General features: G+C 71.7%; 47 protein-coding genes and 1 pseudogene (1 of these 48 running past the window's edge). 30 read left to right on the top strand and 18 right to left on the bottom strand.

What is annotated here, in order from left to right; genetic code table 11:
- Together tal and tkt are read right to left on the bottom strand one after the other, a co-directional pair.
- Positions 1–185: the 5' end (the start) of a transaldolase gene (gene tal, locus AB0447_RS13780; RefSeq protein ID WP_366476823.1), read on the bottom strand. It extends 934 nt beyond the left edge of the window; only the first 185 of its 1119 coding nucleotides appear in the window; its start codon is at positions 183–185; its stop codon lies off the left edge, out of view.
- Positions 186–220: 35 nt separating this feature from the next.
- The gene (gene tkt / locus AB0447_RS13775; protein ID WP_366476822.1) at positions 221–2308 is read right to left on the bottom strand and encodes a transketolase; all 2088 of its coding nucleotides are present in this window, start codon (positions 2306–2308) and stop codon (positions 221–223) included.
- 280 nt (positions 2309–2588) lie between these two features.
- Between tkt and AB0447_RS13770 the strand changes: the two genes are divergently transcribed.
- The 3 genes and pseudogenes from AB0447_RS13770 (at position 2589) to AB0447_RS13760 (ending at position 5736) form a co-directional block, all read left to right on the top strand.
- On the top strand, positions 2589–3536 hold the full coding sequence (locus tag AB0447_RS13770; RefSeq protein WP_366476821.1) for a heme o synthase: 948 nt from the start codon (positions 2589–2591) through the stop codon (positions 3534–3536).
- Positions 3537–3560: 24 nt separating this feature from the next.
- Positions 3561–3872, top strand: a pseudogene (locus AB0447_RS13765) (hypothetical protein); the annotation flags it as partial.
- A 664-nt stretch (positions 3873–4536) separates the two neighbouring features.
- Positions 4537–5736: an amidohydrolase family protein gene (locus AB0447_RS13760; protein WP_366476820.1), complete on the top strand. Its 1200-nt coding sequence runs from the start codon at positions 4537–4539 to the stop codon at positions 5734–5736.
- Here the strand turns inward: AB0447_RS13760 and AB0447_RS13755 are convergent.
- The 4 genes from AB0447_RS13755 to AB0447_RS13740 all read right to left on the bottom strand — a co-directional run bounded on the left by AB0447_RS13755 (position 5657) and on the right by AB0447_RS13740 (position 9564).
- Positions 5657–6616 carry a COX15/CtaA family protein gene (locus AB0447_RS13755; RefSeq protein ID WP_366476819.1) on the bottom strand — a complete coding sequence of 320 codons (960 nt, stop codon included), beginning with the start codon at positions 6614–6616 and terminating at the stop codon, positions 5657–5659. The two genes, AB0447_RS13760 and AB0447_RS13755, sit on opposite strands and share 80 nt — an antisense overlap.
- A 34-nt stretch (positions 6617–6650) precedes the next feature.
- The gene (locus AB0447_RS13750) at positions 6651–7799 is read right to left on the bottom strand and encodes a hypothetical protein (protein WP_366476818.1); all 1149 of its coding nucleotides are present in this window, start codon (positions 7797–7799) and stop codon (positions 6651–6653) included.
- A gap of 74 nt (positions 7800–7873) precedes the next feature.
- Positions 7874–8641 carry an ABC transporter permease gene (locus tag AB0447_RS13745; RefSeq protein ID WP_366476817.1) on the bottom strand — a complete coding sequence of 256 codons (768 nt, stop codon included), beginning with the start codon at positions 8639–8641 and terminating at the stop codon, positions 7874–7876.
- On the bottom strand, positions 8638–9564 hold the full coding sequence (locus AB0447_RS13740) for an ABC transporter ATP-binding protein (RefSeq protein WP_366476816.1): 927 nt from the start codon (positions 9562–9564) through the stop codon (positions 8638–8640). Before AB0447_RS13740 ends, AB0447_RS13745 begins: the two co-directional genes overlap by 4 nt.
- A 364-nt stretch (positions 9565–9928) precedes the next feature.
- Between AB0447_RS13740 and AB0447_RS13735 the strand changes: the two genes are divergently transcribed.
- From AB0447_RS13735 to AB0447_RS13700, 8 genes are all read left to right on the top strand, one after another.
- Positions 9929–10684, top strand: coding sequence for an ArsR family transcriptional regulator (locus tag AB0447_RS13735; RefSeq protein WP_366476815.1), 756 nt, complete (start codon positions 9929–9931; stop codon positions 10682–10684).
- Complete coding sequence (gene sufB, locus AB0447_RS13730) at positions 10681–12096, top strand: Fe-S cluster assembly protein SufB (protein ID WP_366476814.1); 1416 nt, start codon at positions 10681–10683, stop codon at positions 12094–12096. Before AB0447_RS13735 ends, sufB begins: the two co-directional genes overlap by 4 nt.
- Before the next feature lie 85 nt (positions 12097–12181).
- Entirely contained in the window at positions 12182–13360 is a 1179-nt protein-coding gene (gene sufD, locus AB0447_RS13725) for a Fe-S cluster assembly protein SufD (RefSeq protein WP_366476813.1), read from the top strand.
- The gene (locus AB0447_RS13720) at positions 13360–13677 is read left to right on the top strand and encodes a bifunctional 3-phenylpropionate/cinnamic acid dioxygenase ferredoxin subunit (protein ID WP_366476812.1); all 318 of its coding nucleotides are present in this window, start codon (positions 13360–13362) and stop codon (positions 13675–13677) included. The genes sufD and AB0447_RS13720 overlap by 1 nt, the downstream gene beginning before the upstream one ends.
- Positions 13678–13684: 7 nt before the next feature.
- Positions 13685–14449: a Fe-S cluster assembly ATPase SufC gene (gene sufC, locus AB0447_RS13715; RefSeq protein ID WP_366476811.1), complete on the top strand. Its 765-nt coding sequence runs from the start codon at positions 13685–13687 to the stop codon at positions 14447–14449.
- The gene (locus AB0447_RS13710; RefSeq protein WP_366476810.1) at positions 14446–15702 is read left to right on the top strand and encodes a cysteine desulfurase; all 1257 of its coding nucleotides are present in this window, start codon (positions 14446–14448) and stop codon (positions 15700–15702) included. The genes sufC and AB0447_RS13710 overlap by 4 nt, the downstream gene beginning before the upstream one ends.
- 37 nt (positions 15703–15739) lie before the next feature.
- A complete protein-coding gene (gene sufU, locus AB0447_RS13705) occupies positions 15740–16213 on the top strand; it encodes a Fe-S cluster assembly sulfur transfer protein SufU (RefSeq protein ID WP_366476809.1) in 474 nt (157 codons plus the stop codon).
- On the top strand, positions 16210–16554 hold the full coding sequence (locus AB0447_RS13700) for a metal-sulfur cluster assembly factor (RefSeq protein ID WP_007263433.1): 345 nt from the start codon (positions 16210–16212) through the stop codon (positions 16552–16554). The genes sufU and AB0447_RS13700 overlap by 4 nt, the downstream gene beginning before the upstream one ends.
- 91 nt (positions 16555–16645) lie before the next feature.
- Here AB0447_RS13700 and AB0447_RS13695 read toward each other — a convergent pair whose 3' ends face one another.
- Positions 16646–17635, bottom strand: a complete 990-nt coding sequence (locus AB0447_RS13695) for a hypothetical protein (RefSeq protein ID WP_366476808.1) — start codon at positions 17633–17635, stop codon at positions 16646–16648.
- Between the two features lie 327 nt (positions 17636–17962).
- Here AB0447_RS13695 and AB0447_RS13690 point away from each other — a divergent pair, with 327 nt between their 5' ends.
- A complete protein-coding gene (locus AB0447_RS13690; RefSeq protein WP_366476807.1) occupies positions 17963–18283 on the top strand; it encodes a multidrug efflux SMR transporter in 321 nt (106 codons plus the stop codon).
- Positions 18283–18831 (top strand): TetR family transcriptional regulator, encoded by a 549-nt coding sequence (locus tag AB0447_RS13685; protein ID WP_366476806.1) that lies wholly within the window; start codon positions 18283–18285, stop codon positions 18829–18831. Before AB0447_RS13690 ends, AB0447_RS13685 begins: the two co-directional genes overlap by 1 nt.
- A gap of 77 nt (positions 18832–18908) precedes the next feature.
- Here AB0447_RS13685 and AB0447_RS13680 read toward each other — a convergent pair whose 3' ends face one another.
- A complete protein-coding gene (locus AB0447_RS13680; RefSeq protein WP_366476805.1) occupies positions 18909–23228 on the bottom strand; it encodes a ricin-type beta-trefoil lectin domain protein in 4320 nt (1439 codons plus the stop codon).
- Positions 23229–23571: 343 nt separating this feature from the next.
- Here AB0447_RS13680 and AB0447_RS13675 point away from each other — a divergent pair, with 343 nt between their 5' ends.
- Positions 23572–30393 carry a ricin-type beta-trefoil lectin domain protein gene (locus AB0447_RS13675; protein ID WP_366476804.1) on the top strand — a complete coding sequence of 2274 codons (6822 nt, stop codon included), beginning with the start codon at positions 23572–23574 and terminating at the stop codon, positions 30391–30393.
- Positions 30394–30466: 73 nt separating this feature from the next.
- Here AB0447_RS13675 and AB0447_RS13670 read toward each other — a convergent pair whose 3' ends face one another.
- Positions 30467–30673: a 4-oxalocrotonate tautomerase family protein gene (locus AB0447_RS13670; protein ID WP_366476803.1), complete on the bottom strand. Its 207-nt coding sequence runs from the start codon at positions 30671–30673 to the stop codon at positions 30467–30469.
- Between the two features lie 37 nt (positions 30674–30710).
- Positions 30711–31460, bottom strand: a complete 750-nt coding sequence (locus AB0447_RS13665) for an SDR family oxidoreductase (RefSeq protein WP_366476802.1) — start codon at positions 31458–31460, stop codon at positions 30711–30713.
- A 116-nt stretch (positions 31461–31576) separates the two neighbouring features.
- Between AB0447_RS13665 and AB0447_RS13660 the strand changes: the two genes are divergently transcribed.
- Positions 31577–32581 (top strand): LysR family transcriptional regulator, encoded by a 1005-nt coding sequence (locus AB0447_RS13660; protein WP_366476801.1) that lies wholly within the window; start codon positions 31577–31579, stop codon positions 32579–32581.
- On the opposite strand, the gene AB0447_RS13655 is transcribed toward AB0447_RS13660, so the two are convergent.
- On the bottom strand, positions 32578–33468 hold the full coding sequence (locus tag AB0447_RS13655) for a winged helix-turn-helix transcriptional regulator (protein WP_366476800.1): 891 nt from the start codon (positions 33466–33468) through the stop codon (positions 32578–32580). The two genes, AB0447_RS13660 and AB0447_RS13655, sit on opposite strands and share 4 nt — an antisense overlap.
- Before the next feature lie 94 nt (positions 33469–33562).
- Between AB0447_RS13655 and AB0447_RS13650 the strand changes: the two genes are divergently transcribed.
- From AB0447_RS13650 to AB0447_RS13640, 3 genes are all read left to right on the top strand, one after another.
- Entirely contained in the window at positions 33563–34789 is a 1227-nt protein-coding gene (locus tag AB0447_RS13650; RefSeq protein ID WP_366476799.1) for an MFS transporter, read from the top strand.
- A gap of 9 nt (positions 34790–34798) precedes the next feature.
- A complete protein-coding gene (gene dapD / locus AB0447_RS13645; protein WP_366476798.1) occupies positions 34799–35779 on the top strand; it encodes a 2,3,4,5-tetrahydropyridine-2,6-dicarboxylate N-succinyltransferase in 981 nt (326 codons plus the stop codon).
- Positions 35780–36143: 364 nt separating this feature from the next.
- The gene (locus AB0447_RS13640; protein ID WP_366476797.1) at positions 36144–36719 is read left to right on the top strand and encodes a DUF1062 domain-containing protein; all 576 of its coding nucleotides are present in this window, start codon (positions 36144–36146) and stop codon (positions 36717–36719) included.
- A 52-nt stretch (positions 36720–36771) separates the two neighbouring features.
- Here AB0447_RS13640 and AB0447_RS13635 read toward each other — a convergent pair whose 3' ends face one another.
- On the bottom strand, positions 36772–37026 hold the full coding sequence (locus AB0447_RS13635) for a hypothetical protein (protein WP_366476796.1): 255 nt from the start codon (positions 37024–37026) through the stop codon (positions 36772–36774).
- A gap of 186 nt (positions 37027–37212) precedes the next feature.
- On the bottom strand, positions 37213–39054 hold the full coding sequence (locus AB0447_RS13630) for an endonuclease/exonuclease/phosphatase family protein (protein ID WP_366476795.1): 1842 nt from the start codon (positions 39052–39054) through the stop codon (positions 37213–37215).
- Between the two features lie 234 nt (positions 39055–39288).
- On the opposite strand from AB0447_RS13630, the gene AB0447_RS13625 reads away from it, so the two are divergent.
- Positions 39289–40773, top strand: a complete 1485-nt coding sequence (locus tag AB0447_RS13625) for a hypothetical protein (RefSeq protein ID WP_366476794.1) — start codon at positions 39289–39291, stop codon at positions 40771–40773.
- A gap of 162 nt (positions 40774–40935) precedes the next feature.
- A complete protein-coding gene (locus AB0447_RS13620; RefSeq protein WP_366476793.1) occupies positions 40936–42375 on the top strand; it encodes an alkaline phosphatase PhoX in 1440 nt (479 codons plus the stop codon).
- A gap of 30 nt (positions 42376–42405) precedes the next feature.
- On the opposite strand, the gene AB0447_RS13615 is transcribed toward AB0447_RS13620, so the two are convergent.
- From AB0447_RS13615 to AB0447_RS13600, 4 genes are all read right to left on the bottom strand, one after another.
- Positions 42406–42591: a hypothetical protein gene (locus AB0447_RS13615; RefSeq protein WP_366476792.1), complete on the bottom strand. Its 186-nt coding sequence runs from the start codon at positions 42589–42591 to the stop codon at positions 42406–42408.
- Positions 42592–42705: 114 nt separating this feature from the next.
- Entirely contained in the window at positions 42706–43923 is a 1218-nt protein-coding gene (locus AB0447_RS13610) for a TerD family protein (RefSeq protein WP_366476791.1), read from the bottom strand.
- Between the two features lie 176 nt (positions 43924–44099).
- A complete protein-coding gene (locus AB0447_RS13605; protein ID WP_366476790.1) occupies positions 44100–44327 on the bottom strand; it encodes a hypothetical protein in 228 nt (75 codons plus the stop codon).
- A gap of 43 nt (positions 44328–44370) precedes the next feature.
- A complete protein-coding gene (locus AB0447_RS13600; RefSeq protein WP_366476789.1) occupies positions 44371–45888 on the bottom strand; it encodes an aldehyde dehydrogenase (NADP(+)) in 1518 nt (505 codons plus the stop codon).
- 127 nt (positions 45889–46015) lie between these two features.
- Here AB0447_RS13600 and AB0447_RS13595 point away from each other — a divergent pair, with 127 nt between their 5' ends.
- From AB0447_RS13595 to AB0447_RS13560, 8 genes are all read left to right on the top strand, one after another.
- On the top strand, positions 46016–46825 hold the full coding sequence (locus AB0447_RS13595; RefSeq protein ID WP_366476788.1) for an IclR family transcriptional regulator: 810 nt from the start codon (positions 46016–46018) through the stop codon (positions 46823–46825).
- A 92-nt stretch (positions 46826–46917) separates the two neighbouring features.
- Complete coding sequence (locus tag AB0447_RS13590; RefSeq protein ID WP_366476787.1) at positions 46918–47892, top strand: hypothetical protein; 975 nt, start codon at positions 46918–46920, stop codon at positions 47890–47892.
- Positions 47889–49229: a histidine kinase gene (locus AB0447_RS13585; protein ID WP_366476786.1), complete on the top strand. Its 1341-nt coding sequence runs from the start codon at positions 47889–47891 to the stop codon at positions 49227–49229. The genes AB0447_RS13590 and AB0447_RS13585 overlap by 4 nt, the downstream gene beginning before the upstream one ends.
- Complete coding sequence (locus tag AB0447_RS13580) at positions 49226–49891, top strand: response regulator transcription factor (protein ID WP_366476785.1); 666 nt, start codon at positions 49226–49228, stop codon at positions 49889–49891. The genes AB0447_RS13585 and AB0447_RS13580 overlap by 4 nt, the downstream gene beginning before the upstream one ends.
- 62 nt (positions 49892–49953) lie before the next feature.
- Positions 49954–51402 (top strand): penicillin-binding transpeptidase domain-containing protein, encoded by a 1449-nt coding sequence (locus AB0447_RS13575; protein ID WP_366476784.1) that lies wholly within the window; start codon positions 49954–49956, stop codon positions 51400–51402.
- A gap of 97 nt (positions 51403–51499) precedes the next feature.
- Positions 51500–51907, top strand: coding sequence for a GNAT family N-acetyltransferase (locus AB0447_RS13570; protein WP_366476783.1), 408 nt, complete (start codon positions 51500–51502; stop codon positions 51905–51907).
- Positions 51908–52041: 134 nt separating this feature from the next.
- On the top strand, positions 52042–52749 hold the full coding sequence (locus AB0447_RS13565) for a DsbA family oxidoreductase (protein ID WP_366476782.1): 708 nt from the start codon (positions 52042–52044) through the stop codon (positions 52747–52749).
- A gap of 69 nt (positions 52750–52818) precedes the next feature.
- Positions 52819–53868, top strand: a complete 1050-nt coding sequence (locus AB0447_RS13560) for an aminotransferase class V-fold PLP-dependent enzyme (RefSeq protein WP_366476781.1) — start codon at positions 52819–52821, stop codon at positions 53866–53868.
- A 65-nt stretch (positions 53869–53933) separates the two neighbouring features.
- Here AB0447_RS13560 and AB0447_RS13555 read toward each other — a convergent pair whose 3' ends face one another.
- Positions 53934–55043, bottom strand: coding sequence for an aminotransferase class V-fold PLP-dependent enzyme (locus AB0447_RS13555; protein ID WP_366476780.1), 1110 nt, complete (start codon positions 55041–55043; stop codon positions 53934–53936).
- Positions 55044–55107: 64 nt separating this feature from the next.
- Here AB0447_RS13555 and AB0447_RS13550 point away from each other — a divergent pair, with 64 nt between their 5' ends.
- Both AB0447_RS13550 and AB0447_RS13545 read left to right on the top strand, forming a co-directional pair.
- Entirely contained in the window at positions 55108–56193 is a 1086-nt protein-coding gene (locus AB0447_RS13550; protein WP_366476779.1) for an amidohydrolase family protein, read from the top strand.
- Positions 56194–56535: 342 nt separating this feature from the next.
- Positions 56536–57441, top strand: a complete 906-nt coding sequence (locus AB0447_RS13545; RefSeq protein ID WP_366476778.1) for an SCO1860 family LAETG-anchored protein — start codon at positions 56536–56538, stop codon at positions 57439–57441.
- Positions 57442–57671 lie beyond the last annotated feature (230 nt).

The following is a 57671-nucleotide window of genomic DNA, read 5'->3' as shown; positions in this document are numbered from 1 at the left end:
TGCTGCTCGTAGCCGTCACCGCTGCTGATGGCCTTCTGGAAGATCGACGGGTTGGTGGTGACACCGACCACGTGCTGCTGGTCGATCAGCTCGGCCAGGTTGCCGGACGTGATGCGCTTGCGGGACAGGTCGTCCAGCCAGATCGCCACGCCCTCGTCGGAGAGGCGCTTGAGTGCGTCTGTCATGGGAATTGCATCTCCTACTGGTTCTCGTAAGGGCGTCAGCGCGCGGCTGCGGCGAGGGAGTCCTTGGCGGCGGCGGTCACGGCCTCGGGGGTGAAGCCGAACTCGCGGAACAGCACCTTGGCGTCGGCCGAGGCACCGAAGTGCTCCAGCGAGACGATGCGGCCGGCGTCGCCGACGTAGCGGTGCCAGGTCAAGCCGATGCCGGCCTCGACCGCGACGCGCGCCGTGACGGACGGCGGCAGGACGCTCTCCTTGTACGCCTGGTCCTGCTCCTCGAACCACTCGACGGACGGCATGGAGACCACCCGGGTCGGGATGCCCTCCGCCTGGAGCTGCTCGCGGGCCTCGACGGCCACGTGCACCTCGGAGCCGGTGCCGATCAGGACGACCTGGGCATCGCCGCCGTCGGCCTCGAAGAGCACGTAACCGCCCTTGGCCGCGTCCTCGTTGCGCTCGTACGTCGGAACGCCCTGGCGGGTCAGCGCCAGACCGTGCGGGGCACCCTTGCCGAACACCTTGGTGTGGCGCTTGAGGATCTCGCGCCAGGCGATGGCGGTCTCGTTGGCGTCGGCCGGGCGGACGATGTTCAGGCCCGGGATGGCGCGCAGCGAGGCCAGGTGCTCGACCGGCTGGTGGGTCGGGCCGTCCTCGCCGAGGCCGATGGAGTCGTGCGTCCACACGTACGTCACCGGCAGGTGCATCAGCGCGGACAGGCGGACGGCGTTGCGCATGTAGTCGGAGAACACCAGGAAGGTGCCGCCGTAGATGCGGGTGTGGCCGTGCAGGGCGATGCCGTTCATGGCCGCGGCCATGGCGTGCTCGCGGATGCCGAAGTGGATGGTGCGGCCGTACGGGTCGGCCTCCGGCAGCGGGTTGCCCTTCGGCAGGAACGAGGAGTTCTTGTCGATGGTGGTGTTGTTGGAGCCGGCCAGGTCGGCCGAGCCGCCCCACAGCTCCGGGATGACCGCGCCGAGCGCCTGGAGCACCTTGCCGGAGGCGGCACGGGTGGCGACGCCCTTGCCGGCCTCGAAGACGGGGAGCTCGTCCTCCCAGCCCGCGGGCAGCTCGTTGGCGTTGATGCGGTCGAACTCGGCGGCGCGCTCCGGGTTGGCGGTGCGCCAGGCGGAGAACTCCTTCTCCCACTCGGCCTTGGCCTCGCGGCCGCGGTCCAGCGCCTTGCGGGTGTGCGCGATGACCTCGTCCGAGACCTCGAAGGTCTTCTCCGGGTCGAAGCCGAGGACGCGCTTGGTGGCGGCCACCTCGTCGTCGCCGAGCGCCGAGCCGTGCGAGGCCTCGGTGCCCTGGGCGTGCGGGGCCGGCCAGGCGATGATCGAGCGGGCCGCGATGAAGGAGGGACGGCCGGTCTCGGCCTTGGCCGCCTGGAGCGCCTCGAACAGCGCCTTCGGGTCGAGGTCGCCGTTGGCCTGCTGGGCCACCCGCTGGACGTGCCAGCCGTACGCCTCGTACCGCTTGAGGGTGTCCTCGGAGACGGCGGTCTCGGTGTCGCCCTCGATGGAGATGTGGTTGTCGTCCCACAGCAGCACCAGGTTGCCGAGCTTCTGGTGGCCGGCCAGCGCGGACGCCTCGTGGGAGATGCCCTCCTGGAGGCAGCCGTCACCGGCGATCGCGTAGACCATGTGGTCGAACGGGGAGGTGCCCGGGGCGGCCTCCGGGTCGAACAGGCCGCGCTCGTAGCGGGCGGCCATGGCCATGCCCACCGCGTTGGCGATGCCCTGGCCGAGCGGGCCGGTGGTGGTCTCGACGGCCTTGGTGTGGCCGTACTCCGGGTGGCCCGGGGTCTTCGAACCCCAGGTGCGGAACGCCTCGAGGTCTTCCAGCTCCAGCCCGAAGCCCCCCAGGTACAGCTGCGTGTACAGGGTCAGCGACGAGTGGCCGGCGGAGAGCACGAAACGGTCACGGCCCACCCACTCCGGGTCAGCCGGGTCGTGCCGCATCACCTTCTGGAAGAGGGTGTAGGCGGCGGGGGCCAGGCTCATCGCAGTACCGGGGTGGCCGTTTCCGACCTTCTGGACCGCGTCCGCGGCCAGGATGCGGGCGGTGTCAACGGCCCGCTGGTCCAGTTCGGTCCACTCGAGCTCTGTGGTCGTCGGCTTGGTGCTCACCGTGGGTCAGGGCTCCTCTCCACATGTCGGATGTCCCGGTGACGAACGGTGCACCGGCGCGATTCCGAGCCTACCCTCGTCACGGCGTGCAGCTATTCGAGTGCCTCCGCTCCGTCACTACCCTGTCACCTCTGTCCGACGGTCGGCCCAACACGAGCCGACCCCCGCGCGGGGCCATGGAAGGGCAGCGTCTAGAGTGGCGTGGTACGCGCAAGTCTTCACCGGACCTCCAGGGCCCAATTCGCCGGAGTCCGGGGCTTGCCAGGAGTCTCTGTCAGGGGTGTGCGTGACGGCCGTCGAATCCCGTCCAGCGGGGGTGCTCGGGACGAGCCCCGGTCACCGGCCGTTCGGGGCCCGGGTCATGGCTTTCGTGGCATTGACCAAGCCGCGGATCATCGAACTTCTGCTGATCACCACAGTGCCGGTGATGTTCCTCGCCGAGCAGGGTGTTCCGTCGCTGTGGCTGGTGCTCGCCACCTGCATCGGCGGCTACCTGTCGGCGGGCGGTGCGAACGCACTGAACATGTACATCGACCGCGACATCGACGCCCTGATGGACCGTACGTCGCAGCGCCCGCTGGTGACCGGCATGGTCAGCCCGCGTGAAGCCATGGTCTTCGGCATCACCCTCGCGGTGGTGTCGACCCTCTGGTTCGGCCTGCTCGTGAACTGGCTCTCGGCCGCGCTCGCGCTCGGCGCGCTCCTCTTCTACGTCGTCGTCTACACGATGCTGCTGAAGCGGCGCACCGCGCAGAACATCGTCTGGGGCGGCATCGCGGGCTGCCTGCCGGTGCTCATCGGCTGGTCCGCGGTCACCAACTCGATGTCCTGGGCCGCCGTCATCCTCTTCCTGGTCATCTTCTTCTGGACCCCGCCGCACTACTGGCCGCTGTCCATGAAGGTGAAGGAGGACTACGCGCGGGTCGGCGTGCCGATGCTGCCGGTGGTCGCCGGCAACAAGGTGGTCGCCCGGCAGATCGTCCTCTACAGCTGGGTGATGGTCGCCGTCTCGCTGCTGCTCACCCCGCTGGGTTACACCGGGTGGTTCTACACCTCGGTGGCGCTGGTCGCGGGCGGCTGGTGGCTGTGGGAGGCGCATGCGCTGCAGGCGCGGGCGAAGGCCGGGGTGACCGGCGCGAAGCTCAAGGAGATGCGGCTGTTCCACTGGTCGATCACCTATGTGTCGCTTCTCTTCGTCGCCGTCGCCGTGGATCCCTTCCTCCGCTGATTACTCGCCGGTAGCATGCCGTCCATGGCAGACACGAAGCAGGAGCGCACCGCGGCGAAGCTCGCCAAGCAGATCGGTGCGTTCAGCAAGGAGCACGGCGGCGCCGAGGGCCAGCTGGCGTACATCGGGCAGGGCGGCACCCGCATCGTCCTCGTGGGCGAGGACGGGGGCTGGGGTGACCTGGTGGCCCCGACGTACGAGGTTGCGCAGGCGGCGGCGGAGAAGGCGGGGCTGAGGCTTCAGGAGGCCTTCGACGGGGAGATGGCGGCGAAGGTCCGTACGGGCCCGTACGAATGGACCCGCATGGCGGGCATCCAACTGGGCGGCCCGCCCAACCCGACGCCGGCCCCGCCCGCGGCCCCGGAACCGGCCGCCGCCGAGCCGGAGCCCGCGCCGGCTGCCGCCGAGGCCGAGCCTGCTGCTCCGGCGAAGCCGGCCGCGGAGGCGAAGCCCGCTGCTCCGGTGAAGCCCGCCGCCGAGGCGAAGCCCGCTGCTCCGGCGGAGCCTGCTCCGGCCGCTGCGGCGGAGGCCGAGCCGAAGCCGGCTGCCGAAGCCAAGCCCGAGCCCGAGCCTGCCTCCGAGCCGGCCGCTCCCGCCGAGGCGAAGGCCGAGCCGGAGAAGCCGGAAGCCTCCGCCTGAGCCGGCTGGCGGGTGCGCTGCGCTGGGCCCTTCCCCACCCCGCCCCTTCCCGAACTGGGGGCAAGCCCCCAGACCCCCGTACGTGCGCTTCGCGCCCGTGCGCTCAAACGCCGCGCGGGCTGGAATGCCGCGCAGCGGCATTTCCAGCCCCGCCGGCGTTTGAGGCGCGGGGTCTGGGGCGGAGCCCCCCACGCGGCGGAGCCGCATATCCGGCACAGCGGGAAGGGGCGGGTAGGGGAACGGCTCCGCGCAGCGGCGGCCGGGGCGGTCGGGCAATAGCGCGAGCAACACCTCGGGTGGCGCTCACCCGTTAGGACGTGTGGAAGAAGCGCACAGCCCTCGTCCGCAACGGGATGCCCGGATGATCGAAACGCCGCCCCTGGTGGACCAGTACTGCCACGGCGTGCTCCGCACCGAGCTGGGACTGGGCACCTTCGAGGCCCAGCTGAGCCGCTCCGCGGGGCCGCCTGCCGCCGGGACCACCTCCTTCGACACACAGACCGGCTTCGCGGTGCGCCGCTGGTGCCCGCCCCTCCTGGGGCTGGAGCCGCACTGCCCGCCGGCCCGCTATCTGGCCCGCCGGCGCGAGCTGGGGGTGCTGGAGTCCGGGCGGCTGCTGCTCCGCGGATCCGGGATCTGCACCTATCTGGTGGACACCGGCCTGCCCGGCGACCTCACCCCACCAGGTGAACTGGCCGCCGCCGGGGACGCCGAGGCGTACGAGATCGTCCGGCTGGAGGTGCTGGCCGAGCAGGTCGCCGACACCTCCGGCACGGTCGCCGCGTTCCTCGGCAACCTCGCCGAGGCGGTCCGCGCGGCAGCCGTCACCGCCGTCGCCTTCACCTGTGGGGCCGGCTACGGCATGGCGCTGGCCTTCGCCCCCGAGCCGCCCGGTTCCGGCGAGGTGCGGGCGGCGGCCGGCCGGTGGCTGGCCGGGCGGGCCAGGGGCGGGCCGGTACGGGATCCCGTACTGCTGCGGCACCTGCTGTGGATCGCGGTGTCGTCCGGGCTGCCGCTGCAACTGCACGCCGGGGCCGGGGACCCGTACGAGCGGATCGACCGGACCGACCCGATGCTGCTGACCGACTTCGTCCGGGCGACCGCGGGCCTGGGCACGGACCTGGTGCTGCTGCACGGGTATCCGTACCACCGCCACGCCGCCCACCTCGCGGCCGCCTTCCCGCACGTGTACGCCGATCTGGGCCCGGCCCTGGCGCACACCGGCGCCCGCGCCGCCGAGGTGCTCGCCGAGCTGCTCGAACTCGCGCCGTTCGGCAAGCTGCTGTTCTCCAGCGGCGGCCGGAACCTGCCCGAGCTGCACGTGGTGGGGGCCCGGGTGTTCCGGGAGGCGCTGACCCGGGTGCTGGGCGGCTGGGTCGCCGACGGCGCCTGGTCGCTGCGGGACGCCGAGCGGGTCGCGGGCCTGCTCGCGGCGGGCAATGCCCGCCGCGTCTACCGGCTGGGGGCCGGCCGGACGCCCGCTAGACCGCTGACAGCGCCGGGTCGCTCTGAGCGGGGATGTCCGCCCGGTCCGCCGGGCGTTCACGCAGGCTCAGGGTGAGCCGGAGCACCGCGATCCACACCAGGCAGGAGCCGAGCATGTGGGCGGCGACCAGGACCTCGGGGAGTTCGGTGAAGAACTGGACGTAGCCGATGGCGCCCTGGGCGAGCAGCACGACCAGCAGGTCGCGGGCCCGGGCCCGGGTGTCGACCGGCGCGTCGACCACGCGCAGCACCAGCCACATGGCGACCGCGAGCGCGCAGACCAGCCAGGCGGCGATGGCGTGCACATGGGCGGTGGCGGCCCAGTCGTAGGGCATCCGCTCGACCTCGCTGCTGTCACCGGCGTGCGGGCCGGAGCCGGTCACGACCGTGCCCGCGGCGATCAGTACGAAGGTGGTGGCGATCAGCACCCAGGCCAGCTTGCGGACCGGGGCCGGCACCCGCGGCCGGGGGGCCGAGTCGCCCTCGCGGGCCCGCTGCCAGGTGAGGGTGGTCACCGCGATCAGCCCGGTGGCGAGCAGGAAGTGCCCGGCGACGCTGTACGGGTTGAGCCCCGTCTTGACGGTGATGCCGCCGAGCACGGCGTTGGCCAGCACCAGGGCGAACTGGGTCCAGCCGAGCCGGGTGAGCGAGCGGCGCCACGGCTTGGCCGACCGGGCCGAGAGGATCGACCAGCCGACGGCGGCGCTGAGCACGTAGGTCAGCATCCGGTTGCCGAACTCGATGGCCCCGTGCAGCCCCTGGGCGGGAGTCGCGAAGAGGCTGTCGTCGGTGCACTTGGGCCAGGTGTCGCAGCCGAGACCGGATCCGGTCAGCCGTACCGCCCCGCCGGTGACGACGATGACCACCGTCATGACGAGGGCGGTGAGCGCGGCCCGCTGGACGGTCCGGGGTGACGGAGTCCAGCGGCTGGCGAGGAAAGCGAGGGGGTTCAACACGTCCCATATCGTAGGCGACCCCTTGTGCAAAGTTTCACGAGGGGGTGGCGAACGGTGTCGAAGGGGGCGTCTCGGGGCTGCTGAGCAGGCGGAACCGGGCGCCGGCCGGGTCCCCTTCCTCCTGCCACCAGATGTGGAGCCGCCAAAAGCCCGAAGGGCCGGGGCAGTCCGCGGAATCCAGGAAGCCGCGGATGAGTTCGGACGCTACGTCCTCGGCTGTCCTGTTTCTTACTTCTGATGCGCTATGCCAGGGATGGTCGAGTACGTTCCACAGTCCGTCAGCCCCCCGCACCTCGAAGCGCCATACCGCCAGCCACGGGGTGACCTCCAGCATGGTGTGCACGTGCTCGGGGTCGAGCCGCAGCCGGGCGGCCACCTCGGCCGGCTCCACGCCCTGGATCCGGGCCGCCACCACGGCCCGCGGCAGCAGCGGTTCGGGCAGCAGCCCGTCCGTCCGCAGTCGCACCAGCGACTCGAAGGCCAGGAAGCGCAGCCGCAGTTCCAGCTGGTGCCCGATGTGGTCCAGGGCCTCCTCGGCCTCCTGGACCTCCTCGGGGCCCGCCCCGCCCAGCAGCAGCCGGCGGAAGTCGCTCTCCGCGTCCACCGCCCAGGCCACCGCGTCCTCGGCGAAACCCAGCTCGGCGAGCCGGTCGCCGAGGAAGACCTTGGCCTGGGCGAGGCCGCGCCGGTTGACCGGGTCGTTCTGGTCCAGGCCGCGCCAGACCTCCACCGCGGACCGGGTCAGATCGATGGCCCGCTCGCCCGCCGCCTGCTCCATCGGGCTCGGACCCTCCTCGGCGGCCGCGCCGAGCGGGTACCGGGGCAGCCGCAGCCCGTCGCTCAGCGGCCAGGCCAGCCACACGCCCTGGTTGATCAGGCCCCGGGCGTACCAGCGGGCGTACTCGGGGGAGTGCCCGGAGGCCTGCTGGGCGTGCCGCAGCCCCTCCTCGACGGCCGACAGTGCGCCCGCCCGGTCCCCCTGGGCGAAGCGCCGGCCCGCCAGGTCGGAGAGGCGCAGGCCGAGCCGGGCGGCACAGTCGGGATCGGTCCGGGCGGGTTCGCGCAGGGCGGTGATCAGCTCGCCCAGCAGCCGGTCGGCCTCCTCGGGGTCCGCGTGCGCGGCGCCCGACCTGATCCGTGCCCACTGTTCGTCCAGCCGCAGAACGGCTTCTCGCTGCGCCATGCTCCGCCCCCCGGCGTCATGTCATGTGTGGAGGCGTCCATCCTCGCGGCTGGGCCGTCCGCAGTGGAAGGGATTCACTCCCAGCGGAAGAACCGGGCGGCTGCGCCCAGTCCCAGGACCGCCCAGCCGGCCAGGACCGCGACGGAGCCCCAGGGCAGGGACGCCCCGTGCTGGAGCACGTCGCGCAGCCCGTCGGAGAGAGCCGAGATCGGCAGCAGGCCGAGGACGGACTGCACGGCTCCGGGGAACTTGTCCAGGGGCACGATCACCCCGCCGCCGACCAGCAGCAGCAGGAAGACCAGATTGGCGGCGGCCAGCGTCGCCTCGGCCTTGAGGGTGCCGGCCATTAGCAGCCCGAGCCCGGAGAAGGCCGCCGTACCGAGCAGGATCAGTACCGCCACGGACAGCGGGTTGCCCTGCGGGGACCAGCCCAGCCCCAGCGCGATCGCCGTCAGCAGGGCGATCTGCAGCACCTCGGTGACCAGCACGGACAGCGTCTTCGCAGCCATCAGGGCCCAGCGCGGCAGCGGCGAGGCGCCGAGCCGCTTCAGTACGCCGTAGCGGCGGTCGAAGCCGGTGGCGATGGCCTGGCCGGTGAAGGCGGTGGACATCACGGCGAGCGCGAGGATGCCGGGGGCCAGGAAGTCCACCGCCTTCCCCGAACCCGTGTCGACGATGTCGACGGCCGAGAAAAGGGTCAGCAGCAGCGCCGGGATGATCACCGTCAGCAGCAGCTGCTCCCCGTTGCGCAGCAGCATCCGGGTTTCCAGCGCGGTCTGCGCGGCGATCATGCGGGACACGGGCGCGGCCCCCGGCCGGGGGGTGAACGTACCGGCGCTCATGCGCGCAGCTCCTTGCCAGTCAGTTCGAGGAAGACGTCTTCCAGGGTGTGCCGCTCGACGGAGAGGCTGTCGGGGAGCACCCCGTTCTGGGCGCACCAGGAGGCGACGGTGGCCAGCAGCTGGGGATCGACGTCGCCGGTGACCCGGTAGACGCCGGGGGTGAGCTCGGCGGCGCGGGCGCCGTCGGGCAGGGCCTTGAGCAGCGAGGCGATGTCCAGGGCGGGGCGGCCGGTGAAGCGGAGGGTGTTCTCGGCGCCGCCGCGGCACAGCTGTTCGGGGCTGCCGTGGGCGATGACCCGGCCGGTGTCGAGGATGGCGACCTCGTCGGCGAGCTGCTCGGCCTCGTCCATGTGGTGGGTGGTGAGGACGACGCCGACGCCGTCGGTGCGCAGTTCCCGTACGAGTTCCCAGGTGGCGCGGCGGGCCTGCGGGTCCAGGCCGGCCGTCGGCTCGTCCAGGAAGACCAGCTCGGGGCGGCCGACCACGGCCATGGCGAGGGCCAGGCGCTGCTGCTGGCCGCCGGAGAGCCGGCGGTAGGGGGTGCGGCCGCAGCCGCCCAGCCCGAGCCGGTCCACCAGGTGGTCCACGTCGAGCGGGTCGGCGTACAGCTTGGCCATGTGGCGGAGCATCTCGACGGCGCGGGCGCCGGAGTAGACCCCGCCGGACTGGAGCATGACGCCGATGCGGGGGCGCAGGGCCGGGGCGTCGGCGATCGGGTCCAGGCCGAGGACGCGGACGGATCCGGCGTCGGGGCGGAGGTAGCCCTCGGCGATTTCCACCGTGGTCGTCTTGCCCGCGCCGTTGGGACCGAGGACCGCGGTGACCGAGGACCTGCGGACGGTGAGGTCGAGGCCGTCCACCGCTGTCTTGGTGCCGAACCGCTTCACCAGTCCGCGGATCTCCACGGCGGGGTCGTTGCTCATGCGGGTGAGTCTACGGAGCGCCGGAAGGGGGCCGGGACGGGCCCTGGGCGCCGGGGACGGGGGCCGTCCCGGGGGTGCGGCAAAAGAATATGGAGTTCTTCGGCCTCGCGATCCTGAATGGCCCAGCAGCATTCAGTGATCTTTTCGGCAATCCGATGTGCATCGTGCCCGGAAACGTTGCGGGCGGAGGATTGCTGGTGGGGGCCGTGTGCTGGTTGCCCGGAGGGGCCCCCCACGACTGCGGAACGCTTTCCTCCGATTAACTCTGCGTAGATAAATTAGGTAACCCTTAGTGATGGAGGACACCAGGAGTGGCCTCCGTCACGGCTTGTCGGGGCTCCGCTAATTACGCAACAATGGCGTTGTGAAAAACGGCGAACGGCTGATCGAGACCTCCCAGGGAGAGCTCGCGACCGGGGAGCGGTCCACCCGCAACCGGGTCGCGCGGTCCATCCTGGACCACGGTCCGTCCACCGTCGCCGACCTCGCCCAGCGCCTCGGCCTCACCCAGGCCGCCGTCCGCCGCCATCTCGACACGCTCGTCGCCGACGACGTGGTCGCACCCCGTGAGCAGCGCGTGTACGGCACGCGCACCCGGGGCCGGCCCGCCAAGGTCTTCGCGCTCACCGACTGCGGACGAGACGCCTTCGACCAGTCCTACGACACCCTCGCCGCGGACGCCCTGCGCTGGATCGCGCAGTCCGCGGGCGGCGGCGAGCAGGGCGAGGCGGCCGTGGCCGCCTTCGCGAAGGCCAGGCTGGACGCTCAGGCCGTGGCCTACCGGGCAGCCGTCGAGGCGGCGGACCCCGCGGACCGCACCGAGGCCCTTGCCAAGGCGTTGACCGCGGACGGGTACGCTGCTACGGCGAAGAGTGCTCCCGGTCCGCACAGCGGTGAACAGCTCTGTCAGCACCACTGCCCGGTCGCCCACGTAGCCGAGCAGTTCCCGCAGCTGTGCGAGGCGGAGACCGAGGTCTTCTCACGCCTGCTCGGGACGCATGTGCAGCGTCTCGCCACCATCGCCCACGGCGACGGGGTGTGCACCACGTTCATTCCGCGAAGCGCGGCACAGGCAACCACATCAGCATCTGCAAGCACGGCCGGGAGGAACCCCGCATGACCACGGAGACTGCTCACCCTGAGCTTGAGGGTCTGGGCAACTACGAGTACGGCTGGGCCGACTCCGACGCGGCCGGTCAGGCTGCCAAGCGCGGTCTGAACGAGGATGTCGTCCGCGACATCTCGTCGAAGAAGAACGAGCCCGAGTGGATGCTGAAGCTCCGCCTCAAGGGTCTGCGGCTCTTCGACAAGAAGCCCATGCCGACCTGGGGTTCCGACCTCTCCGGCATCGACTTCGACAACATCAAGTACTTCGTGCGCTCCACCGAGAAGCAGGCCGCTTCCTGGGAGGAACTGCCCGAGGACATCAAGAACACGTACGACAAGCTCGGCATCCCGGAGGCGGAGAAGCAGCGCCTCGTCGCCGGTGTCGCAGCCCAGTACGAGTCCGAGGTCGTCTACCACCAGATCCGCGAGGACCTGGAGGAGCAGGGCGTCATCTTCCTGGACACGGACACCGCGCTGAAGGAGCACCCGGAGCTCTTCCAGGAGTACTTCGGCACCGTCATCCCGGTCGGCGACAACAAGTTCGCCTCCCTGAACACCGCCGTGTGGTCGGGCGGGTCGTTCATCTACGTCCCCAAGGGTGTCCACGTGGACATCCCGCTGCAGGCCTACTTCCGTATCAACACGGAGAACATGGGCCAGTTCGAGCGGACGCTGATCATCGTCGACGAGGACGCCTACGTCCACTACGTCGAGGGCTGCACCGCCCCGATCTACTCCTCGGACTCGCTGCACAGCGCCGTGGTCGAGATCATCGTGAAGAAGGGCGGCCGCTGCCGCTACACGACGATCCAGAACTGGTCGAACAACGTCTACAACCTGGTCACCAAGCGCGCCGTGGCGTACGAGGGCGCGACCATGGAGTGGATCGACGGCAACATCGGTTCCAAGGTCACCATGAAGTACCCGGCCGTCTACCTGATGGGCGAGCACGCCAAGGGCGAGACCCTCTCCATCGCCTTCGCGGGCGAGGGCCAGCACCAGGACGCCGGCTCCAAGATGGTCCACATGGCGCCGAACACCTCCTCCAACATCGTCTCCAAGTCGGTGGCGCGAGGCGGCGGCCGCACCTCCTACCGAGGCCTGGTCGAGATCGGCGAGGGCGCGGCCGGCTCGAAGAGCAACGTCCTCTGTGACGCCCTGCTCGTCGACACCATCTCCCGCTCGGACACGTACCCCTACGTGGACGTCCGCGAGGACGACGTGACCATGGGCCACGAGGCGACCGTCTCCAAGGTCTCCGACGACCAGCTCTTCTACCTGATGGCCCGCGGCCTGACGGAGTTCGAGGCCATGGCCATGATCGTGCGCGGCTTCGTCGAGCCGATCGCGAAGGAGCTGCCCATGGAGTACGCGCTGGAGCTCAACCGGCTGATCGAGCTGCAGATGGAGGGTTCGGTCGGCTAGCACCGCCCGGTCCGGCCGCGCCGCTCCCGCAGCGCAGATTCCTTTGACGTGACGCAAGACGCAGGAAGAGAGCAAGACGACAGCCATGGCTGAGGCTCAGAACATCCCGGCGGGTTCGACCACCGCCGGCTCGATCGCGGTGGCCGCAGAGTCCACCGTCGCCACCCGGATGAGCGCGCCCCCGTCCTTCGACGTGGCGGACTTCCCCGTGCCCCACGGGCGCGAGGAGGAGTGGCGCTTCACCCCGCTCGAGCGGCTCCGTGGACTCCACGACGGCACCGCGACCGCGAACGGCTCGATGAAGGCCCAGATCGACGCCCCCGAGGGCGTGACGGTCGAGTCGGTGGAGCGCGACGACGCGCGCATCGGCAAGGCCGGCACTCCGGTCGACCGGATCGCCGCCCAGGCCTTCACCTCGTTCGCCAAGGCCACGGTCGTCACCGTGCCCAAGGAGACCGTCCTCACCGAGCCCGTGCGCGTCTCGCTGCACGGCGAGGGCGGCACCACCTTCGGCCACACCGTCTTCGACGTCCAGGCCTTCGCCGAGGCCGTCATCGTCATCGACCACACCGGTGACGGCGTGCGCGCCGCCAACGTCGACTTCCTCATCGGCGACGGCGCCAAGGTGACCGTCGTGTCCGTGCAGGACTGGGACGACACCGCCGTCCACTGCACCCAGCACAACGCGCTGGTCGGCCGCGACGCCACCTTCAAGTCGATCGTGGTCACCTTCGGCGGCGACGTCGTGCGCCTCCACCCCCGCGTCAGCTACGCGGGCCCCGGCGGCGAGGCAGAGCTCCTCGGCCTCTACTTCACCGACGCCGGCCAGCACCAGGAGCACCGCCTCCTGGTCACTCACGACGCCCCGCACTGCAAGTCCCACGTGGTCTACAAGGGCGCCCTGCAGGGCGACGGCGCCCACGCGGTCTGGATCGGCGACGTCCTCATCGAGAAGACCGCCGAGGGCACCGACACCTACGAGATGAACCGCAACCTCGTCCTCACGGACGGCGCGCGGGTCGACTCGGTGCCGAACCTGGAGATCGAGACCGGCGAGATCGTCGGCGCCGGCCACGCCTCCGCGACCGGCCGCTTCGACGACGAGCAGCTCTTCTACCTGCAGGCCCGTGGCATCCCGGCCGACGAGGCCCGCCGCCTGGTCGTGCGCGGCTTCTTCGCCGAGCTCGTCCAGCAGATCGGTGTCGCGGACATCGAGGAGCGCCTGATCTCGAAGATCGAGGCCGAACTCGAGGCGTCCGTCTGATGTCCTACGTCAAGGCCTGCGCGCTGAGCGAGCTGGAGGAGAACACCCCCAAGCGGGTGGAGCTCGACGGTACGCCGGTGTCCGTCGTCCGCACCGAGGGGGAGGTGTTCGCGATCCACGACATCTGCTCGCACGCGAACGTCTCGCTCTCCGAGGGCGAGGTCGAAGACTGCCAGATCGAGTGCTGGCTGCACGGTTCCAGCTTCGACCTGCGCACCGGCAAGCCGTCCGGTCTTCCCGCGACGCGCCCCGTCCCCGTTTACCCCGTAAAGATCGAAGGGGACGACGTGCTCGTCTCCCTCACCCAGGAGTCCTGAGGCACCCATGGCAACGCTTGAAATCCACGACCTGCACGTCTCCGTCGAGGCCGAGAATGGCGCCCGCGAGATCCTCAAGGGCGTCGACCTCACCGTCAAGCAGGGTGAGACGCACGCCATCATGGGTCCGAACGGCTCCGGCAAGTCCACGCTCGCGTACTCGCTGGCCGGTCACCCGAAGTACACCATCACCGGTGGCACCGTGACCCTCGACGGCGAGGACGTCCTGGAGATGTCCGTCGACGAGCGCGCCCGCGCCGGCGTCTTCCTCGCCATGCAGTACCCGGTCGAGGTCCCCGGCGTCTCGGTCTCCAACTTCCTGCGGACCTCCGCCACCGCCATCCGCGGCGAGGCCCCCAAGCTGCGCACCTGGGTGAAGGAGGTCAAGGAGGCCATGGAGCGTCTCTCCATGGACCCGGCCTTCGCCGAGCGCAACGTCAACGAGGGCTTCTCCGGCGGTGAGAAGAAGCGCCACGAGATCCTTCAGCTGGAGCTCCTCAAGCCGAAGATCGCGATCCTCGACGAGACCGACTCCGGCCTGGACGTCGACGCCCTGCGCATCGTCTCCGAGGGCGTCAACCGGGTCCGCGAGTCCGGCGAGGTCGGCACCCTGCTGATCACCCACTACACGCGCATCCTGCGCTACATCAAGCCCGACTTCGTGCACGTGTTCGCGAACGGCCGCATCGCCGAGTCCGGCGGCGCCGAGCTCGCCGACCAGCTGGAGGCCGAGGGCTACGACAAGTACGTGAAGGGTGGCGCGACCGCGTGACACAGCTGCCTGGCCTCCTCGACATCGAGGCGATCCGCAAGGACTTCCCCCTGCTGGATCGTGTGGTCCACGACGGGAAGAAGATCGTTTACCTGGACAACGCGGCGACTTCGCAGAAGCCGCGCCAGGTACTCGACGCGCTGAACGAGTACTACGAGCAGCACAACGCCAACGTCCACCGCGGCGTGCACGTGCTTGCCGAGGAGGCCACGGCGCTGTACGAGGGCGCCCGCGACAAGGTCGCCGCCTTCATCAACGCGCCGAGCCGCGACGAGGTGATCTTCACCAAGAACGCCTCGGAGTCGCTCAACCTGGTCGCGAACATGCTCGGCTGGGCCGACGAGCCCTACCGGGTCGACAGCGACACCGAGATCGCCATCACGGAGATGGAGCACCACTCCAACATCGTGCCGTGGCAGCTGCTCTCGCAGCGCACCGGCGCGAAGCTGAAGTGGTTCGGCCTCACCGACGACGGCCGGCTCGACCTGTCCAACATCGAAGAGGTCATCACGGAGAAGACGAAGATCGTCTCCTTCACGCTGGTCTCCAACATCATGGGCACGGTCAACCCGGTCGAGGCGATCGTCCGGCGCGCCCAGGACGTCGGCGCCCTGGTGCTGATCGACGCCTCCCAGGCCGCCCCGCACATGCCGCTGGACGTGCAGGAGCTCGGCGCCGACTTCGTGGCCTTCACCGGCCACAAGATGTGCGGCCCGACCGGCATCGGCGTCCTCTGGGGCCGCCAGGAGCTCCTGGAGGACCTGCCTCCGTTCCTCGGCGGCGGCGAGATGATCGAAACCGTGTCGATGCACGCCTCGACGTACGCGCCGGCACCCCACAAGTTCGAGGCGGGTACGCCCCCGATCGCCCAGGCCGTCGGCCTCGGCGCGGCCGTGGACTACCTGACCGCGATCGGCATGGACAAGATCGCCGCGCACGAGCACGCGATCACCGAGTACGCGATCAAGCGCCTCGCCGAGGTGCCGGACCTGCGGATCATCGGACCGACGACGGCGGAGGACCGCGGCGCCGCGATCTCCTTCGTACTCGGCGACATCCACCCGCACGACGTCGGCCAGGTGCTGGACGAGCAGGGCATCGCGGTCCGCGTGGGACACCACTGCGCGCGCCCGGTCTGCCTGCGCTACGGAATTCCGGCGACGACGCGAGCGTCTTTCTATCTGTACTCCTCTCCCGCCGATGTCGACGCGCTGATCGACGGGCTGGAGCACGTACGGAACTTCTTCGGCTGACGGGGGAGACGAGGGTGACGAAGACGACGGAGTCGCTGTGAAGCTGGATTCGATGTACCAGGAACTGATCCTGGACCACTACAAGCACCCGCACGGGCGCGGCCTGCGCGACGGCGATGCCGAGGTGCACCACGTCAATCCGACGTGCGGTGACGAGATCACGCTCCGCGTGAAGTACGACGGCCGGACGCTGACCGACGTCAGCTACGAGGGCCAGGGCTGCTCCATCAGCCAGGCCAGCGCGTCCGTACTGAACGAGCTGCTGGTCGGCAAGGAGCTCGCCGAGGCGCAGAAGATCCAGGGCGTGTTCCTGGAGATGATGCAGTCGAAGGGCAAGATCGAGCCCGACGAGGCCATGGAGGAGGTGCTGGAGGACGCGGTCGCGTTCGTCGGCGTCTCCAAGTACCCGGCGCGCGTGAAGTGTGCTCTGCTGAGCTGGATGGCTTGGAAGGACGCGACGGCCCAGGCGATGGGTGAAGGACCTCAAGAATCTGCGAGGAAGACGGCATGACCGAGAACGCGACGCCCGAGGCGTCGATCAAGCCGGCCACCGAAGAGGAGGTCCGCGAGGCCCTCTACGACGTGGTCGACCCCGAGCTGGGCATCGACGTCGTCAACCTGGGCCTGATCTACGGCATCCACATCGACGACGCGAACATCGCGACCCTGGACATGACCCTGACCTCGGCGGCCTGCCCGCTGACGGACGTGATCGAGGACCAGGCCAAGTCGGCGACCGAGGGCATCGTCAACGAGCTCCGGATCAACTGGGTCTGGATGCCGCCGTGGGGCCCCGACAAGATCACCGACGACGGCCGCGAGCAGCTGCGCGCGCTCGGCTTCAACGTCTGAGCCGCCGCTCCCTGTCGTAAAGGGAAGGCCCCCGGCACTGTGTGCCGGGGGCCTTCCCTGTTTTTTTCCGATCCGTACGCGGACCTCTCGCTCAGTAGGCGGGGCGGTCCGCTGCGAGCAGGCCGGAGACCAGGTCCTCCTGGCGGATCCGCTGGTCCACGTAGAGCAGGGCGGAGCCCAGCTGCGGCAGGGTGGGGAAGAAGAGCTGGCTCAGGGCGCTGCCGGCCACCGAGAACAGCACGTACAGCACCGTGACGATGACGATCCCGGCGCTGAAGTCGGCGTCCGGACCGCTCAGGGCCACCGTCGGGATCATGACCGCGACGCCGACCAGCGTGAACACCAGCTGGACCACATAGGCCATGACCACGGCTATCAGCCCGATCAGCAGGCTGCAGCCGAAGATCCGCCACCAGCTGTGGCGGACCAGCTTCGCCGAGCGCCGCATGGCCGTGACCGGCCCCAGCCCCTCACAGACCGCGGCGGCCGTCGCGAGGCCGTAGCGGACCCAGATCCAGGCGGCGAAGGGGAGGGTGACCAGGAACAGGAACGGGAACAGCGTCACGAAGCTCACGCCGCCGGACCCGTCGTCGTTCTCGGTGGCGATCAGCAGCGGGATGCCGACGAGGAGGACGGCCGCGGCGGGCAGTGCGGCAAGCAGCCCGGTCAGCACGGTGACGCCGAGCACCGACGCGGCCCTGGCCTTGGCGCGGAGGAACACGGTGCCGATGGTGATCGGCCGGCCCAGCACCGCCTCCTGGACGACGGCGGGGATCGCGGCCGCGGTCAGCGCCATGCTCACGAGGGCGACCATCAGCGCGATCACGCCGAGCGGGATGAAGGTGGCCAGCACCGGGGTCATGTCCTCGGGTGCCGGGTCCTGGCCGTATCCGGGATCGAAGGCGCCGTCGAGATGGCTCCAGGTGATGAGCAGGCCGAGCGCGCCGAGGGCGACGACGACGAGCAGCGTCGCGAACTGCACGGCCAGCGTGAAACCGGCGAGCTGCTTCCAGTAGCGGCCGAGGGTGCCGAACGCACCGCCGAGTATGTCGCCGAGGGTCAGCGGGCGCAGCGGGATCACCCCGGGGCGCGGCGGCAGGGGCGGCAGCCAGCCGCCGCCCCAGGGGGGTGCGCCGTAGTGGGCGGGCGGTGCTGTGGGTGGTGCCGGCGGTGCTTGCTGTACTGGCGGTGCCGGCGGTTCTGGCGGCGCTGTTGGTGCTGCCGGTGCCGGTGCCGGTGCCGGTGCTTCTGGTGGTGTCGGCTGTGGATCCGGATGTTCCGGGAATCCCCGCCCCTCGTTCTGCGACACGTCGTACTCCGTTGTCAGTTCCCGTCCCCTGATGTGCGACGACACCGTATCCCAGCCCGATACGTACGGCTGTACGTATCGATGTGTACGCTTGTACACATGCCCTACGTACTGCTTGCCGCGGCCATCGCCGCCGAGGTCGCCGGAACCACCGCCATGAAGTACAGCGAGGGCTTCACCCGGCTCTGGCCCTCCCTCGGCACCCTGCTCGGCTACGCCATAGCGTTCACCCTGCTCGCGCAGACGCTCAAGACGATGTCGGTCGGCACGGCGTACGCGATCTGGGCGGGCGTCGGCACCGCCGCCATCGCCGCGATCGGCATGCTCTTCCTGGGCGAGGCGGCCACCGCAGCCAAGATCGCCGGAATCGCCCTGGTCATCGCCGGGGTGGTCCTGCTCAACCTCGGCGGGGCCCACTGATGGCGGGGGCGCGGCGGTACGACCCGGACCGGCGGGAACGGATCATCGACGCGGCGATGCGGGTGGTGGCCGCCAAGGGGATCGCGGGGCTGAGCCACCGCAGCGTGGCCGCGGAGGCCGACGTACCGCTCGGCTCGACCACCTACCACTTCACCACGCTCGACGAGCTCCTGGTCGCGGCCCTGCGCCGGGCCAACGTGGGCTTCGCGGTGACGCTCGCGGCCAGCCCCGCCCTGGCCGACCCGTCCACGGACCTGGCTTCGGCACTGGCCCGGCTGCTGGGCGAGCTCCTCGCGGCCGACCGGGGCCGCGCTGAACTCGAGTACGAGCTCTACCTCGCGGCCCTGCGCCGGCCCGCACTCCGCCCGGTGGCGGCTGAGTGGTGCGAGGCGATGGCGGACGTCCTGTCCCGGCACACGGACCCGGCCACGGCCCGGGCCCTGGTGGCCGTGATGGACGGCATCACGCTGCAAGTCCTGCTGACGGACGCGGAGTACGACGAACCCGGCACCCGCGACATCCTCGCCCGGGTCCTGCGCCCTGCCTAGCGCCCGTCCATCCGAGCACGCAGGGAGGGCCCGCGGCTCAGCCGCGGGCCCTCCGTGTGGAGCCGTGGAACAGGGCGCTACGGAGCGACCGGCAGCGCCGGTGTCCGGAGCGTCGGGACGCTCCAGCGCTGCGCGGCCGTCCCGTTGCAGGTCCACAGGTTGAACTGCGTACCCCGGGAGCGGTTCGCCCCCCACAGGTCGAAGCAGCGGCCCGACTGCGGGTTCCAGATGGTGCCGTCGGCGCGCGGGAGCAACTGCTGGCCGCCCTCGGGCAGGCAGCCCCAGAAGATCAGGTCAGTGCCCTCGGCGGTGCCGTTGGCGCTGGCCGCGACGCACTGGCCCTTCTGGGTGAGGGTGCCGTTCGCGTTGAAGCTGAACTTCTGCGCGTCCGTGCCGTTGCAGTCGTACAGCTGCGGCGGGGTGCCGTTGGCCACGTTGCCCCCCGGCGCGTCCACGCAGTAGTCCGGCGAGGCGGCGTAGCGGATCGGCAGGTTGTCCGTCGTCGCCTGCGGCGTGTGGTTCTGGTAGACGGCCAGTCCGGCGATCGCGCTCTTGCCCGAGCTGCTGGGCTGGCCCTGGTACTTGTACCGGCCCAGGACCAGGGAGCCGCTGGGTGCCGGGCTGGTGGCGGCCCTGTGGTGGCCGCTGGAGGCCAGGGTGCCGTTGACGTAGAGGCTCATCGCCCCGGTGGTGGCGTCGTACGTCGCCGTGAGCTGGGTCCACGCGCCGGGCTTGAAGACGTTGGCCGGGGTGACCGTCGAGGTGAAGTCGTACGGCCAGCTGTCGTCGTCGGCGTGGGCGATGGCGAACCGCCACTGGTCCGGGTCCGCATAGAGGATGAACGAACTCGCACGGGTGTTGTCCTGGCTGGCGATCACACCGGCCTGGTCCATCCGCGCCCAGGTGCTGATGGTGAAGGACTGCCGGGGGTCGACGGGCTTCGCCGGGCCGGTGACCACCGACTTGGCGGCGGCGTCGAACACGGCGACCTGGCGTGCCCGGCCGTCCACGGTCTCGGTGGCGTACGTGACCCCGACCGCGGAGGCGTCGTTCGAGGTGCCGCCCGCCGACTTGGCGGGGATGCCCTTCGTGTCGCCCTCCAGGCGCCACTGGACCGTCGGCGCCTGCGTGTTGCCCCGCACGTGGTTGCTGCCGAAGCTGCTGACCGCGGTGCCGGTGGCCACGCCCGCCCAGGCGCGCAGCGTGCCGGAGCTCTCGAGCGCCCAGAAGTCCGGGATGCCGTCGCCGGTCACATCGCCGTCCGAGCCGACCCGGGGGGCGGTCGAGCCCTTGATCCCGTAACCGATACGGGTCGCGGGCTGCTGGGCGAGGCCCGTGACGACCACGTACTGGTCGGCCTCGCGGGTCGCGGTCTGCAGGGCGTACTGGAAGATGTCGCCGCTCGTCCGGTTGCGCACCCACAGCGCGGGAGCGGTGTCGGCCGTGGTGCCGATGTTCAGCGCGTTGCCGGGGACCATCAGGTCCTTGTCGTCCCAGGTGCCGCTCGCGTCCACCAGCGTGGGCGCGGCCAGCGACTGGTTGGCCTTGACCGGGTAGAACCACAGGTTGCCGGACTCCACGGCCAGCAGGCCGGTGGCGTCGGTGACCTGCCGGCTGGGCGTACGCGTGGTGCGGGCCGGGCCGGTCGGGGTGATCTGGCTGGAGTGCTCCCAGGTCGCCACGTTGTGGTAGCCGGTGCACGCCGTGGTGAACGTCGTGTCGCACTCCGGCTTGTCGACCGTGCTCTTCGTGCCGAGCGTGAAGCGGCCCGGATCCGACAGCGTGTTGTCGTAGACGAAGAGCTCCTGGCCGCCGAGACCGCCGGGGGTGGCCGGCTCCCGGTGGACGAAGAGGTCGTCCACGTTGCGCCCGGGGTCGAGCGACCCGCGGTGGGCGGTCCGGTAGTCCTTCCAGGTGCGTCCGGAGGCCACCTCGGGGGCCTGGAGGGCGCTGGCCGCGGTCCCGCTGGGGATCATGCTGCGGCTGGTGAAGTCGCTGGCGCGGCCGTGCGTGACGAGGTTGCCGGTGGCGTCCGGGAGGAGGATGTCGGGGCGGGCGTCCCCGGTGGTGTCACCGAAGGCGACCTCGCCCTGCTTCCACGGCACGTAGAAGGCGTACGACTGGGTCTGCGAGGAGTTGCCGGCCTCGTCCAGGACGCGCGCGTACACGATGTTCGTGCCCCAGTGGGTGGGCTTGACGCTGATGGAGCTCACGTTGAGCGGGCTGCCGCACTGCCTCTGGGCCCCGGCCAGCTGCGGGTCGAAGCCCCACTCGATGCAGGCCAGCCCGGAGTTGCGCAGCCCCGCGCCCGGGCTCGGGTCGGAGGCCACGACCGGGAGGGTGCCCGTGTCGCCCAGGCCCAGCCGGGTGATCTGGCCGTTGCCCGCCGGCGGGTACTGGGTGGCCGGGTCGGTGAACTGGCCGAACTCCAGCAGCGGCGGCGTGCGGTCGACGGAGAAGTGGCAGGTCGGGGCTGCCGGACCGCGCAGCAGGCCGTCGTCGCCCTGGACCGACCAGCCGTAGCTGCGGCCGTCCTGCAGTCCGCCGACGGTGTACGAGGCGTCGGTTCCGGTGGCCACGAATCCGGACCAGCCGGTGTGGTGGGTCGTGCCGGTGTTGTGGTCCCACACGTTCACCCACTCGGTGAGCTGGCCCTGGTTGGGGCTGCTGACCTTGGAGACGAACGCCACGCTCGGGTTGGAGATCCAGCCGAACTGCTCGACGGGTACGGCACCGCAGGCCTGGGTGTCGCCCGCGACCTCGCGGTGCGGGGCCGGAACGGTGCGCTGGTTCTCCGGGACGCGGGGCGGGAAGTCGTACTCCGAGCTGAGCACCGCGCTGTACGCGAACCGCTTGAACGCGATCCGGTCGCCGGTGCCCTCCTTCCCGGTGAGGGCGAAGGCGAGCGGGGTGCCGGTGGTCTTGATCCCGTCACGCATCGCGTTCGTGACGTTGAAGTTCACCGGGATGTCCGCGTAGCAGTCGCCGCTGTTGCCGTTGCCGCCGACGGACTGGTTCTGGATCCACTCGCGGAGCGTGTGGTTGCTCCACTTGACCGTGGATCCGAAGGCCGCCGCCCGGTACAGGTGTACCGGGTACTTGTTGGTGCAGGACCAGTCGGAGGAGATGTACTGGCTGACCCGGAGGTTGGCGTAGTTGATCGTGGCGCCCGCGTAGCCGCTGAGGTCGAACTCCCAGAGCGCGCGCTCGATGCCGGTCTGGGTCTCCCAGCCCTGGTAGCCCACGCCGGGGTGGTCCCGGTCGCTGGAGCCGGTGCGGTCGTAGTTGCCGACGTCGTACGCCTGCTGGACCCAGGCGTGGTGGGTCTTGCCGCGGCCGTCGACGGACCACGACGGGTCGACGTAGATCGGGTACGTGGTGTCCGCGCCGTCGAGCAGCTCGGCGCTCGGTGCCAGGGCGATGGCCCCCGTGGCGCGCTGCGCGGGGCCGGTCACCTTGGCGGCGGTGACGGGAATGCGGGCGACGGAGGCACCGGCGCCGGGTCCGTCGGCGTTGCTGGTTTCGGCACGGCCGCCGGTGGACCCGGCGGCGCCGGGGGCGTCGAGGTCGGCGTAGCGGGAGCCCCGCTTGCCGGCCGGGCGGGCCTCGCCGCCCGACCACATCAGGGGAGCGGGCGCACGGAAGACGGTGTCCTCGCCGCTGTCGGCGGTGAGGCTCCCGTCCTTGCCCTTGCTGAGGGTCAGGCCCTTGGAAACCGTGGGGAACACCAGGTTCCGGACCGCGGGGTTCGCCGCCGCGGCCGGGGTGCGCAGGACCACCACCGTGGTGTAGCCGCCGTACTTGGTGGCGCTCACCTGGAGGTCGGTATCGGGCGCCACGTTCTCGAACACCGCGTCGTTGCCCTTGAGCACGGGCTTGGGCAGCGCCCCCGGGAACGGCGAGGAGACGGCGAGCTCCTTGCCGTCTCCGGTGGTCATCGTGGCGAGCGGACCGGTGCCGCCGCCGGAGATGACGAGGCCGGAAGTCGAGGCCTTCGGCGCCACGGTGCCGTCGGCGCGCACGGCCAGGGTGTCGTCCAGAGCCTGCCAGTTGCCCTTCGCGCCCTTCACGCGCTGCGGCAGCACATGGCTCTCGGAGCGCAGCGTGCCCCGGGGCGTGGCGACCGTCGTGCTGTACTCGGTCGTCAACTCGGGGACCGGGACGTCTTTTCCGGTCGCCTTGGCCTGTTCCCGCGCCTTCTCGGCGGGCGTCGCGGCCGGTACCGCGGACGGCCCGGGCTTCGTGCCGTTCGCAGCGGTGACCCCGGAGACCTCGTGTCCCGGCAGCGCCGCGGCCTGTGCCGCGTACGGCGTGGCCAGCAGCACCACGGCCGCGGCCCCCCACGCCAGACCGGAAACGACCGGTCTGCTCAGGGCGGCCCTTCGTGCATCGGACATACCTGTGCCCACTCCCCCCATGCATGAACGCCTCTGGGCAATGCGCGCAGAGACCGGGGCACTGTGGCAGGAAGCAGATGGCTGCTCAATAGGTGGAAGAGTTGATTCCGTCCTGCTTGGGCGTAGTGATCGCAATTGGCACCGAGTGAGATTCGCCACTCGTCTCAGCAAATTGGCTGAAAGATGACGGCGTGTTGCCTTGACTGATAGCTTCCCCCGCTTGAGCCGGTGATCACCCGGATCAACGGCATCCACTTCGGGGGGTTGAGCGATGCCGCATTCAGGCACGCACAGTTCTCGGCGATTCCCATGGAGACGGGTCACCGTCCCGCTGGTCATCGCCTTGGCCACATCACTTCTGGCAGTACCGCCGTCCGGCGCGGCGGAACCGGATTTCGACAGGGTCTGGAAGCCCAGGACACCGCTGCCGAACACGGCTTCGGTGCCCGCCCTCACCAAGGGCCCGCACGCGAAGGTGAAGCCGCCGCGCCCGGTTCCCGAGCGTGCGGCGAAGCCCCGGCCCGTCGCACCGGTCACCCGCCTCGCCGGGACGGCCCGGCCGGTGGCGAAGACCGCCGCACGCGCGGGTGGGCTTCCCGTGTGGGTGGCGCCCGCCGGCGGGAGCTCCGAGGCCGGCCCGCCCGCGGTGACCGTCGTCCGCAACGACACCAAGACCGCACGCGCGGCCGGAGTCGACGGACTGCTCTTCACGCTGACCGCGGACGGCGCCGCCGGTACCGCGGGCGCGCGGACGCCCGTCACCGTCGGCTTCGACACGGCGGCCCTCCAGCAGGCCACCGGAGGCCGGTTCGCCGCGCACGGACGCCTGGTCCGCCTCCCGGCGTGCGCCGCGACCACCCCGCACCTGGCCGCCTGCCAGGTCCGGACGCCGCTGGCCACGCACTACGACAAGGCGACCGGACGCCTCACGGCCGACGTCACCGTGTCCGCCACCACCGCACCCGCGGCGCCCAGCGGCGCCCGCTCGACGTTCTCCGACGCCGTGGGCGCGTCCGCCGCCCCGCTGCTGCTCGCCGCCGAGACCGAGGCACAAGGTGGTGGCGGCGACTACACCGCCACCGCCCTCACCCCGTCCTCGGCCTGGGCCTCCGGCAGCGCCTCCGGCGCGCTGACGTACAACTACCCGCTCCAGGTCCCGCCGGCCCTGGGCGGTGCCGCCCCGCAGCTCGCCCTGAACTACGACTCGTCCTCCGTGGACGGCCGTACCTCGGCGACCAACGCCCAGGCCTCGTGGATCGGTGACGGCTGGGACCTCAACCCCGGCTTCATCGAGCGCACGTACAAGATGTGCGACGACGCCGGCATCGACGGCTCCGGCGACCTCTGCTGGTCGGGCCACAACGCCTCGCTCTCCCTCGGCCCGCACTCCGGACCGCTGGTCCGAGTGGCCACCTCGGGGGCCGCGACCGATGCCGCGACCGGCGTGTGGCGGCTGAAGAACGACGACGGCACACGGGTCGAGTTCGGCTCGGGCGCGGGGAACTCCGTGCGTGACGGCGCGTACGCCAAGGTCACCGACCCCACCGGCACCGTGTACTACTTCGGCGTCAATCACCTGCCGGGCGGCGACAAGACGGACCCGGCGACGAACTCGGTCTCCAGCGTGCCCGTGTACTCGCCCGAGAGCGGGGACCCCTGCTACGACTCCGCCAAGGGCAACGCCTCCTGGTGCCAGATGTGGCAGCGGCTCTCGCTCGACCACGTCGTCGACCCGCACGGCAACCTCACGCAGTACAAGTGGGCTCCGGAGACCAACCACTACAACCGCGGCGGCGCCCAGAACAACGGCACCGGCACCCAGACCGCCTACACCCGCGCGACCACCCTCGCGTCGGTGGCGTACGGACAGCGGCTTGACGAGCAGGTGGCGGCCAAGGGCACGCTCCAGCCGGCCGCCCGGGTGACCTTCACCACCGCCGAACGGTGTGTGGACACCGCGGCCTGTGACCCGTCGCAGCGCATTGCGGCCAACAGCACCAACTGGCCCGACGTACCGGTCGACCAGGAGTGCAAGTCCACCGGCACCTGCACCGAGTACGCGCCGACCTACTTCACGACCAAGCGGCTGGCCTCCGTGCTGACCGAGGTGCGCGTCGGAGGCGCCTGGAAGAGCGTCGACTCGTACACGCTCGGGCACTCCTTCCCGGACCCGAAGGACACCACCAGCCAGAAGGCCCTCTGGCTCGACTCCGTCCAGCGCACCGGCCTGACGGAAACCCCGAACGTGCCGATGTCGCCGGTGAAGTTCACCCCGGTGATGCTGCCCAACCGCGTCGACGGCACCGATCTGGTCCCCGCGCCGCCGATCATGAACCGGCCGCGGATCCAGCAGATCGCCAACGAGACCGGCGGCGTCCTCAACGTCGACTACAACCTCCCTGCCTGCTCCCGCGTCAACAACGTGATGCCGGCGGCCGAGGACGACAACACCCTGGCCTGCTACCCGGTGCGCTGGAGCCCGCCCGGCTCGGTTCACGACGCGGACCCGGTCCTCGACTGGTTCCACCACTACACGGTCAGGTCCCTCACCGAGAACGACACGGTGACCGACGCCCCGCAGAAGATCACCTCGTACGCGTACGGGCCCGCGGGCTGGCACCGCGACGACAACCAGTTCACCGAGGCCAACGCCCGCACCTGGGGCGAGTTCCGTGGCTTCAAGACCGTTACCGTCACTACCGGCAGCGGCAACGACGGTCCCCGGGCCCAGGTGCGTACCACCTACCGCCAGGGCATGAACGGTGACGTCCGCAAGAGCGGTTCGGCGCGCAGCGTCACGCTGACCGACGCGCTCGGCAATGCCGTCACCGACCACGAGTGGCTCTCCGGCCAGGTCCTCCAGACCGAGACCTTCGACCAGGCCGGCGGTTCCGTCACCCGGCACAGCGTGACCGGGGTCAGCGGCGAGGCCGAGACGGCCACCCAGTCGCGCGGCACCGGCCTGCCCGCCCTCGTCGCCCGCGTCCCGTACACCACCAGGACCGAGACCGCGAGCGCCAAGAAGACCGACGGCACCTGGTCCAAGACCACCAAGACCACGGTCACGGACGCCGCGAACGGCAACCGCCCGGTCACCGAGCTCGACCACGCCGACGGCACCGAGGACGTGTGCACCCGCTCGTCCTACGCCTCCGGCCCGGACCCGCAGCGCACCAACCTCGTCTCCGAGACCCTGAAGGTCTCCGGCGCGAACGCCTGCACGGCCGCCGCCACGGCGGCGAACACCGTCGAACGCAAGCGCGTCCTGTTCGACGGCAAGCCCTTCGGCCAGACGGGCGCCACCGGCAACCCGACCGGCACGCAGGTGCTGGACGAGTACGCCGCCGACGGCACCCCCCAGTTCACCACCACCGCCACCACCGAGTTCGACGCGTACGGCCGGACCCTGACGGTCACCGACCCGACGCGCACCGACACCCAGCACCCCGGCGGTGCGCTCACCCGCACCACGTACAGTCCGGCGACGGGTGAACTGCCGTCGAAGTCGACCTTGTCGGCCCCGGCTCCGGACCAGGTGTCCACCGTCACCTGGGACACCGTCACTACGCTGGACCCGCGCCGCGGGCTCCCGCTCACGGAAGCGGACCCCAACGGCAAGACCAAGACGCTGCGTTACGACGCCCTGGGCCGCATGACCGCGGCCTGGCGCCCGGGCCGGGCACCGGCTACCGAGCCGAACGCCGACATGACGTTCGACTACAGCCTGTCCCAGGCGGCCGGCGTCCCCTCGGCGGTGACCACCTCCGTGCTCAAGAAGGACGGCACCTCCCCCGTCTACCTGCGCAGCATCAACATCCTGGACGGCTTCGGCCGGGACCGGCAGATCCAGGCCTCCCCTGCCAACCCCGCCTACACGGGCCGTCTGATCAGCGACAAGCTGTACGACTCCCAGGGCCGCGTCCGGGTCGCCAACGCGAGCTGGTACAACAACGCCTCGGGGCCGGTACGCACCCTCGCGGCCGCCGCCGAGTCGTCGATCCCGTCTCAGAACCGGACCACGTACGACGGCCAGGGCCGCACCACTGTGGAGGCCACCTGGTCCCTCGGCGTCGAGCAGAGCCGGACCACGACCAGCTACCCCGGCGCCGACCGCACGGACACCGTGCCCCCGGCCGGCTCCTGGCCGAGCAGCGTGTACCTCGACGCGCGCGGCCGGACCACCGAGCGCCGGCAGTACCGCACCCCGACCGTGACGGGCATCGCCGCCGACGCCACGGTCTCGACGTACACGTACACGCCGGACGGCAAGGCCGCCACGCGAAAGGACGCGGCGGGCAACACCTGGAGCTACGGCTACGACCTCCGGGGCAGGCAGACCAGCGCCACCGAGCCGGACACGGGCACCACGACCCAGGGCTACGACACCGCCTCCCGGCTCGTCTCCTCCAAGGACGGCCGGGGCAAGGTCCTGCTGCGCACCTACGACCTGATGGACCGCCAGCTCGGCCTGTACGACGGGGCGGTGAGCAGCGCCAAGCAGCTCACCGGCTGGACGTACGACACGGTGACCAACGGCAAGGGCAAGCCCGCCTCGTCCACCCGCTACGTCGGGGGCACGGGCGGTCAGGCCTACACCAACACGGTCACGGGCTACGACAACGGCTACCGCGCGACGGGCATGCGCATCAGCATCCCCGGCAGCGAGATCGGCCAGACCGGCACCTTCACCTACACGGCGACCAGCACCTTCGACAAACTGACCGGTGAGCGCAAGACCGCGCTGCTGCCGGCCATCGGAGGCCTCCCGCTCGACGACCTGCTCTACTCGTACAACGACCACGGTCAGCTCTACAAGTACGCGGGCGCCACGACGTACGACGTGCAGACGGAGTACGACGCCTTCGGGCGGGTGGTCCGCTCGACGGTGAACCCGTTCACGAAGCAGGTCGTCACCACCCTCGGCTACGACCCGGGCTCCGGCAGGCTGGCGACCCAGTTCCTGGACAAGCAGACCTCCGTCACCGGGGCGGTCCAGCAGGCCTCGTACACGTACGACAAGTCCGGCCGCATCACCTCGATCACCAGCACGCCGGACAACAACCCGGTCCTGCGCGACCGCGAGTGCTTCACCCTGGACCACCTCGGCCGGATGACGGCGGCGTGGACCGACAACGGCGGGCTGACCGCTCCCGGGCCCGGCCAGACCGCCGACCAGGGCGCCTGTGCCAACACGACCCCGTCGGCGGCCTCGGTCGGCGGCGGCAACCCGTACTGGCACGGGTTCTCGTACGACGTGACGGGCAACCGCACGGCGTTCGTCAACCGCGACCGCACGGGCGACACCACCAAGGACGTCACCACCACGCAGGGCTACCCGGCGGCGGGCACCGTCAACAACGGCGCCGGCAGCGGCGGTCCGCACGCGGTGAACTCCAGCACGGTCAAGACCGGTACCACCACGACCTCGTCGGGGTCCACCCGCTACGACGGTTCCGGCAACCCGGTGACCCAGTACACGTCGAAGGCCGGCACCACCGGCATGGCGTGGACCCCGGACAACCGTATGGACACGCTCACTCCGGCCATCGCCGTCACGGGCATCGGCGGCAAGTGCCTCGACGTCCAGGGCGGCAGCTCGGCGAACGGCCAGCCGATCCAGATCTACACCTGCAACAACGGCGGCGCCCAGAAGTTCTCGGTCACCGGCGACGTGCTCAAGGTGTTCAACAAGTGCGTGACCGCCATGGGCACCACGGCCGGCTCTGTCATCCAGATCCAGCCCTGTGACGGCTCCGCCGGGCAGACCTGGAACCGGCGCGCCGACGGCACCCTGTACAACCCGGCGTCCACGCGCTGCATCGGGGTTCCCGGTGACGTCTCCACCAACAGCGTGGACGTGCAGCTCGCGGACTGCGGCACCCCGGTCCCGGCCGGCCAGAAGTGGACGGCCACCGACCGCACGACCTCGTACGTGTACGACGCGAACGGGGCCCCGATCGTCCGGCGCAGCCCGGGGAAGACCACGGTCACCCTCGGCGAGGACGAGCTGACGTACGACACGGTCGCCAAGACCCTGACCGGTACCCGGTACTACCCGATCCCGGGCGGCATGACCATGGTCCGAGTGGGCGCCGGCACCCTGACGATCCAGCAGGCCGACCACCACGGCTCGGGCGTCCTGACGGTCGACGCGAACACCCTCACAGTCAGCCGACGGGCGATGGACCCCTTCGGCAACCCGCGCGGCACCCAGCCCGCCGCGGGTGTCTGGGGCGGCCAGAAGGGCTTCGTGGGCGGCACCAAGGACGACACCACGGGCCTGACGTACCTGGGAGCCCGCCAGTACGACCCGGTCGCAGGCCGGTTCCTGAACGCTGACCCGGTCATCGACCCGAACGACCCGCAGCAGTGGAACGGCTACGCGTACAGCGGCAGCAACCCGGTCAACGCCACCGACAAGAGCGGCCTGTTCTGTGACGGCTGCAGCGCCAACAAGGACAACTCGGCGTGGGACCCCTCCCACGGCCCGGGCTGCGCGGGCGGCACCTGCTACTACCCGGGCACCAGCCAGCCCTGGTACAGCTCGCTCACCCGCTCGGACAATGGCGGCAACCCCTCGCGCAACGGCAACACGACCAGCTGGGACAGCCTGACCAGGGAGGACCGCGACTACTTGGCGAGGGCGCAGCTCCTCGCCATCAACTGGCACGTGATGCCGTGGCTCCCGAACTTCTCCTCACTCCTGCACCACTACACCCACGGGTGGGGTGAGGACTACATCCTGGCGCCCGACGACGTCGACGACCTGGTCATGGACACCACGGAAGGCCCGCTGAAGGACTACCTCAGGGCGAAGGCCGCCGCCGCGGAGCAGAACTCCAAGCCCGGTGAGACCGTGGCCTTCGACTCCGGCTGGGTCGGCGTCACCGCGGGCAAGGACCACCCGGACTGGACGCTGGCCTTCCGCAGCTTCCAGTACCGGGCCACCGGGACGGTGGAGGACGGCCAGATCAGCTACCGGCTCCAGATCTACAAGAACTGGAACTTCGACCACGGCGAGAGCCTCTTCAAGAACAAGTACACGACGGCGCTGGGCGACGACTTCGGCAAGTACGCGCGCCTCCACGAGGTGGGCCTCGCGCAGGAGTTCGACGTCTGGGGTACCGGAAGGCAGCAGACCATCTCCTTCCGCGACCCGTCCTGACACCTGCCATGAACACGGGAAGGCCCCGACCGCGACCGCGGTCGGGGCCTTCCCCGCGTCCGGCCAAGGGCCGTCAGTCGCGCCTTCGGCGGCGGTATTCCTCGGTGGCGAGGCCGCCGACGCCCCAGTCCTCCGTGGCGACCTCGTCGATGAGGACGAAGGTGGTGGCGGGGTCCTTGTGGAGGACCTTGACGAGCAGATCGGTGACACCCGCGATGATCTCGGCCTTCTGCGCGGCCGTGGCTCCCTCGCGAGTGATCTTGACGTTGACGTAGGGCATGGCGATCGCCCTTCCGGGATTCGGGGGCGGCGGGGGATCAGGAGCGGCCGACGACGTGGCCGCCGTCCACCCGCAGGGCGTGGCCGGTGACGAACTCGGCCTCGGTGAGGTAGAGGACGGCATCGGCGATCTCGGAGACCTCGCCCACGCGGTTCAGCAGGGCGAGGCCGCCGAAGGAGTCGACGTCCGAGCCCGCGTGCAGCGGAGTGCGGACCACGCCGGACGCGATGAGGTTGACGCGGATGCCGTCGGCGGCCAGTTCGGCGGCCAGGCTGGTGGTCAGCGCGTGCACGCCGGCCTTGCTCACCACGGGTGCGGAGGCCGGGAAGCCCGCGATGGCGTGGTCGACCAGGACGGTCCCGATGTTGGTGACGCTGCCGCGCTCACCCCGCGAGCGCAGGGCGCGGACGAAGGCCTGGGTGGTGAGGTACGTGCCCTTGAGGTTGCCGACCAGATAGCCGTCCAGCTCCTCCTCGGTGACCTCGGTGAAGGGCCTGGAGGCGAAGGTCCCCGCGTTGTTGACGAGGACGTCGACGCGGCCGAAGCGCTCGATCGCGGTACGGACGAGCTCCTCGCCCGTCCGGGGGTCGGCGATCGAGCCCGTGACCTTGGCGATCCGCGCGGGCTCGCCGAGCTCCGCGGCGGCCTTGGCGAGGCGGTCGGCATCGCGCCCGTTGAGGACCACGTTGGCGCCGGCGGCCAGGAAGGCGCGGGCGATGCCCAGGCCGATGCCGCTGGAGGAACCGGTGACGATGGCGGTGCGGGCGGTGTTGCTGGTGTCGGACATCGATGTGCCTTTCGTGGCGATCGGTCGATCGGTCGAATCGGGCTGACACCAGGAATCTATGAGCCGTCAACTCATAACACCACTATGGAATTTGAAGCATGTGATAATCCAGGGTTATGGATGTGGATCTGCGTGACCTGGAACTCCTGGACGCCACCGCCGACGCCGGCTCACTCACCGCGGCCGCCGAGCGGCTGTACGTGAGCCAGCCCGCGCTCAGCCAGCGGCTGACCCGGCTGGAGGAGCGGCTGGGCATGCGCCTCTTCGACCGGAAGGGGCGGCGGCTGGTGCCGAACGCGGCCGGCCGCCGGATGCTCGTCGCGGCCCACCACATCCTGGGGGAGCTGGAGTCGGCCGCCCGCGACCTGCGGGAGATGCGCGACGGCCGTGACCGGCGGGTCCGCTTCACCGCCCAGTGCAGCACCACCTTCCAGTGGCTGCCGCCGGTGCTGCGTGCCTTTCGCGAGCGGGAGCCGGATGCCGACGTGCGCATCGAGACGGTCCCCGACGACGCGCCGATCCCCGCCCTGCTCGCCGACCGGGTGGACGTCGCGCTCGTCACCAAGCCCGACCGGCAGATGGACCTGGTGGACCTGATCCCGCTGTTCGAGGACGAGATGGTGGCCGTGGTGCCGGCCGGCCACCCGTGGGCGTCCCGCACCCATCTGACCGCCGGTGACTTCAACGGCGCCGACCTGGTCCTCTACGACGTCTACGACCAGAACCGGATTCCCGCGCTCCCGCTGCCGATCCCCGCCCAGGCCCGGCCCGCCCGCATCACCACCATGCCGGTGGTCACGGACCTGGTGATCGAGATGGTGGCGGGCGGCCAGGGAGCGACGGTCCTGCCGAACTGGGTGGCCGCCCCGTACGCGGCCTCCCACGGCATGGCCCTGGTCCGCATCGGTGCGCGGCCCATGACCCGCACCTGGTACTGCGCCACGCGCCAGGGCCCCCGGTCACCCCAGCTGTCCGCTTTCGTGGAGGAACTCACGACCCGCCTCGCCGCCCGGGAGGGGGCCCGGGCGTTCGCTTCCCAGGTCCCCCAGGTCCCCCAGGTCCCCCAGGTCCCCCAGGCTCCCGAGGTCCCCCAGGCTCCCGAGATCCCTCAGGCCCACTAGGCCCCGTCGGACGCGGGCGCGCGGACGGCCGACAGGGCCGCCGCGACGCTCGCCTCGATGTCCCGGACCGGGTACAGGACCTCCCGGATGGTCCGGTCCCGGCCCACCACCAGCGTCGCCCGCTTCAGCCGGCTCACCCCCGACGCCCGGAACGTCGGCAGGCGCAGCGCCGCGGTCAGCGTCAGTTCCGCGTCCGAGAGCAGCGGGAAGCGGAGGCGTTCGTGTTCGGCGAACTCCCGCTGCTCGTCGGGGCGCTGAGTGGACACCCCGTGGACCGTCGCACCGGCCGCCGTGAACTCTGCCAGCCGGTCCCGGTAGGTGCAGGATTCCAGCGTGCACCCCTTCGCCCCGGGGATGCCGGCCCAGCCGGGCGGGTAGGCCTCGGCCCGGGCGTACGCGCCGGGGAAGCAGTACAGGACCGTGTACGCGGTGTCCTGCGCCACCGGGTCCCGCAGCTCGCCGAACCGGTCCGGCAGCAGGAGCTCCGGCAGCCGGGTGCCGCGCAGCGCGTGCACGCGGGCCGCCTCCCGCGAGGCCGTGTCCGTGGTCGCCGTCATCTCTCCCTCTCCCAGTACCCAGGTGTCTCCCCAGTCCTGGAGGGCGACCAGGACCGGCAGCAGCGCCCGCCCGCGCGGGGACAGCCGGTACGCGTGCCGCACCGGACGCTCCTGGTACGGCTCCCGCACCAGCACCCCCGCGTCCACCAGCAGCTTCAGCCGCTCGGCCAGCACCTTCCGGGAGACGCCCAGCTCGTGCTGGAACTCGTCGAAGCGGTTCAGGCCGCGTGCCGCGTCGCGCACGATCAGCAGCGTCCACCAGTCGCCCACCACGTCGAGTGCCTGCGCGATGGAGCAGTCGGCGTCGCCGAGATGCGTGCGCTGGGCCATTGGGATCTCCTTCGTCCGTTGACCCGAGGCTGTCATGCTGACACAGTCAGTTCCCAAAAGGAACTGACTCAGGGATCATCAGGGGGAGAGACGCGTGCGCCAAGGGTTCAAGGAGGTACCGCGGGCGGTGTGGCTGCTCTCGGCCGGGGTGTTCGTCAACGCCGTGGTCAGCCTCACCTTCGTCTTCGTCTTCCTCTACCTGAGCGGCCCGCGCGGTCTCGGCGCCGGCACCGCCGGCCTGATCACCGGCATCGGCGGCCTCGGCACGGTGGCGGGCAACTTCACCGGCGGCTGGTTCGGAGACCGGTTCGGCCACCGCAGGGTGCTGCTCGCCGCCGCCGCGGTGGCCGGCCTGATCCTGATGAGCCTCCCGCTGCTGCCCACCGTGCTGCTGTACGCCGCCCTGCCCGCCGCCGAGTACGCCACCGGCGTCATCCGCGCCGCCAACTCCGCCCTGGTCGCGGTGATCGTGCCCGAAGGGGCCCGCCGCCAGGCCTTCGCCGTGGTCCGCTGCGTCTCCAACGGCGGCTTCACCCTCGGCCCGCCGCTCGGAGCCCTGGTCGCGACCGGGCTCTCGTACGACTGGCTGTTCGTCGCCGACGGGATCGGCACCCTCTTCTTCGCGCTCTGGACCGCCCGGGTGGTCCCGGCGCGCGGTGCCCGCCGGTCCGCGGCCCCGGGCGGGCGTCGGGGCCGCGGAGTCTGGCGAGAGCTCCGGGCCCGGCCCGCCGTGCTGGTCCTCCTCGGCGCCGTCCTCGTGGTGGACCTCGTCTACCGGCAGCAGTACTTCACCTTCCCGGTCTTCCTCGCCGACCACGGCCTGGACGTCGGCGCCTTCGGGCTGATCATCGCCCTGAACGGCGCGATCATCCTGCTCCTCGAACTGCCGGCTGCCGTGGCCCTCCGGGACCGCCCGCCACTGCGGATCATCGGCACCGGGCTGCTGCTCGTCGGAGCCGGCTATGCGGCCCTGCAGGCCGGCGCGGGCGTCGCCACGGCCGTCGTGATGATGGTGCTGCTCAGCCTCGGCGAGATCCTCTACAAGACCACCGCCACGGCGTACGTCGCCGACCAGGCGCCCGAGCACGCGATCGGGCGGTTCCAGAGCCTGTACGCGGGGGTCTCGGTCAGCGGGGTGGTGCTCGGCCCGCCGCTCGGCGGGGCCCTCTACGCGGCCGCGCCCGGGCTGCTCTGGCCGCTCTGCGCGCTGCTCGCGGGCCTGGCGGGCGCCGCCGTCCTGTACATGTCGACACGGCCGGCGCGACACGCGGTCCGACCGGCACATGAGACCGGTTCGCGACCGCGGGCCGTCGCCGGTTAGGTTTCCCACATGACTGCTACGCGTACCACCGGCGCCGTCGCCGCCGGACTTGCCACCATCACCCCCGACGGCACCGTCCTCGACACCTGGTTCCCCGCCCCCGAGCTGGTCGAAGAGGCCGGCCCGGCCGGCACCGAGCGGCTCACCGCCGAGCAGGCCGTGGAGCTCCTCGGCGCCGCCGCGGCCAAGGCCATCCGCTCGGACGCGGTCCGCGGGGTCGAGGTCGTCGCCGTGCGCACGGTCATCTCCGCCCTGGACGACAAGCCGCTGGACACGCACGACGTCTACCTGCGCCTGCACCTGCTGAGCCACCGCCTGGTCAAGCCGCACGGCCAGAGCCTGGACGGCATCTTCGGCCTGCTGGCCAACGTCGCCTGGACCTCGCTCGGACCGGTCGCCGTCGACCAGGTCGAGACCGTCCGCCTCAACGCCCGCGCCGAGGGCCTGCACCTCCAGGTCACCTCGATCGACAAGTTCCCGCGGATGACGGACTACGTCGCCCCCAAGGGCGTACGCATCGCCGACGCCGACCGGGTCCGGCTGGGCGCGCACCTGGCCGAGGGCACCACGGTCATGCACGAGGGCTTCGTCAACTTCAACGCGGGCACCCTCGGCACCTCCATGGTCGAGGGCCGCATCTCCGCGGGCGTCGTGGTCGGCAACGGCTCCGACATCGGCGGCGGCGCCTCCACCATGGGCACCCTGTCGGGCGGCGGCAAGCAGATCATCTCCATCGGCGAGCGCACCCTGGTCGGCGCCGAGGCGGGCGTGGGCATCGCGCTGGGCGACGAGTGCGTCGTCGAGGCCGGCCTCTACGTCACCGCGGGCACCCGGGTCACCCTCCCGGACGGCCAGATCGTCAAGGCCCTGGAGCTCTCCGGCGCCAACAACATCCTCTTCCGCCGCAACTCGGTGACCGGCACCGTCGAGGCCCGCCCGTACAAGGCGGCCTGGGGCGGCCTGAACGAGGTCCTGCACAGCCACAACTGACACCCAACCGCACCGACCTGCGGCTGAGTTCGCGACCCACGCGCTGACCTGACCTGACCTGACCTGCGGCCGAGCCGCCACCAGTCGTGGGCGCCGGTCACCGACGAGCGCCCTCCCACGGCCCCCAGACGGCCCGGGAGGGCGCTCGTTTTCGGAGGTTGGTCCTGTCCCGGCAGTCAGTCGACGAAAATCAGTGGAGCCGCACTCCCGTGGGCCGTTACCGTGCTCCCGCCCACAGTCGCCCTGTCAAGGACGTGCCGTTGTACACCAAGTGAGACCCCCCGAGCGCTGAACCGTCGCGCGTCGCACATGTGCGCCGCGCTCCTTTTCGCTGCGGTCTTCTCACTGGAACCGGTGTATTTCTGTGTCCGAAAACTGGGTGGTCGTGCCCACCTGCCTGCCGATCGTTCTCCGCCGTTGCCACAGGTGCGCCTCCGGGCGCTTCCGGGCGAACGGCAAATTCCGCGTCAACGCGAACCACAAGCTCCTCGACGCCTGGCTCCTCGCCCTGTGCACCGCGTGCGGGGACACCACCAAGCTCACCGTCCTGGAGCGGATGAACGTGCGTTCCGTACCACCCGAGCTCCTGAACCTGCTGCACGACAACGACCCCGGCCTGGCAGCCGAACTGCTCCAGGACCCGGTCGTACGGCGCCGCAATCGCATCGCCCTCGACTGGGACAACGCCTGGCGCCTCGACAGCGGCGCGGCGGATCGGCCGCATCAGCCGCATCGGCCGTATCAGCCGGAGGGTGAGGCGATCGAGGTCTCGGTCCGCTTCGCGGCGCGGATACCCGTGCGGCCGGTGCGACTGATCGCCGAAGGCTTCGGCTTTCCGCGAGCCGAGGTCGAGAGACTGCTCACCGAGGGGAACCTCGTGTCGACAGTCCGCCTGAGCGGCAAGCTCTCGGGCGACTTCACCTTCACGCTCAAGCGCTGAGTCCTTCCGCCCCGGGGCCTGTCCGGCAGTATCCGAACCGCCGGACAGGCCGTCAGTGCAGTGGGAAGGTGCGGACCAAGCCCGCGAAGGCCTGCTTTTCGGCCTCGGTGAGTTCCACGCACTCCATCGGGTGGGCGGCCGCGCTCCGCTGGGACGGGATCACGCCGAGCCCGTCGAAGCCGCCCGGCTCGGTGTGGTGGTGGCGGCTGTCCCACAGCAGGTGGCCGAGGCCCAGGACCCAGACCAGGGCGGCCACGAACAGCACGGCGAGGCCGATTTCCTGCGCGAGCGAGATGGAGGGGAACACGCGGACCTCCAATGGGGAGTGCGGGCGTACGCGATCGTGCGTGGGGACACTCAACACCACATTTCGCCCTTTGAGGGCAGATGTGTCCAGGATCACGCCAGGGCCAAAGGTCCCGATCGCCACCGGCCCGGAGCATGCCGGAGGGCCCGGCCGGGACGGCGGCCGGGCCCTCTGCTCCGCCCGTGGTTACGGGCGGAAGCGCAGGACCTGCGGGTCGTGGTCGCTGTTCTGGTCCGAGAACTCCGCGTTGAGGTGGACGCTGTCGTACGTGAAGTTCTTGATCGCCGGGCTGGTCAGGATCTGGTCCAGCACCTGCGAGTTGCCCTGGAAGACGTACGAGTAGCGCTCCGACTTCGGCAGCGACATGATCGCCGGGTAGAGCGCCCCGCCGTCCGTCAGCGCCTTGGTCGTGTCGGAGAACTCGAAGTCGTTGATGTCACCGAGGACGACGACGTTCGCGTTCTTCTGCGCCGCGAGGAGCTCCTTGACGAAGCCGTTCACGGACTGGGCCTGGAGCAGCCGCTTGGCCTCGGACGAGCGCACCGGAGGCTGGTGGTGCGAGGTCAGGCCCTCGTCGCCGCCCTTCGAGCCGAAGTGGTTGGCGATCACGAAGACCGTGCGGCCGCGGAAGACGAACTCGCCGGCCAGCGGCTTGCGGCTGTTCTCCCACGCCGCGTTCGCCGGGTCGATCCGGCCGGGGGAGTGGGTGAGCACGGCCTTGCCGTTCTCCTGGGCGACACCGGTCGGGGTCGTCGCGTTGCCCGCGTCGCGGTCGGTGAACGACACCCGCTCGGGGTTGAAGAGGAAGACCTGGCGGATGTTTCCGCCGGGCTCGCCGCCGTCCTTGTTGTTCTCCGGGTCGACCGTGCGCCACTGGTAGGCCGGGCCGCCCGCGGCCTTGATGGCCTCGGTGAACTTGGTCAGGGTCTGGTCCGCGGAAACGATTCCGTCGTTCTTGGCGCCCGTGTTGTCCTGGATCTCCTCCAGGGCCAGGATGTCGGGCGCGGCCAGGTTCTCGACGACCGCCTTCGCCAGCGCGTCGAACTTCTCCTGCGGGTCGCTCGGGTCGAGGTTCTCGACGTTGTACGTCGCGACCGCCAGCTCGCCCTGGCCCTGCGGCTTGGTCTTCTCCGGCTGCAGGTTCTTCGACTGCACGGTGCCCAGGGTGCGGGCCACCAGCGTGTAGCCGCCGAACTGGTTGAAGTCGAGCGGGCCCTCGGTGGTGCCGGTCAGCCGGTCGCCGACGTTGGCCACCGGGAAGGGCTGCTGGGAGATCGGAGCGAGCTGCTGGATCTGAAGCCGGCCGGTGTTCTGGGACTCGTACGAACCGTAGAGGGTGCCGCCGCGGCGGGTGTTGTTCTCCCAGCCCTTCACGGTGACCCACAGCTCCGAGTACGGGTCGGTGGCGCCGACCACGCGCGAGGTGCCGATCCGGACGCTGGTGCCCTCCAGGGACTCGTAGTAGTCCAGGGCGTAGCGGGACGGCTCGAGGGCCAGGCCGTTGATGCTGCCGGCGGCGGCCGGGTCGCCGGCCGGGGCGTACTCGCCGGGCACCGAGTACTCGTTGATGAGCACGGACTCCGGCAGCGGGTTGCCGGAGGAGAGCACGGTCACGGTGGGCTTGGAGATCTGGGTCACCGACTGGTTGCCCGAGTTCAGACCGCCGGGGACGTACTCGCCGACCAGGCCGGACACCTTGACGGCGTCGCCGACGGCGACGGTGGGCACCGAGCTGGTGAAGACGAAGACGCCTTCGCTGGTCGCGTCGTTGTCGTCGGCCTGCGGGTCCTGGAACCAGAAGCCGCGCGAGCCGTAGGTCCGGACGCCGGTCACGATGCCTTCGACGTCGGCGACCTGCTTGCCCGCCAGGGGCGATATGCGGGTGGTGCCCTGGATGTCGTGGATGCGTACCGGGTCGGCGGACGCGGCGCCTTCGGCCGCGTCGGCGGAGCCCGCGAGCAGGCCGGTGGCGAGAGCGGTCGCCACGACGGCCGCGACGGCGGCGGAACGGGTATGCGAGGAACGCATGGGCAGGACTCCGGAGGGTTGTGAATGAGGGAAAACGGAGTGGCGGTGCGATCTGTTCAGATCTACGCGCGTCAATTTCCAATTTGAGCGGCCCACTTGTCAAGGCCTCCAGGGAATACGTGATCTGACTGTCGGATGAACCGACGGCATCGGCTCGCCAGGGCGGTCCGGAATGCGTCTACGCTGGACCGCTGATCCCCCACCTGCCGTTTGTTTTGCGAGGAGTACCCCCACATGTCCGCAGAGCCGCGCCCCCTGCTGCCGCCGGTACGGCTGCACTCCGAGGCGGAACTGGCCCGCGAGGCCCTCGCGACCCCCCTGCTCTCCGGCGCCGTACGACTGGCCCGTTGGGCCGGCCCCGGCACCCGGGTCGGCGCCGGCGGCGAACTCCTCGACGAGCAGCTGCCCGAGGCGGCGGTGCTGCTCGGCCTCGGTGCCCACCCGGACGGCCCGGCGTACGCGAGCCAGGCCTGGCGGGTCGCCGTCGACGCCGGACTGGTCGAGGTGACCGAGCCGGAGGACGTCGAACGGGACGCCGACGAGGGCGGATTCGCCAGCGCCGAGCCCGGCGAGGACCTGGCCCTGGTGACCGGCGGCACCCCCGCCGACGTGCTGGACCTGTGGCTCGCCGCCCTCGACTCCGTCCTCGCGGACGCGGCGGTACCCGACCTGGACGACCTGGTCGACGCCCTCGACGCGGGCGGCGAGATCGATTTCGAGCAGCTGGACTGGGACCCGCAGCGCGAGGCGGATTTCCTCGACGGGGTACTCGCCAACCTGTACCTGCTCACCGTCGCGGACGGCGGCGCGGCCGACGGGCCGGTCCCGCTGCCCGTGCTCGCCGCCTCCATGGTGGTGCCCGAGGACATGGGCGACCCCACCGAGGAGGTCCTGGAGCAGGTGTCGGACGCCATGATGCGGCTGGACGACCAGTTCCGGCAGCTGGAGCCGATCGGCCTGGTCGAGTTCCGTCCGGTGGACGAGGAGCTGATGGCGGAGGCGGACGACGAGGAGTTCGCCGAGTTCAACGCCCCCGCCGGCGCGGAGGACGAGGACGTCTCCCGGTACGGGCTGGTCCGCCTCACCCCGCTCGGCCTGTACGGCATCCGGGCCCGCCTGCTGGAGGCCGGGGTCGAGGCGCCCGCCGTCGGCGACCTCGCGGACAAGGGCGCCGACGCCCTGCTCGACGCGGTGTCCGGGTTCTCCGAGGCCACCGCGCAGGCGGAGATCGAGCTGTGGCTGGCGGCCGGCCGCGAACGGCCCGCCGCCGTGGCCGAGCTGCTCGCCGCCGCGCGGGGCGGCGACGAGGGCGGACCGCTGCGCCGGCTGCGCTGCCAGCAGGCCCTGTCGCTGGCCGGGGACGAGGCGGAGTCGGTGGTGCGGGCCGCGCTCGACGACCCCGAGCTCGGCGGCCTGGCCCGCGTCTGGCTCGCCGAGCGCGGCGCCGCCGACGTACCCGCCCCGGACCAGGAGATGGTGTTCTGGCTGACCGTGGACACCCTCGCGGCCCAGCTCGCCGCGGGCGGGGAGACGGACGAGCTGTCCGGGCTGATGACCAGCCTGACCGACCGGCACAGCGGATTCTTCGACGCCGTGTGGCGGGTGGAACACCCGGCGACGGCCGAGGTGCTGGAGGCGATGGGCCGGCTGCACCCGGACCGCAAATCGGCCAAGGACGCCCGCAAGGCCGCGTTCAAGGCCCGGTCCAGGCACGCGTAACGCGTCGTTAATCGGCCGGAGTTGGGCCGGAGTCGGCCATTCGGGCCACCGGCAGGGGGACGCCCGGCGGCCGTGGGGAATTCAGCGGCCGTTCACGTGCGGGCGGGAAGGTGTGCGCCGACCGCACGACAGGCGCACCAACTCCCCACCCCTGGAGACCCGATGCCGCTCAGCCGCAGAGACTTCGCCGCCCGCTCCGTCCTCGCCGGAGCGGGCGTCGCCCTCACCGGTACGGTCGCAGCCCTCGCCACCGCCCCCGGGGCGCTGGCCGCCGACGACAGCACCCTGCGCGACGAGCACGGCCGGCCCTGCGAACCCGGGTACGGCCCGCTCCTCCCCGACCCGGCGGGCCTGCTGGCCCTGCCGGCCGGGTTCTCGTACCGGGTGCTCACCCACAGCGGGGTCACCCGGCTGGAATCCGGCGAATACACCCCCTCCAACCACGACGGCACCGCCGCCTTCGCCGGCCACCGCGGGGCCACCCTCCTCGTCAACAACCACGAGCTGAAGGGCGTCCGCTCGAAGTGGGCACACCCGGTGCCGCTCGCCGAGGGCCTGGTCTACGACCCCGCCGCGGCCGGCGGCTGCACCGTCGTCGAGGTCCGGCACGGCGGTGAGGTCGCCGAATGGGTCGGCATCGCCGGTACGTCGACCAACTGCGCCGGTGGCGCCACCCCTTGGGGGACCTGGCTGACCTGCGAGGAGAACTCGGACCTGGCCGGGAAGAACGGCATGACCAAGGACCACGGCTACTGCTTCGAGGTCGACCCGCACGACCGCCGCGCCAACCTGGACCCCAGGCCCGTCAAGGCCTTCGGGCGGTACGACCACGAGGCCGTGGTCATCGACCCGAAGCAGGGCCACGCCTATCTGACCGAGGACGCCTCCGGCCCCAACGGGCTGTTCTACCGCTGGACTCCGCCGGCCGGGTTCCGGCACGGGCGCGGCCGGCTGCGCAGCCTCGCCGACGACGCGGGTGTGCTCGCCGCCGCCAAGTGCTTCGACAGCTCGGGCCGGTTCGTGGACGACCTCTCGCGCGCGACCCGGATCGGCACCGTCTACGGGGTCGACTGGATCGCGGTGCCCGACCGGGACGCGCGGACCGTGCCGGTGCGCCGGCAGTTCGCGGACGGGGCCATCACCCGGGGCCGCAAGCTGGAGGGCATGTGGTGGGCGGACGGGGGCGCCTACTTCGTGTCCTCCTACTCCCGGGAGGAGAGCCCGGGCACGGCGCACGACGGCCAGGTGTGGTTCTACGACCCGAAGCGGCGCACCATCCGGCTCACCGTGCGGCTCGGGGTGAACGCCGACCCGTCCGTGGCGGGCGGCTACGACGGGCCCGACAACATCACCGTCTCGCCGTACGGGGGGCTGATCCTCGCGGAGGACGGCGAGGGGCTGCAGCACCTGTTCGGGGCCACCGAGTCGGGGCGGGCCTACCCGCTGGCGCGCAACGAGCTGAACCTGGGCACCCCGGAGGAGCCGGAGTTCTCCGAGTTCGCCGGAGTCTGCTTCTCGCCGGACGGGCGCACCCTGTTCGCCTCCGTCCAGGCCCCGGGGATCCTCTTCGCGATCACCGGGCCGTGGCGGCGCAGGCACTGAGGCCGCGGGGGCCGGTCCCGACCCCGACGCCTAGCGGGCCGTGCTGCCGGCCACTTCCGCGTGGTCGGCGGCGGCCCACTCGGCCAGCAGGAACTCGTACGCCTCCGAGGGCCACTCCTCGCCCTCCGTGCGGGTCTCGACCAGGTGCCGTATCGCCGCGTTCGCCTCGGCGGCGGACGGGCGGGCGGGACCCGGGGGCGGGAGCATCTCGTACATGCTTCCAAGGCTACGGGCGGGCACTGACAGTTACCTCCGGATTGAGGGTGGGGTGGGTCACCCGCGGTCCGCCGGCACCGGACCGCGGGTAACCCCGTCACCCCGCCCACCTGCTCAGAGGGCCTGAGCCGCCGGCTTCACCATGCCGCGCACTGTGCGGGACTTCACAAACTCGCCCATGGCCGTCATCTCCCATTCGCCGGAAAACTGCTTGATCAGCTTGGCCATCATCACGCCGGTCTGCGGCTCGGCGCCGGTGAGGTCGAAACGGACCAGCTCCTCGCCGGTGGCCGCGTCCATGAGCCGGCAGTAGGCCTTGGCGACCTCGCTGAACTTCTGCCCGGAGAAGGAGTTCACCGTGAAGACCAGGCCGGTGGCCTCGGCGGGCAGCCGGCCCAGGTCCACGACGATCACCTCGTCGTCCCCGGCGCCCTCACCGGTGAGGTTGTCACCCGAATGCTTGATCGCGCCGCCCAGGATGGACAGCCGGCCGAAGTAGCAGCTGTCCAGGTGGTTGCGCTGCGGGCCGTACGCGATGACGGAGGCGTCGAGGTCGATGTCCCGGCCACGGAAGGCGGGCTCCCAGCCCAGACCCATCTTGACCTGCGAGAGCAGCGGCTTTCCGCCCTTGACCAGGGACACCGTCTGGTTCTTCTGGAGGTTGACCCGGCCCTTGTCCAGGTTGATCTTCCCGGCGCCGAGGGTGGGCGCGGGCGGTGCGGCGGGCGGAGCCGGGGGAGCGGGCGGGGCAGCCGGGGCCGGGGTGAAGGCGGGGGCGGCCGCCGGTGCGGGCGCGGGAGCGGCCACGGGGGCCGCCGGGGCGGCGGGCTCCTCCTCCACCGAGACGCCGAAGTCGGTGGCGATGCCGGCCAGCCCGTTGGCGTAGCCCTGGCCGACCGCGCGGACCTTCCACGCGCCGCCGCGCTGGTAGACCTCGACGACGACCAGCGCGGTCTCGGTGCCCAGCTGGGGCGGGGTGAAGGTGGCGATCACCGCGCCGCCGTCCGCGTTGCGCACCGTCGCCGTGGGCTCGATCCCCTGGAAGGTCTGGCCTGCGGCGTCCGGGCTGGCGGTGACCACGATGCGCTCGATGCCCGGAGGCAGGGCGCCGGTGTCCACGGTGATCGAGTCCGGTGCCGCCCCGCCGCCGGACCGGTAGCTGACACCGGGGCCGGACGGCTGGTTGTAGAAGATGAAATCGGCGTCGGAACGCACTTTGCCGTCGGCGCCGAGCAGCAGCCCCGATACGTCGAGCCGTACCGGAGCGGCCACGTCGACCGTCACGCGGACGGCGTTGAGCGGCAGGTTCGAACCAGGGGTCATAGCGGTCATGCCCCGTCAACGACCGAGGTGCCTTTGCCGTTCCCTTACCTTGGAGCAATTCGGCCGGTCCGGTTCGGCCATACGGGCGAGCGGGACCGGCCGGACAGGACCGGGCGACGGTCGGGCGGGACCGGTCGCGCAGCACCGGTCGGGCGGTCGGGCGGTACCGGTCGGGCGGGACCGGTTCAGCGGCGGCCGGAGTTGCGCGGGTGGTTCTTCGCGGTGCGCTCGTTGCCGAATTTGTACGCGCCGGTCCAGCGGGCCATCACCAGCTGCGCGTCCCCGGACTCGACCTCGGCCAGGAACTTGGCCGCCCGGCCGCCGCGCAGGGTGCAGGCCGCCCGCCCCTGATGGGTGATGGCGACGGCGCCGTCGGTGCGCTGTTCGTACGTGAATCCATGGGGTCTCGGCATGGCCCGAAGCCTGCCCCGCGCCGGACGGGGCAGGCAAAGGGATTTACGGAGTGACCCGGCGGGGCAGCCCGAGCGGGTTGCCGTCCTGCAGCTCCGGCGGCAGCAGCGGGTCCGGCACCGACTGGTACGCCACCGGGCGCAGCCAGCGCTCGATCGCGGTGCCGCCGACCGAGGTGGAGTGGGAGGTCGCGGCCGGGTAGGGACCGCCGTGGTGCTGGGCGGGGGCCACCGCCACCCCGGTCGGCCAGTTGTTCACCACCACGCGTCCGGCCAACCGGGTGACCCGGCCGATCAACTCGGCCGCCGGGCCGGGCCCGCCCGCGGTCTCGGCCGCCGACAGCTGGAGGGTGGCGCTCAGGTTTCCGGGCAGCCGGTCCAGGACGGCGGCGGCCTCGTCCGGCCCGTCGTACCGGGCGAGGACGGTCACCGGGCCGAAGCACTCCTCCAGCAGCAGCTCGTACGCCGGGTCGGCGAGTTCCCCGGCCGGTACCGAGAGGAAGCCCGCGCCGACCGTGTGCTCCCCGCCCGGACCGGCGGCGACGGGCGCCGTGACGGCGGGCAGCGCGGCCCGCTCCGCGACCCCGGCGAGGAAGTTGTCCCGCATCCGGTGGTCGAGCAGCACCCCGGGGCCGGTGTCGGCGAGCGTCTTGGCCAGGGCGTCGGCGAGCCGGTCGCCGTCCGCGCCCTCGGGCACCAGGACCAGGCCGGGCTTGACGCAGAACTGGCCCACGCCGAGGGTGACCGAGCCGGCGAGGCCGGTGCCGATCTCCTCGGCGCGCTCGGCGGCGGCCGCCGGGGTGACCACGACCGGGTTGAGGGAGCCGAGTTCGCCGTGGAAGGGGATGGGGACGGGCCGGGCGGCGGCCGCGTCGAACAGGGCTCGCCCGCCCCGGATGGAACCGGTGAACCCGGCGGCGGCCACGAGCGGGTGGCGGATCAGCTCCAGGCCGGCGTCGAAGCCGTGGAGGACGGTGACCACGGCGGCCGGCAGGCCGGCGTCGAGCGCGGCCCGGCGCAGCAGCGCACCGCACAGCTCGGAGGTGGCGGGGTGGTCGGGGTGTGCCTTGACCACGACGGGGCAGCCGGCGGCCAGCGCGCTGGCGGTGTCGCCGCCGGGCACCGAGAAGGCCAGCGGGAAGTTGGAGGCGGCGTACACGGCGACCACGCCGAGCGGCACCTTGTAGCGGCGCAGGCCGGGCCGCGGCGGGGTGAGGTCCGGGTCGGCGTGGTCGATCCGGATGTCGAGGTAGGAGCCCTCCTCGACGGCGTCGGCGAAGGCGCGCAACTGGTAGGTGGTGCGGCCGAGCTCGCCGGTGAGCCGGCCGGAGCCGAGGGCGGTCTCGGCGTCGGCGGTCTCGACGACGAGCGCGGCGGACCCGTCGAGCAGGTCGGCGGCGGCGCGCAGGAAGGCGATCCGCGCGGTGCGGTCGGCGAGTGCGGTGCGGGAGGCGTGGGCCGCCCGGACGGCCTCGTCCAGTTCCTGGGGTGTGGCCTCCGCCGCAACCTGTTCGAGCCGCTTCCCGGTGCGGGGGTCCACACTCCAGACTGGTGCTGCTGCCATGCCCACTGCCTCCTGGATCGTTCAGTATTCTGAACGCCGTTCCGGTGGATGAATGATCGATCCTGCTGCGGACTCTATTTCCGCGTCCTCCGGGTGACAAGAGGCGACAGAGGGGAAGGGGCGGTCGATGACCACCACGGAGACGGCGGCCGGGACCGACGGGCCGGCGGGCGCGGCGGCGCCGACGGCGGCACCGGTCAAGTCGGCCGTCCGCACGGTCCTGTTGCTGGAGCACTTCGCGGCCCGGCCGGGACTGCACAGCCTGGCCGACATCCAGAACGACCTCGGACTGCCCAAGTCCAGCCTGTACATGCTGCTGCGCACCCTGGTGGACCTGGGCTGGGTGGAGACCGACGCGACCGGCACCCGGTACGGCATCGGCGTGCGGGCGCTGCTGGTCGGCAGCTCGTACATCGACGGGGACGAGGTGGTCGCGGCCGCCCGGCCCACCCTGGACCGGCTCTCGGACGAGACCACCGAGACCATCCACCTGGCCCGGATGGACGGCACCAGCGTGGTCTACCTGGCGACCCGCCAGTCCCAGCACTACCTGCGGCCCTTCACCCGGGTGGGGCGCCGGCTGCCGGTGCACTCCACCGCGCTCGGCAAGGCGCTGCTGGCCACGCACACCGACGAGGAGGTGCGGCTGCTGCTGCCCGAACGGCTGGAGGCCGTCACCGAGCACACCATCACCGACCGGGAGCAGCTGATCGAGGAGCTGGCACTGGTACGGGAACAGGGGTACGCGATCGACCGCGAGGAGAACACGCTGGGACTGCGCTGCTTCGGCGTGTCCATCCCGTACCGCACACCGGCCCGGGACGCGGTCAGCTGCTCGGTGCCGGTGGCGCGGCTGACCTCGGCGCACGAGCAGGCCATCAGGGCCGCGCTGTTCGAGGCGCGGGACCGGCTGGCCCTGGTGACCCGGCGCATGTGATCCCCGGAGGAGGGGGTTCCTCCCCCGGGCGGGGGAGCGGGTTCCCCATCACGGGGGAGGTGGTGCGGTCCTGCGGACGCGACCGTTGAGTCATGACCACGGGATACGTGAACCAGACGCACTCGGCCTCCGCCCCGCTCGGGGCCGCCCGCCGCGCCCTGCGCTTCCTCGCGCTCGGGGCGTGCCTGCCCTACCTGACCCTCAAGACGGCCTGGCTGGCCGGGAGCCGGATCGGCATCCCCGAAGGCAGCGTGCTGCGCGAGCCGGGCCTGTTCTTCACCGTCGCCAATGCGGCGACGCTCCTGATGGACGCCGTGCTGGTGGTGATCGTCCTGGCGCTCACGCTGCCGTGGGGGCGGCGCATACCGGCCTGGCTGCTGACGCTGCCGGTGTTCACGGCGACCGGGCTGCTCACCCCGATCCTCGGCGGGTTCCCCGCCCTGACGCTCATGCGGGCGCTCGGCGGCGGACCGGACCGGGCGCAGGCCGCGGCGAGCGAACCCTTCCTCGACGACTGGGTGTTCAACATGGTGTACGTCGGCTTCTCCGTCCAGGCGCTGGCGCTGGCCGGGCTGTTCGTGCCCTACGCCCGGGAGCGCTGGGGCCACCTCTGGCAGGGGACCGTCGGGGCGCCGATGTCCGGTGCGATACGGGCGGTGGCGGTGGCCGGCACGGCCGGGGCGATGGCCTTCGCGGCCCTGCAGCTCTACTGGATCGCCGGGGGCACGGCCGGGCTGAGCGCCGAGCGGGTGGCCAACTGGTCCTCGGACTCCGTGATGATGTGCGTGGTCCACTCGATGTGCGGGCTGGCCGCGGCGGCCGGCGGGCTGCTGCTCGCCTTCGGCGGGCGGCGTCCCGTCCGCGGACCGCTGGCCCTGGCCTGGGTGGGAGGGTCGGCTGCAGCGGCCTGGGGACTGTGGCTGAGCCTCGCCGTCCTCGCCCCGGAGGCCGATCCCGCCAAGCAGGCCACCTCCGTGATGCAGCTCGCCTACGCTGGCCAAATGATCACTGGCCTGCTCGTCGCGACCGTCCTGACGCGGTTCCTCGGCTCCCGCCGCGCCGGATGAGCCGACTGCTGGGAGGTCCGGCCGGGCTGCGCTGGATCCACCTGATACTCGGCGGAGCCCTGCTCATGCCGTACTACTTCCTCGCCTCGACGGTGGTCGGCACGCTCGGGGGCAATGCTCTCGCCTCCCTGGGGATGCTGTTCCTCGTCTACGCGGCCGCTCTGCCGCTCGCCGCCACGACCGCCCTGTTCCCGCTGGTGCGGCCGATGTCGGTGGCCGCCGTACGGGCCATGTGCGGGGTGCCGGGGGAGCAGCTGGCGGAGGGGCCGGCCCGGTCCTGGGCGGCGCGCGGGCGGACCTCGGCCTGGTGGACCCTGCACCTGGGGGTCGGGGCGCTCGTCAGCGGGATGACCCTGGCGGTGCCGCCGATGGCGGTGGTGCTGCTGGCCCTCCCGTTCGTGACCGAGCTTCAGCGGGTCCGGCTCGGGCTGGGCTGGTTCAGCACCGGGGCCGACCCGGCCCTGGCCCCGCTGCTCGGCCTGGTGCTGCTGGCCGCACTGGGCCTGTGCGCGGTGGGGGCCGGGGCGCTGCTGGCCCGGCTGGCGCCGGCGCTGCTCGGACCGACCGCGGCGGACCGGCTGGCCGCCGCCGAGGAGCGGGCCGCGGACCTGGCCGTACGCAACCGGCTCGCCCGCGAACTGCACGACGCGGTGGGCCACGCCCTGAGTGCCGTCACCCTGCAGGCGGGGGCCGCCCGCCGGGTGCTGGACACCGACCCGGAGTTCGTCCGGGAGGCGCTGGCCGCGATCGAGGACACCACCCGGCGCACGGTGGGCGAGCTGGACGCCGTACTGGGCCTGCTGCGGGACGGGGACGCGGCACGGCCCGACGCCGCGCCCGCACCGATGCTGCACACCGACCTGGAGGGGCTGTTGGCCCGCACCCGGACCGCCGGCAGCCCGGTCGCGGACCACCAGGACCCGGGCCCGGCCGGGGACTGGGAGTGGCTGCCGGCCATCGTCTCCCGGGAGGCGTACCGGATCGTGCAGGAGGGCCTGAGCAACGCCATGAAACACGGCACCGGACCGGTGGAGCTGACCATCGCCGTGCACCGAATAGCCGGCAGCCCCGGCAGCCCCGGCAGCCCCGGCAGCCCCGGCACCTCCGGGGCCGGGGACACACGCGAACTGGAGATCTGCATGACCAACCCACCGGCACCCGCCCCGGCCTCGTCCGCCGGCCGGCCGCAGCGCACCACCGGCGGCCGGGGCCTGCGCGGCACGGCCGAGCGGGCGGCGCTGCTCGGCGGCGCCGTGGAAGCGGGGGAGCACGAGGGGAACTGGCGGCTGCGCGCCGTCCTCCCGCTCGGCGGGGAACCGGCCGGAGGCCGCCGATGAGCCGCCCGCCGCTGCGCATCGTCCTCGCCGACGACGAGCGGATGGTCCGCACCGCCCTGCGGGTCATCCTCGAAGCCGAGCCCGACCTGACGGTCGTCGGCGAGGCCGTCGACGGAGCCGAAGCCGTCTCCCGGGTCCGTGCCCTCGCCCCCGACGTGGTGCTGATGGACGTCCGGATGCCCGGCATCGACGGCATCCGCGCCACCGAGCAGATCCTCGCCACCATGCCCGAGCCGCCCCGGATCGTGGTCGTGACCACGTTCGAGAACGACTCGTACGTGTACGGCGCGCTGCGCGCGGGCGCGTCCGGCTTCCTGCTCAAGCGGGCCGACCCGGAGGAGCTGGTCGGCGCGGTCCGGCTGGTCGCCCGCGGCGACTGCCTGCTCTTTCCCGCCGCCGTCCGCGCCCTCGCCGACCGGCACGCCGCGGCGACGGCGCCCGCCGCCGCGCCCTGGGTGGCCCGGCTCACCGACCGGGAGGCGGACGTCCTGCGGCTGATGGCCAGGGGACTGTCCAACCACGAGATGAGCGAGCGGCTCGGGGTCGGCCCGCAGACCGTCAAGACGCACGTGGCCGCCATTCTGGCGAAGACCGGCTCCCGGGACCGCACCCAGGCTGTCATCGCCGCGTACGAGGGAGGCTTCCTCATGAAGAAAACCTGAGAACCCGGCCACAATCGGGGCAGAGCGGAACGCGTGGGGCCTGCGGTGCGTCATCCAGGGGGATGAACAAGACGATCAGGCGTGCGTCGGTCTTCTGTCTGCTGCTGGTTCTGGCCCTGCTGGTACGGGTCACCTGGGTGCAGGCATACCAAGGCCAGGCCCTCGCAGACGACGACCACAACCAGCGGAACACGATCGCGGCCTACGCGAACCCGCTGGGCAACATCATCGTGGGCGGGGAGTCGATCACCGGCTCCCTGCAGACGGGCGGCAACACCTTCGGCTACAAGAGGACCTACACGGACGGCGGGCTGTACGCGCCCGTCACCGGCTACAGCTCGCAGGCCTTCGGCAAGACGCAGCTGGAGTACGTCTACCGGCACGTCCTGGACGGCTCCGACAACCGGCTCAAGACGCCCCTGGACGTGCTGACCAACAAGCGCTCCGACCCGGGCAACGTACTGACCACCGTCGACGCCGAGGTGCAGAAGGCCGGCTACGAGGCGCTGAAGGGGAAGAAGGGCGCGGCCGTCGCCATCGACCCCGCCACCGGTGCGATCCTCGGCATGGTGGTCAACCCGTCGTACGACCCGAACCGGATCACCGGCGCCACCGACGGGCAGGCCTGGAAGGAGCTCTCCGCGGACCAGGGCAAGGCGCTGGAGAACCTGGCCGCCCGCAACCCGATGGCGCCCGGTTCCACCTTCAAGCTGGTCACCCTCGCAGCGGCGCTGGAGAACGGCCTGGTCGGCTCGCTGGACACGCCCACCGGCATCCCGGACCCGTACACCATCCCGGGCACCAGGACCCTGCTGAAGAGCGAGGCCGGCTCGGCCGCCTGCAACAACGTATCCGTGCGCACCGCCCTGCGGCTGTCCTGCAACAACGTCTTCGCGGAGCTCGCCCACAGGCTGGGCCAGGACAAGATGCGGGCGATGGCGGAGAAGTTCGGCTTCAACCAGCAGCAGCGCATCCCGTTCAGGGCCGACCCGGGCAAGTACCCGTCGAAGAAGATGTCGAAGGACCAGGTGGCGCAGACCGGTATCGGCCAGTTCGACGTGCAGGCCACCCCGCTCCAGATGGCCATGGTCACGGCGGCCATCGAGAACGGCGGCAAGCTGGTCGACCCGCACATCGTCTCCGAGGTCACCGACTCCGGCGGCAGCGTGCTGGAGTCCTTCGAGGACCCCAAGTCCCGGCAGGTCATCAGCGAGGAGACCGCCGAGAAGCTCCAGGACGCCATGAGGACCGTGGTTGCCGAGGGCGGCGGCAAGCCGGCCCAGGTCAGCGGCGCCGAGGTCGGCGGCAAGACCGGAACCGCGCAGCGCGGCGTCAACAACAGCATTCCGCCGCTGGCCTGGTTCACCTCCTACGGGAAGCTGGGTGGCAAGCAGATCGCGGTCGCGGTGATGATCGAGAACTCGGACACCGACCGGTCGGAGATCGGCGGCGGCAAGCTGGCCGCCCCCGTCGCCCAGAAGATGATGCAGGCCTGGCTCAAGAAGAGCTGATTGCAGGCCCGGCCGCGGAAGAGCCGGTACCGGCCACCGCGCCCACGTGCCCACGCGCCCGGGAACCGCCGCGGTTCCCGGGCGCGTCCCTGCCTCCATGATCAGAAACGCGCGGCCCGCCGACCTCGACGCCATCGCCGCCCTGCACGCCCGGGCCCGGGCCACGTACTACCGGGACCACATCCCGGAGGAGGCCTACGCGGGCACCGCCGAACTCCGGCGCACCCGCGAGGGCTGGGACCGGGCCGTGGCCCGCGCCGACGGCGGGGTGCTCTGCGCGAAGCAGGACGGCGAGCTCACGGGCGTCGCCGCCTTCCGCCCGGTGGACGGCGAGATGACCCTCACCCAGCTCCACGTCGAGCCCGCCCACTGGCGCCGCGGCATCGGCGCCGCCCTGCACGAGGCCTGCCTCACCGCCTGGCGCCGGGCCGGCGTCCGCCGGGCCCGCCTGGAGGTCTACGAGCACAACCTGCGCGCGCAGTCCTTCTACACCGCCCACGGCTAGCACCCCGCCCCCGCCACCCAGCCGGCCGGCTCTCACCTCACCCTGTGGCTCACCCTCCCGGAACCGTCCGGGGAATGAGACGCTCCGGGGCGGTGTTGCAGGGCGTGACCAACCTCCCGGAGAGAAGAAGGATCATGCGCGTCGAGATCTGGAGCGACATCGCCTGCCCGTGGTGCTACATCGGCAAGGCCCGGTTCGAGAAGGGGCTGGCCGGTTTCGAGCACCGGGAGCGGGTCGAGGTGGTCTTCCGTTCCTTCGAGCTCGACCCGAACCGTCCCAAGGGAGACACCGCGCCCGTCGTCGAGATGCTGGCAAAGAAGTACGGCCGCACCCTCGACGAGGCCCGCGGGATGGAGGAGCACGTCGCGGCCACCGCCCGGGCCGAGGGGCTCGACTACCGCACCGACGGCCGGGACCACGGCAACACCTTCGACATCCACCGGCTGCTGCACCTCGCCGCCGGCCGCGGCCGCCAGGACGCCCTGCTCGACCTGGCCTTCCGGGCCAACTTCGCGGAGGAGCGGTCGGTCTTCGACCACGAGGTGCTGGCCGGGCTCGCCGTGGAGGCGGGGCTGGACGAGGCGGAGGCGCGGGCCGTGCTCGCCGATGACACCGCCTACGCCGACGCCGTGCGCGCCGACGAGCGCGAGGCCGCCGAACTCGGGGCGAACGCCGTGCCGTTCTTCGTCCTCGACCGCCGCTACGGGATCTCCGGAGGGCAGCCCGCCGAGGTGTTCACCCGGGCGCTGGAGCAGGCGTGGGCCGGGTACGAGCCGGCCGGCACCGACCCGGCGGCCGAGGCGTGCGAGCCCGACGGATCCTGCCCCACCCCGCAGGTATAAGCAATCCTTGGCGAAGCCACGCTGAATTAGTCAATGGACTTTGGGATGGTCCTGGCGCACAGTGGAGCCATGGATCTTCCTCTCGCGGACGCGGAGTTCGCGCATTCGACGACGACGTACCTCAACACCGCCACGTGCGGGATCCTCCCGCAGAGCGCGGTGGCCGCGGTGCGGGAACTGGCCGAGGCGGCCGGGGCCGGGACGGCCGCCGGGTTCGGCGACTTCGACCGGGTGGCCAGGGTGCGGGAGCGCTTCGCCCGCCTGGTCGGTGTCGGCCCGGACCGGGTGGCGGTCGGCTCCGCCGTCGCCACCCATGTCGGCCTGATCGCCGCCTCGCTGCCCGCCGGAGCCGAAGTCCTCTTCGCCGAAGGGGACTTCGCCTCGGTGATCAACCCGTTCGTGGTGCGGGGCGACCTCAAGCCCCGGTTCGTACCGCTGGAAGTGCTCGCCGAGGCGGTCCGCAAGGACACCGCCCTGGTCGCGGTGAGCGCCGTGCAGTCCGCGGACGGGCGTACGGCCGACCTGCCCGCGATCCGCGAGGCCACCGCGGGCCACGGTGTGCCGATGCTGGTGGACGCCACCCAGGCGGTGGGCTCGGTGCCGTTCGACGCCGCCGCGTACGAGTACACGGTCGCGGCCGGCTACAAGTGGCTGCTCGGCTCGCGCGGAGCCTCGTACCTCACCGTCTCCGAGGCCGCCCAGGACACTCTCGTCCCGCTGCACGCGGGCTGGGTGGCGGCGAAGTCGCCCTGGGACGCCACGTACGGCCCGATGCCGGAACTCGCGCCCGACGCACGGCGGTTCGACGAGTCCCCGGCCTTCCTCGCCTACCACGCGGCCGAGCCCTCGCTGGCGCTGCTGGAACGCATCGGGATCGCGGCGATCCACGCCCACAACACCGCCCTGGCCGCCCGCTACCGCGCGGGCCTGGCGGAACTGGGCCTGGCTCCGGTGCCCGGCGACTCTCCGATCGTCTCGGTTCCCGGCCTCGCCGACCGCCAGCCGGCCCTGGCGCGGGCCGGCATCCTCACCTCGGCCCGCGCGGGCAGCCTGCGCGCGTCCTTCCACCTCTACAACACGGCGGCGGACGTGGACCGGCTCTTGAACGCCCTGGCGTAGCGGGCGGCCGGCGTCGTGGCCCTGCCGCTGCCAGTGCTGCTGCCAGTGCGGCCGCTGCGCGGAGCCTAGGCCGACAGGGCGGTCTGCCAGGCGGATTCGGCTGCGGCCAGGGCCGGCGCCGGCGCCGCCGACAGGGCTGCGGCCAGCGCCGTCAGGGCGGCCGAAACCACCGGGAGGGCAGCGGCCGGGCCGTAGTGGTTGACCCGGATCATCTCCTGAGCCAGCGCGCCGCCGCCCGCGGCGAGGGGGGCCGACGGGTCGGCGGCGAGGGCCTTCGAGACCACCAGGGAGGCGTCCGGCACCCGCAGGGTGGTGGCCACCGGCGCGGCCTCCGCGGCCAGGGCCACCCACCGGGCCAGGCCGAGCGCCGCCGCGCCCGCCCGGGTCGCCGCCGCGGCGGCCGCGTGCCGGGCGGTCAGGCCGGGCAGGGTCTCCTCCGCGATCCGGCCCAGGCACGCCTCCAGCGCCAGCATCTCCAACTGCGCCGGCGCGTGCAGCAGTGCCTTGCGCCCGCCGTCGATCCAGCGCTCCTTCCAGTCCAGGAGGGAGAGGTACGAGCGGCGCGGGGCGGCGGGGTTGGCCGCGAAGCGCGCCCACGCGCGGTCGGAGACCGATACCGCCGAGACGCCCGCCGGGCCGCCCATCGCCTTCTGCGCGCCGATCACGCACAGGTCCACGCCCCACGCGTCCGGCAGCAGCGGTTCCGCGCCCACCGAGGCCACCGCGTCCAGCATGAACAGGGCCCCGTGCGCGCGCACCACCTCGCCGATGGCCGCCACCGGGTTCGTGTTGCCGGTCGCCGCCTCCGCGTGCACGAGGGAGACGAAGTCGGTCTCGGGGTGCCGGTCGAGGGCGTCGGCGACCTGGTCGGCGGTGACCGCGGTGTCGAAGGGCACCGCCAGGTCGACCACCGTCGCCCCGCAGTCCCGCAGCCAGTTCCCGAAGGTGGTCCCGTACGGGCCCGTCACGATGTTCAGCGCGGTCGAACCGGGCCGCGCGCCCGACCGGATGCACGCCTCCAGCGGCAGCAGCGCCTCGCCCTGTGCGATCACCACGTCCTGGCAGGTCCCCAGGAGGTCCGCGACCCCCTGCTCGATCGACGCGAAACGCTCCGCGGTGAGCGGGGGCAGGTCCAGCAGCGGGTGGGCCGCGGGGCGGGTGGCGGGGTGGTCCACGGTGGTGCTCTCTTCGTCCGAAGGTACCCGCAGAGCCTACCGAGCACGTGCGTACAGTGCGCGTATGAGCGAAGTGCTGCATGTGAAGGGGCGCGTGCTGGTCGGGCCCGACGAGGTCCGCGACGAGCTCTGGGTGGTCGGCGGCCGGATCACCTACGAGCGCCCGCGCGCCGCCCGCGAGGCGGTCACGGTGACCGGCTGGGTGCTGCCCGGACTGGTGGACGCCCACTGCCACGTCGGGCTCGACCGGCACGGCCCGGTCGACGACGCGACCAGCGAGAAGCAGGCGCTGACCGACCGGGAGGCCGGCACCCTGCTGATCCGGGACGCCGGATCGCCCTCCGACACCCGCTGGATCGACGACCGCGACGACCTGCCGAAGATCATCCGGGCCGGGCGGCACATCGCCCGCACCCGCCGCTACATCCGCAACTACGCCCACGAGATCGAGCCCGAGGACCTGGTCGCGTACGTCGGCCGGGAGGCGCGGCGCGGCGACGGCTGGGTGAAGCTCGTGGGGGACTGGATCGACCGGGACGCCGGGGACCTGACCGCCTGCTGGCCGCGGGCCGAGGTCGAGGCCGCGATCGCCGAGGCGCACCGGCTCGGCGCCCGGGTCACCGCGCACTGTTTCGCCGAGGACTCGCTGCGCGACCTGGTCGAGGCGGGCATCGACTGCATCGAGCACGCCACCGGGCTGACCGAGGACACGATTCCGCTGTTCGCCGAGCGCGGGGTGGCGATCGTGCCGACGCTGGTCAACATCGCCACCTTCCCGCACCTCGCGGACGGCGGCGAGGCCAAGTTCCCGCGCTGGTCCGCGCACATGCGGCGGCTGTACGAGCGGCGCTACGACACGGTGCGGTCGGCGTACGACGCGGGCGTGCCCGTGTACGTCGGCACGGACGCGGGCGGTTCGCTGCCGCACGGCCTGGTCGCGGCGGAGGTCGCGGAGCTGGTGAAGGCCGGGATCCCGGTCGTGGACGCGCTGTCGGCGACGGCCTGGGGTGCCCGGGAGTGGCTGGGCCGGCCGGGACTGGCGGAGGGGGCGCCGGCCGACCTGGTGGTGTACGGGGCGGATCCGCGGGCGGACGTGGGGGTGCTGGCGGACCCGCTGCGGGTGGTGCTGAACGGGCAGGTCCGGGCTTGACGCGTTGCTGACGCGGGCTTGACGCGGCCGTGACGCGGAGGCCGGGGTGGTCGTTGGAATGGCCTGTCCCCGGCCTCGGCGAGGCCTTGTGCCGATGCAGGAGGGAACCCGAGTTCCAGCTGAGACTCAAGAATCGAATATGTGCGTGGAAACCACCCTTTGGGGTGAACTGACGCCAGGTTGCCGCCTGTTCACTCTCAGTGCGTAAAGATTCCGGGGTCGAGGCCGTCGGCGCGCGCAATGTCCCCCATTGGCGGCGCGACGGCTCCAAAACTCCTTGGGGGTTCCACCACCTTGAACGGCAACACCTTCCGCATGCCCGCAATGCCCGCAATGCCCGCAATGCCTGCACTGCTGCTCGCCGCCGCACCCGTCGCCCTGTTCGTCGCCGCCCCCGCCCACGCGACCGGCACCCCCGGCGGGAACACCGAGGGCAAGGCCGGTGCGGTGGTCCTCCGCACCGGCCTGGACGTCGGCCTGCTCAACAAGACCGTCCACCTGCCGCTGAAAACCACCCTGAACGAGGTCAACGCCCCCGCCTCGGCGGAGAAGACCGCGCTGACCGTCACCCTCGACGGAGTCGAACAGGGCAAGCCGGTGAGCGTGCTGCGCGCGGACGTGGCGAGCTCCAAGGCGACGGCGGACCGGATGCGGGCCGCCGCCGAGGTCAACCTGGTCAATGCCAAGGTCCATGTCCCGGGCCTGCCGCTGCTGTCGCTGATCCAGGTGGAGAAGGTCACCTCCAAGGCCGTGTGCGAGGCCGGCAAGCAGCCGCTGGCCACCTCGAACGTGCTCGGCTCGGTGACGGTGCTGGGCAAGAAGACCACCCTGTCGGCGGGCGGCACGACGAAGGTGTCGGTGCCCGGAGTGGGCGAGGTCAGCCTGGTGCTGTCCGGTACCGAGACCACCTCGCGCACCGCCGCCGCGGCGGCGCTGCGGCTGAAGGTCTCGGTCAACCCCCTCAAGCTGAACGTGGCGGAAGTGGAGGGCGAACTGGTCCTCGCCGAGGCGCGCTGCGAGTCCCCGGCACCGCTGTCCTCGCCCTCACCCACACCCACCCCCGCCGCGTCCGCCACGCCGGACGTGAAGCAGGACCTGAAGCCGCAGACCTCCGGCACCCGGGCCAACCTGGCGGAGACCGGCGGCAGTTCGGTCACCCCGTACGTGGCGGGCGGCGCACTGATCCTGCTGGGCGTGGGCGCCGGCGCAATGGTCCTGAGCCGGGGCCGCGGACGGGGCCGGGCCTAGTAGTGCTTTGTTAGGTGGTGTCGTGGGGCTGTCTTGGGGTGGGTTGTCGGCAGGTGGGGCAGGTGCCGGTCCAGGTAGCGAGTAGGTGTTGGAGGAGGTCCAGGGCCTGGTAGAGGGTCAGGCCCTGGCAGGGGCTTTTGGGCTGCTCCGCTGTTCGGTGAGGAACAGGTGGGCGGCGGTGACGAGGGTGACGTGCCGGTGCCAGCCGGTGAAGGACCGTCCCTCGAAGT

The organism is Streptomyces sp. NPDC051211, from assembly GCF_040689505.1.
GTDB lineage: Bacteria > Actinomycetota > Actinomycetes > Streptomycetales > Streptomycetaceae > Streptomyces.
This window is presented reverse-complemented; position numbering and strand designations above follow the sequence as displayed.

Coding starts and splice junctions, on each gene's coding strand:
- AB0447_RS13760 (WP_366476820.1), top strand. CDS start 4,537: ATGATCGAAACGCCGCCCCTGGTGGACCAGTACTGCCACGGCGTGCTC.
- AB0447_RS13750 (WP_366476818.1), bottom strand. CDS start 7,799: ATGGCGCAGCGAGAAGCCGTTCTGCGGCTGGACGAACAGTGGGCACGG.
- AB0447_RS13745 (WP_366476817.1), bottom strand. CDS start 8,641: ATGAGCGCCGGTACGTTCACCCCCCGGCCGGGGGCCGCGCCCGTGTCC.
- AB0447_RS13740 (WP_366476816.1), bottom strand. CDS start 9,564: ATGAGCAACGACCCCGCCGTGGAGATCCGCGGACTGGTGAAGCGGTTC.
- sufB (WP_366476814.1), top strand. CDS start 10,681: ATGACCACGGAGACTGCTCACCCTGAGCTTGAGGGTCTGGGCAACTAC.
- sufD (WP_366476813.1), top strand. CDS start 12,182: ATGGCTGAGGCTCAGAACATCCCGGCGGGTTCGACCACCGCCGGCTCG.
- AB0447_RS13720 (WP_366476812.1), top strand. CDS start 13,360: ATGTCCTACGTCAAGGCCTGCGCGCTGAGCGAGCTGGAGGAGAACACC.
- sufC (WP_366476811.1), top strand. CDS start 13,685: ATGGCAACGCTTGAAATCCACGACCTGCACGTCTCCGTCGAGGCCGAG.
- AB0447_RS13700 (WP_007263433.1), top strand. CDS start 16,210: ATGACCGAGAACGCGACGCCCGAGGCGTCGATCAAGCCGGCCACCGAA.
- AB0447_RS13690 (WP_366476807.1), top strand. CDS start 17,963: ATGCCCTACGTACTGCTTGCCGCGGCCATCGCCGCCGAGGTCGCCGGA.
- AB0447_RS13685 (WP_366476806.1), top strand. CDS start 18,283: ATGGCGGGGGCGCGGCGGTACGACCCGGACCGGCGGGAACGGATCATC.
- AB0447_RS13680 (WP_366476805.1), bottom strand. CDS start 23,228: ATGTCCGATGCACGAAGGGCCGCCCTGAGCAGACCGGTCGTTTCCGGT.
- AB0447_RS13670 (WP_366476803.1), bottom strand. CDS start 30,673: ATGCCCTACGTCAACGTCAAGATCACTCGCGAGGGAGCCACGGCCGCG.
- AB0447_RS13665 (WP_366476802.1), bottom strand. CDS start 31,460: ATGTCCGACACCAGCAACACCGCCCGCACCGCCATCGTCACCGGTTCC.
- AB0447_RS13660 (WP_366476801.1), top strand. CDS start 31,577: ATGGATGTGGATCTGCGTGACCTGGAACTCCTGGACGCCACCGCCGAC.
- AB0447_RS13655 (WP_366476800.1), bottom strand. CDS start 33,468: ATGGCCCAGCGCACGCATCTCGGCGACGCCGACTGCTCCATCGCGCAG.
- dapD (WP_366476798.1), top strand. CDS start 34,799: ATGACTGCTACGCGTACCACCGGCGCCGTCGCCGCCGGACTTGCCACC.
- AB0447_RS13630 (WP_366476795.1), bottom strand. CDS start 39,054: ATGCGTTCCTCGCATACCCGTTCCGCCGCCGTCGCGGCCGTCGTGGCG.
- AB0447_RS13625 (WP_366476794.1), top strand. CDS start 39,289: ATGTCCGCAGAGCCGCGCCCCCTGCTGCCGCCGGTACGGCTGCACTCC.
- AB0447_RS13620 (WP_366476793.1), top strand. CDS start 40,936: ATGCCGCTCAGCCGCAGAGACTTCGCCGCCCGCTCCGTCCTCGCCGGA.
- AB0447_RS13615 (WP_366476792.1), bottom strand. CDS start 42,591: ATGTACGAGATGCTCCCGCCCCCGGGTCCCGCCCGCCCGTCCGCCGCC.
- AB0447_RS13610 (WP_366476791.1), bottom strand. CDS start 43,923: ATGACCGCTATGACCCCTGGTTCGAACCTGCCGCTCAACGCCGTCCGC.
- AB0447_RS13605 (WP_366476790.1), bottom strand. CDS start 44,327: ATGCCGAGACCCCATGGATTCACGTACGAACAGCGCACCGACGGCGCC.
- AB0447_RS13600 (WP_366476789.1), bottom strand. CDS start 45,888: ATGGCAGCAGCACCAGTCTGGAGTGTGGACCCCCGCACCGGGAAGCGG.
- AB0447_RS13595 (WP_366476788.1), top strand. CDS start 46,016: ATGACCACCACGGAGACGGCGGCCGGGACCGACGGGCCGGCGGGCGCG.
- AB0447_RS13590 (WP_366476787.1), top strand. CDS start 46,918: ATGACCACGGGATACGTGAACCAGACGCACTCGGCCTCCGCCCCGCTC.
- AB0447_RS13585 (WP_366476786.1), top strand. CDS start 47,889: ATGAGCCGACTGCTGGGAGGTCCGGCCGGGCTGCGCTGGATCCACCTG.
- AB0447_RS13580 (WP_366476785.1), top strand. CDS start 49,226: ATGAGCCGCCCGCCGCTGCGCATCGTCCTCGCCGACGACGAGCGGATG.
- AB0447_RS13575 (WP_366476784.1), top strand. CDS start 49,954: ATGAACAAGACGATCAGGCGTGCGTCGGTCTTCTGTCTGCTGCTGGTT.
- AB0447_RS13570 (WP_366476783.1), top strand. CDS start 51,500: ATGATCAGAAACGCGCGGCCCGCCGACCTCGACGCCATCGCCGCCCTG.
- AB0447_RS13565 (WP_366476782.1), top strand. CDS start 52,042: ATGCGCGTCGAGATCTGGAGCGACATCGCCTGCCCGTGGTGCTACATC.
- AB0447_RS13560 (WP_366476781.1), top strand. CDS start 52,819: ATGGATCTTCCTCTCGCGGACGCGGAGTTCGCGCATTCGACGACGACG.
- AB0447_RS13550 (WP_366476779.1), top strand. CDS start 55,108: ATGAGCGAAGTGCTGCATGTGAAGGGGCGCGTGCTGGTCGGGCCCGAC.
- AB0447_RS13545 (WP_366476778.1), top strand. CDS start 56,536: ATGCCTGCACTGCTGCTCGCCGCCGCACCCGTCGCCCTGTTCGTCGCC.